This window comes from Thioclava sp. F34-6, assembly GCF_002213235.1.
GTDB classification, from domain to species: domain Bacteria; phylum Pseudomonadota; class Alphaproteobacteria; order Rhodobacterales; family Rhodobacteraceae; genus Thioclava; species Thioclava nitratireducens.
In genome coordinates this window covers 1-55,426 of the sequence record NZ_NBOA01000008.1, presented here as the reverse complement: position 1 = coordinate 55,426, position 55,426 = coordinate 1, and the positions used below count along the sequence as shown (strand labels likewise).

Genomic DNA, 55,426 nt, shown 5'->3' with positions numbered 1-55,426 from the left:
CCCGGCGCGTTCGGCCACGCCCGACCGGCGACCGTCCGCGCCGATCAGCAGTTTCGCGGTCAGGGTCTTGCCGGTGGACAGGCTCACCTCGACCCCGCCGGGCACGACCTGCTGTCCCGTGACCTGCGTCTCATGCAGTAGCGTGATCTTGTCGCTCGCCTCCATCGCATCGAGGAACGCACGATAGAGGTAGCGATCCTCCAGCATGTACCCGACCGGTGCCTGATCCAGCTCGCGCGCGTCGAAATGCAGGAAGAAGGGCGCCGCCCCTTCGCCCGCGTGACCGTCGGCGGCTTTCACCTCCATCATCGGCTGCGCCTGATCGGCCAGTCCGTCCCAGACGCCGATCGCGCGCAGCAGTTTTTGCGACGCGATCGCCAGCGCATAGGCGCGTCCGTCGAACGTGTCGGTCGCGCGTTGGCGCGCGGGAGCGGCGTCGACGAGGGTCACGGAAAGGCCGACGGAGGCCAATGCAAGCGCCAAGGCGGGGCCGTTGAGCCCGCCGCCTGCGATGATGACGTCTGAATCGTGTTTCATGGCGCTTACTATGGCGCTGGAAGCGGGATTGTCCATGCGCGGGACTGTCGCTAGCGTGGCGGAAAGAACGAAGGAGGTGGGGTATGGAATGGCGTCTGGCAGGGGCTGCGGAGCAAGGGCGGGCGATCGCCGCCGGGCAGCTCGATCCGGTGGAGCAGACCGAGGCCTATCTCGCAGCGGCTGAAGCGTCGGAAGACATCTATGCGCGCCTTACGCCGCAGCGCGCCCGCGACGAGGCGATGGCCGCGCATCAGCGCGCCAAGCAGGGCCGTCGGCGCGGGATGCTCGATGGCGTTGCGCTGTCGTGGAAGGATCTGTTCGACACCGCGGGCGTGGCGACGGAAGCGGGCACGCGGTTGCTGGCCGGGCGCGTGCCCGAGCGCGACGCCGATGTGCTGATCGAGGCCACGCTGGGGGGCTCGGTCTGTCTGGGCAAGACGCATATGACCGAACTGGCTTTCTCCGGGCTGGGCGTGAACCCGATGACGGCGACGCCGCCGAACATCCATGATCCCGAACTCGCGCCGGGCGGGTCTTCCTCCGGAGCGGCGCTGTCGGTGGCGCGCGGCTTGGCGGCGGCGGCCGTCGGATCGGACACGGGCGGGTCGGTGCGCATTCCTGCGGCATGGAACGATCTGGTGGGGCTGAAGACCACGCATGGCCGGATCACGACCAAGGGTGTCGTGCCGCTGTGTAGGAGCTTCGACACGATCGGTCCGTTGACACGCAACGTCGAGGACGCGGCCCACGTGCTGGCGCTGCTCGAAGGGCGTGCCGCGCCGGATCTGCGCGACGCAAGCCTCAGTGGCAAACGGCTGCTGGTGCTCGAAGGGCTGCCGTTCGAGGGCACCCGCGAAAAGCCGGTGCAAGGCTTTGAGCGGGCTGTTGAGGCCTTCGCTAAGGCGGGTGCGGTGATCGAGCGGCGGGGCTTGCCGATGGTGCGCCCGGCGATGGACCTTTCCGGCGTTCTCTTCGCGCCCGAGGCCTATGGCGAATGGAAGCACGAGATCGAAGCCGCGCCCGAGAAGATGTTCGCAGCGATCCTCGAGCGGTTCCGCAGCGGGCGCGACGCTCTGGCCTCGGATTACGCCAAGGGGTGGCACGCGCTGGAGGGCTATCGCGCCGCCTATCTGGAGGCGACTGCGGAATATGACGCCGTTCTGGTGCCGACATCGCCGATCCTGCCGCCCGATGTCCGCCGCCTTCTCAGCGACAAGCGCTATTTCCAAGAGGAAAACGTGCTCGCCCTGCGCAACACCCGGATCGGCAACGTGCTGGGGCTGTGCGCGCTGAACCTTCCGACGGGAATCCCAAGCTGTGGTATTTCGCTGATGGCGCCGCCCATGACAGAGGATCGATTGCTGCGTTTGGGCATGTGCGCCGAATCGGCGCTGGCCTGAAAACCACATTTCTTGTGGTCAACCCGCTCTGGAGCTTGTCTTTTTCTGGACGAAACGGCGGAGCTTTTGTAACCTCGTCGGTAATAAGGGGCGACATAGACCCCATTCGATGAGGCACAGATGGACTTTCCCGAGCGGTTTTCGAACCTGCCCGAATACGCATTTCCGCGTTTGCGCGCGCTGCTCGATTCGCATGAACCGGGCGGCGACGTCTTGGCCATGTCCATCGGTGAGCCGCGCCATCCGATGCCCGAGTTCGTGGGTGATGTCATTGCGCAAAGCCTTGGAGAGTTTGGGAAATATCCCGCCAACGACGGCACGCCCGAATTGCTGGACGCGATCTCTGGCTGGCTCAAGCGGCGCTATTCGGTCGAGATCGGGCCGGAGCGGATCATGGCGCTCAACGGCACCCGCGAGGGTCTTTACAACGCCGCGATGGCGCTTTCGCCCGAACAGAAACGCGGCAAGACGCCCGTGATCGCGATCCCGAACCCGTTCTATCAGGTCTACGCGGTGGCCGCGGCAGCGGTCGGCGCGGAGCCGGTTTTCGTGCCCGCAGGCGCCGAGACCGGGTTTTTGCCTAATTATTCGGCACTTCCGGCGGAGGTGCTGGACCGCGTCACCGTCGCCTATCTGTGCTCGCCCTCGAACCCGGAGGGCGCAGTCGCGAGCCGCGAATATCTGGCCGATCTGCTGCATCTGGCCGAGAAGCACGACTTCATGGTTTTCGCCGACGAGTGCTATTCCGAAATCTGGCGCGAGGCCCCGCCGCCCGGTGCGGCACAGGTCGCCGCCGAGGAAGGCATCGACCCCGAGCGCGTGGTGATCTTCCATTCGCTCTCGAAGCGGTCGAACCTGCCGGGTCTGCGCTCGGGCTTCCTCGCCGCCGGGCCGCAAAGCATTAAACATATCCGTCGCCTGCGCGCCTATGCCGGTTCACCGCTGCCGCAGCCGCTGCAGCGCGTGGCAGAGCGGGCCTGGGCGGATGAGGCTCATGTCACGGAAAATCGTCGTCTTTACGCCGAGAAATACGAGATCGCGGGACAGGTCTTCGACGGCGTCGATGGCTTCCAGCTGCCGCAGGGCGGCTTCTTCCTCTGGCTTCCCGTCGAAGACGGGGAGGCAGCGGCGCTCAAGCTTTGGACAGAGACCGGCATTCGCGTGCTGCCGGGCGCCTATCTCGCGCGCGAGGTGAACGGGGAAAACCCCGGCCAGAAATATATTAGGGTGGCTCTGGTCGCCCCAAAAGCAGAAACGCAGCGCGGGCTCACGCAGCTTCGCGACTGCCTATACGGTTGAGGACGGTAGGTTATGGCATCTTATCAGGTTCGACAGCGCGATCCGCTTTTCGATCAGGACACGCAAGCCGTTCTGGAACGGCGTGGCAAGGAATTGGTAGGGGGGCTGCTGGTCGTCTTCGGCCTGCTCGCCGCGATGATGCTTTTCTCCTATCATCCCGAAGATCCAAGCTGGATGGCAGCCTCGGATGAGCCGGTGCAGAACTGGCTCGGCCGGATCGGCGCCGGGATCGCCTCGCCGTTGTTCGTGATCGTGGGTCACGGCGCGTGGTTGCTGCCTGCGGCGCTGGTGGCCTGGGGCCTGCGCATGATCACCCATCGCGGCGAAGAGCGCCTCGTTTCGCGGATGATCTTCTTCCCGATCGCCGTGGCCGTCGCCTCCGTCTATGCAGCGCTTCTGGTGCCGGGCGATCAATGGGGTCAGGCCTTCGGCCTTGGTGGGCATTTCGGCGACATGATCGCGGGCGCGATGCTGGGGATCGTTCCGATCTCCGGCGTGGTCGGGCTGAAGCTTCTGTCGCTGGTCCTCGCCGCGGCAATGCTGGCCATGGCGACCTTCGTTCTCGGCTTCACCAAGCCCGAGTTGCGCGCGATCACGCGTTTCATGTGGCTGGGCACGGTCGCGGTCTATGTCGGTGTGATGAACGTTCTGGGTCGCGGGGCCTCGGCCTCGGTCATGGGGGCGCGCTCGGCGGCGGAGCGTGCGCGCCAGCGTCGCGCCGAAGCCGCCGAACGTGCCGCTGAGCAGGCGGCTTGGGAAGAGCAGCAGGCGCTCGCCGCGCAGCATTGGGCCCCGGAGGTCGAAGCCGCCCCGGCCGCGCGCCCGTCCTTCCTGTCTCGCATCCGTCGCCCGGTGGAGCCGGACTACGATCCCTATGATGCCTCGCCGGAGCTGTTCGAGACCGAGCCCTATTGGGACGACCAGCCGACGGCCGCGCCCACCGAAGATCGGATCCGTGCGCGCATCAGCCAGGCGGTGCAGAACCGCAAGGCCGCACCGGTCGCCACCGATTACGCGCCCGAGCCTGCCGGAGCGCCGCTGCATCACGATATGCCCGAAACCTTCGCCGAGCCCGAGCCGGCGCCGCCGCGCCCTTCGGCCTCGGTGCTCGCCGCCGTCGCCAAGCGTCTCGCGCGCGGCCCGCGCCAGCCGCAGGTGGTCCATCAGGAGCCGCCGCTGCGGGCCGAGCCGCAATTGCGTGCGGAGCCACCGCTTCGGGCCAAGCCGCGTTTCATGCCGGGCTTCGGCGCACCGGCCGCAACCGCCCCGGAGCGCGCGTCCGAAATGGCGACCTATGCCGAGGCCGAAGAGCCGCATATGACGGCTGCCGAGCAGGTCGCACAGGAACGCGAATACGCAGGCGAAGAGAGCCGCGACTGGACCCACCCGGATTACGAAGGCTTCGAACCCGATCTCCGCGATATGCGCACCGAGCATTTCTATGCCGGCGAGCCACATTCCTTCGACGAGACCGGCAATGCGCAATGGATCGAGGAAGACGTGGTGCCGGAAATCCCGGCCTCGGCGCGTGGCCTCGACCGTCAGGTCATCAAACAGCCCGAGCCGAAGCGCGTGGTGCAGCCCGCGGCGAAACCCGCGGCCCCGTCGCGTCGTGCGATCGAAGAGGCGCAGCCCAAGATGACTTTCGAGAAGCCGCAGACTGCGCCCTTCGAAATGCCGCCGCTGTCGCTGCTGACCAATCCCACGACGATCCAGCGCCACCAGCTCTCGGATGAGGCGCTGGAGGAGAACGCACGGATGCTCGAGACCGTGCTCGACGATTACGGCGTGAAGGGCGAGATCGTCTCGGTCCGCCCGGGCCCGGTTGTCACGATGTATGAACTCGAGCCCGCGCCGGGTCTCAAAGCCAGCCGCGTGATCGGTCTGGCCGACGATATCGCCCGCTCGATGTCGGCGCTGTCGGCACGCGTTTCGACCGTGCCGGGCCGTTCGGTGATCGGCATCGAACTGCCCAACGACCACCGCGAGAAGGTGGTGCTGCGCGAGATTCTCTCGGCGCGCGACTTCGACGACAAGAACATCAAGCTGCCGCTGGCTCTGGGTAAGACGATCGGTGGCGAGCCTATCGTGACCAACCTCGCGAAGATGCCCCACCTGCTGATCGCGGGGACGACCGGTTCGGGTAAATCCGTCGCGATCAACACGATGATCCTGTCGCTCCTCTACCGTCTGACGCCGGAAGAGTGCCGCCTGATCATGATCGACCCGAAGATGCTCGAACTCTCCGTCTATGACGGCATCCCGCATCTGCTCAGCCCCGTCGTGACCGATCCGAAGAAAGCCGTCGTCGCCCTGAAATGGGTCGTCTCCGAGATGGAAGAGCGCTATCGCAAGATGTCCAAGATGGGCGTGCGCAACATCGAGGGTTACAACGGTCGCGTGAAGGAGAGCCTTGAGAAAGGCGAGATGTTCAAGCGCACCGTGCAGACCGGCTTCGACGAGGAGACCGGCGAGCCGATCTTCGAGACGGATGAATTCCAGCCCGAACCCTTCCCCTATATCGTCGTGATCGTCGACGAGATGGCGGACCTGATGATGGTCGCGGGCAAAGAAATCGAAGCCTGCATCCAGCGTCTGGCGCAGATGGCGCGGGCCTCGGGCATCCACCTGATCATGGCGACGCAGCGCCCCTCGGTCGATGTCATCACCGGCACGATCAAGGCGAACTTCCCGACCCGGATCTCCTTCCAGGTGACGTCGAAGATCGACAGCCGCACCATTCTGGGCGAGCAGGGCGCCGAGCAGCTTTTGGGCATGGGCGACATGCTCTACATGGCGGGCGGCGGCAAGATTACCCGTTGCCACGGGCCCTTCGTGTCCGACGAGGAAGTCGAGGAAATCGTCAACCATCTCAAGAGCTTCGGCCCGCCGGCCTACATGTCGGGCGTTGTCGAGGGCCCCGATGACGAGGTGGCTTCCGACATCGATCAGGTGCTGGGCCTCAACACTGGCGGCAATACCGGCGGCGAGGATGCGCTCTATGATCAGGCGGTGGGCATCGTGATAAAGGATCGCAAATGCTCGACCTCCTACATCCAGCGCAAGCTGGGCATCGGCTACAACAAGGCCGCGCGCCTCGTGGAGCAGATGGAGGATCAGGGCGTCGTGTCCTCGGCCAACCATGTCGGCAAACGCGAAATCCTCGTGCCCGAACAGCAATAAGCCGGTCACAATCTGAGATGCAGAGCGCCCCGGGGGAGACCTCGGGGCGTTTTGCATTGGGCCGCACGGGCTATCCGCACCCGGTGCGCTGTCATCCGATACTGGGGGAGATGTTATTGAATGACATCCCCGGTTCGGCGCAAATGCGCTCAAGACGGACCCGCAGCGCGATTGGCGCGTTACGGCGGGACTTCCGCTTTCGCAAGGAGTGCCTAAATCTATGGTCATGAAACAGATCCGCATCCTGCTCGCCGCGATCTTCACGCTGGCGCTCGCCCTTCCGGCCTCGGCCGGGAAAGTCTCGCTGAATCAGATATCGTCCTATCTGAACTCGCTGACCTCCGCTTCGGCGGATTTCACGCAGGTCAATTCGGACGGGTCGATCTCGACCGGCAAGCTGTTCATCAAGCGGCCCGGCCGGGCGCGCTTCCAATACAATAACGACAAGACTTTGGTGCTGGCCTCGGCTAACCGCGTCGCTGTGTTCGATCCGAAATCGAACCAGCCACCGGAGCAATACCCGCTGGTGAAGACGCCGCTGAACCTGATCCTCGGGCGCAATATCGACCTGAATCGTAACGGTATGGTCGTGGGCTACACGACGGACGGACCGAAGACGATCGTCACCGCGCAGGACCCGCAGCATCCTGAATACGGGAATATTCAGCTCATCTTCACTGACGGGCCGGTTGAGCTGCGCCAATGGGTGATCACCAACCAGTCGGGCGAGAAGACCACGACGATCCTCAACAACCTCCAAAAAGGCGGCAACTTTGCCACCTCGATGTTCTCGATCGACCAGGCGTTGGCCCAGCGGCGCTGATTGTTCAGCGCCGGCAGGCTTGAAGCTGGATCTCGTACATCTGCGCGCGGGATGCGACTCGGTCGGCCACGGCTAGAAGCCAGGATTTCGACCGGTGTGACCCGCGCGAATAGCCGCCGCGCCCTTCGTGATAGGCGAGATACTGGTTGCGCGCGTCGGCCTTGGAGATGCCGAGCTTCTTCTGCGTGCCATCCATGTACCAACCCATGAAGTCGGTGGCATCCGAGATGCGGTTGCGCCGGGCACCGAAGCGACGGGTATCTTCGCGATACTCGTCCCAGGTGCCGTCGAGGGCTTGGCTGTAGCCGTAGGCAGAGCTCTGGCGGCCCAGCGGGATGATCCCGAGCGCGAAGCGCTGCGGTGTCTTCGCGTTGCCGTCGAACTTGCTTTCCTGGTGGATCGTGGCCATCTGAACCGCGACCGGAACGCCCCATCGGGCCTCCGTCCGGCGCATGGCGTTGAAATATTGCGGACGCTCCTTGATGATCGCGCAGGCGTCATCAAGGTTGCGCGGGGGCTTGGACGGTCCGCCTCCGCAGGCGGCCACCGCAAGCAATACGCCGAGGGCGAGGTATTTCTTCATAGCTGCTCTTCTTTGCTCTGACGGCCTTGTTTTTTGTCATCCTATGCGTAATTGGCCCGTTCGAAAACCGGGAAACGCACGATGTCAGCGGACTGTCGCGACGAATCGGACAATCTGTTTCCGGCGGAAATGAGGCGAAAACGTGGACCTGAGCGGTTTCACGATTTAGGTATTAGGTATGAGGATAGACATGCATACCACGCACGCGAAATATCACATCGGCCAAGTGGTGCGACATCGCAACCACCCGTTCCGGGGGGTGGTCTTCGACGTCGATGCAATCTTCTCCAACTCGCAGGAATGGTACGACGCGATCCCCGAGGAGTCGCGCCCGTCCAAGGATCAGCCCTATTACCACCTGCTCGCGGAGAACGACGAAAGCTACTATGTGGCCTATGTGTCCGAGCAGAACCTCGTCGCGGATTTCTCCGGCGAGCCGGTGAGCCATCCCGATCTCGATGATCTGTTCGGTGAGTTCGGCAACGGCTCCTATCGGCTGCAATTCCAGATGAACTGAACGACCCTGCGGGTTCGGCGCCGGCTTATCCCTCTTGGAGTATCTCAACCGGTTCCAGCGGCATCCGGAAGGCCAGCAGATTGCGCCCGTCCTGCCGGTGATAACCAAGATCGGTCGCGAGGTCGCGGATCAGGAACCAGCCGAAGCCGCCTTCGGGCAGGCTGCTCGGGTCGGGCCGCTCCGGGTCGCGGTCCCGAAGGTCGAGGCAGGCCGGGGGCAGTGGGATCCCGTCATCGCTGACCGAACAGTTGAGCCCTTTTCGGTCGCGGACGATGGATAACGCGATCACGCCCTCCTCGCTTTCGCCGTAGCTGTGTTCGACGATGTTGTTGAGGATTTCCGCGAGGATCAGTTCCAGTGTTCCGGCCTCTTCCTCGGTCATCAGACGGATGAAACGCGCCACCGCAGCCCGCAGGGCATCACGCACCGCGATCGGTGTCGCCGGGAAGCTGAGGTTGAAGACGCGCACCTCGCCCCCATCCGGGCGGGGGTCTGGGCGCGCAGTCGTGGCGGGGGCTCTTGCATTCAGACGCTCACGCATATCTCCGGTCCTTCCCCAAGGCGGTTGCGAGATCGGCATGGATCGGCAGGACCGAATTCATGCGGGTGAGGCGGAAAACTTTCACCACATTCGGTGTCAGCCCGCAAAGCTCCAGCTGTCGGTCGGGGGCGAGCGATTTCATCACCGCCACCACCGCGCCGAGGCCGGAACTGTCGAGAAACTCCACCTTCGAAAGGTCGAGCAGTACCCGCGGCGCGGGCTGCATCGTCACATCGCGCATCCGTTCCTTGAACCTGAGGGCGATCGCAGCGTCCAGCCGCGCCTCGGCCAGATGGACGACAAGCGCGCCTTCCAGCGCTTCGGCAGTAAGGTTCATGTACGCCTCCCGCGATTGATCTGACGGGAAGGCTAGACGGCAATGCTTACCATTCGGTATCCGTGGAACAGGATTTTGGAGGATATCATGGAAAACGTGGTGATCGTCGGAGCGTCGCGCACGCCGATGGGTGGGATGCAGGGCGTCTTCGCAGGTGTGTCTGCGTCCGAACTGGGCGGTGTCGCCATCAAGGCGGCGATGGACGGTGCGGGTGTCGCGCCTGCGCGCATCGAGGAAGTGCTGATGGGCTGCGTGCTGCCCGCAGGTCAGGGGCAGGCGCCCGCGCGGCAGGCGGGTTTCGCGGCGGGCCTCGGCGAAGAGGTGCCCGCGACGACGCTGAACAAGATGTGCGGCTCGGGCATGAAAGCGGCAATGGTGGCCTATGACCAGATCGCGCTTGGCCAGACCGGGGTGATGGTCGCGGGCGGCATGGAGAGCATGACCAACGCGCCTTACATGCTGCCGAAGATGCGCGCAGGGGCGCGGCTCGGCCATGCGCAGGCGCTCGATCACATGTTCCTCGACGGGCTGGAGGACGCCTATGACAAGGGGCGCCTGATGGGCACCTTTGCCGAAGATTGCGCGCAGGCGTTCCAGTTTACCCGCGAGGCGCAGGACGATTACGCGATGGCGTCGCTGAACCGTGCCGTTGCCGCGGAGAAATCCGGGGCCTTCGCGGGTGAGATCGCGCCCGTGACGGTGAAGAGCCGCAAAGGCGAGACCGTGGTCGCGATCGACGAGCAGCCGGGCAATGCGCGCCCCGACAAAATCCCCCAACTCAAGCCCGCCTTCCGCAAGGACGGCACGGTGACGGCGGCGAATTCGTCCTCGATCTCGGACGGGGCGGCGGCGCTGGTGCTGGCCTCCGAGGCCGCGGCGAAGGCCGAGGGGCTGCCGATCCGCGCACGCATTCTGGGCCATGCGAGCCATGCGCAGGCGCCGGCCGATTTCCCGACGGCTCCGGTGCCGGCGGCGGAAAAGCTGCTGAAGAAGCTGGGCTGGACGATCGAGGATGTCGATCTTTGGGAGGTCAACGAGGCCTTCGCGGTCGTGCCAATGGCCTTCATGCACAAGCTGGGCATTTCGCATGACAAGGTAAACGTGAATGGCGGCGCCTGTGCGCTGGGCCATCCGATCGGCGCGTCGGGTGCGCGGATCATCGTGACGCTGCTCAATGCGCTGGAAAAGGCCGGTCTCAAGCGCGGCGTGGCCGCGATCTGCATCGGTGGGGGCGAGGGCACGGCCATCGCGATTGAACGGGTATGAACGTGGATTACCAAGACCTGACGAAACGCATCGCGGCGCTGACCGAGGGCGAGACCGACGAGATCGCGCTGATGGCGACGCTCGCCTGCGAAATCCACCACGCGGATGACCGCTTCGACTGGACCGGCTTCTACCGGGTCACCGAGCCGGAACTACTGAAGATCGGCCCCTATCAGGGGGGACATGGCTGTCTCGTGATCCCGTTCTCGCGCGGGGTCTGCGGGGCGGCGGCCCGCGAGGGGCGCACGCAACTGGTGCCCGATGTCGAGGCTTTCCCGGGCCATATCGCCTGCGCCAGCTCCACCCGTTCGGAACTGGTGATCCCGGTCTATGCGCAGCGGGGCCTCATCGCGGTGCTGGATATCGACAGCGACCAGCCCGACGCCTTCACCGAGGCGGATGCCGCGGCGCTGGAAGCGATCCTGAAAAACGTGTTCGGCCATTTGTGAGGAAGCGATGAAACATACCGGCGCGTGCCTGTGCGGGGCGGTCAGCTACGAGGTCGAGGGAGAGATGCAGCCCGTGGTGGCGTGTCATTGCTCCCAGTGCCGCAAGACCTCCGGCCATGTCTGGGCCTCGTCGCAGGTCGACGCCCATCAGCTCGTGCTGATCAACCGCGACGGGCTGCGCTGGTATCGCTCTTCGGAGACGGCGGAGCGGGGCTTTTGCGCGGTCTGCGGCAGCTCGCTGTTCTGGCGTCTGGATGGGGAGGGGCGGATCTCGATCGCGGCGGGCACGCTTGACCTGCCGACCGGGCTTTCGATGGCGGAGCATATCTTCGTGGCGTACAAGGGCGATTACTACGAAATAGAGCCGGGGCCGCCCCAATCGCCCTGAGGCTTGACCCGACAGGCGGCGCAGTGCATCTCGCAGTCCATGAGTTATGTCTATGACCCGCCAAAGGAGGCCCCGCGCATCCTTCATGCCGATCACGAAATCCTCGTGGTCGACAAGCAGGCGGGGCTTCTCTCGGTGCCGGGCAAGGGGCCGGACAAGGCCGATTGCCTCATTGCGCGGCTGCGGGGGATTTACCCCGAGGTGCTGCTGGTCCATCGGCTCGATACCGATACTTCGGGTGTGATGGTCTTCGCGCTGACGCCCCATGCGCAGCGCCATCTCGGTCTGCAATTCGAGAAGCGCCAGACGAAGAAAGCCTATCAGGCGCGGCTCTGGGGGGAACTGGCCGATAAGGAAGGCCGGGTTGATCTGCCGCTTTGTGTCGACTGGCCGAACCGCCCGCGCCAGCATGTCGATCACCAGAACGGCCGTCCCGCGCAGACCGACTGGCGGGTTATCCGGCATGAGGATGGCTCGACGCGGGTGCGGCTGATGCCGGTGACCGGGCGCAGCCATCAGCTGCGGGTGCATATGGCCGAACTGGGCCATCCGATCCTCGGCGATCCGCTTTATGCCGAAGGGGAGGCGCAGGAGTTCGAGCGTCTGATGCTCCACGCCGAGACGCTGCGCTTTCGCCATCCCGATGGCGGGATGCATATGACCTTCACCGCGCCGGTCCCGTTCTGAAACCGATACAATCGCAGGTCTTTTCCCCGCCTGCGCGCGCAGGCATACTCCTGCGAGACCTATTGCGGAGAGCCCGATGTCCAAACCCTTGCGCCTTGGTGTGAATATCGATCACGTCGCCACCGTGCGGAATGCCCGCGGCTCGGCCTATCCTGACCCGCTGCGCGCCGCGCGTCTGGCCGAGCAGGCCGGAGCCGACGGGATCACCGCGCATCTGCGCGAAGACCGCCGCCATATCCGCGACGCCGATATCGACGCGCTGCGCGGCGGCATCGACATCCCGCTGAATTTCGAGATGGCCGCAACGCCCGAGATGCAGAAGATCGCGCTGCGCCATTTGCCCCATGCCTGCTGCATCGTGCCGGAAAAGCGCGAAGAGGTGACGACCGAAGGCGGTCTGGACGTGGCGGGCGATGTCTTGCGGCTGACCGATTACGTGGGGCCGCTCGTCGAGGCTGGCATCCGCGTGTCGATGTTCATCGGTCATGATCCGGCGCAGATCGAAGCCTCCGCCAAGATCGGCGCGCAGGTGATCGAGCTGCATACCGGCCATTTCTGCGACATGCATTACGCGGGCGATTTCGCCGCGCGTGATGCCGAGCTGGAGGCGCTGAAAGCGGGCGCAGCCTATGCCGACAGTCTCGGGCTGGAGGTCCATGCGGGCCACGGTCTGACCTACGAGACGGTCGAGCCGATCGCCGAGATGAAGCAGATCCGCGAGTTGAACATCGGCCATTTCCTGATCTCCGAGGCGATCTTCGTGGGGCTCGGCCCCGCGATCGTGCATATGCGCAAGCTGATGGACGCGGCGCGGGGCTGAGGCGGCATGATCCTCGGCATCGGCACCGATCTCGCGAATATCGAGAGGATCGAGCGCACGCTCGAACGCTTCGGCGACCGTTTCCGCAACCGCGTCTTCACCGAGATCGAGCAGCGCAAGGCCGAGCGCCGCAAGGATGTGGCGGGCACCTATGCCAAACGGTGGGCGGCGAAAGAAGCCTGTTCCAAAGCGCTTGGGACCGGGTTGCGGATGGGCATCGCGTGGAAGGATATGGCGGTCACGAATCTGCCAACGGGACAGCCGGTGATGCAGGTCACGGGCTGGGCGGCGGACCGGCTTAAGGAAATGACACCAGAGGGTTACGAGGCCGTCATCCATGTGACGCTGACGGATGACCACCCCTGGGCGCAGGCCTTTGTCGTGATCGAGGCCCGCAAGCTTTCTTGACTCGGGCGCGAGGCCGCGTATTGAGGCCAGGGAATTTTGAGGCAGGGTAAGAGATAATGGCGAAGAACAAGGCCGAGGGCGGTATCCTCGACACGATCAAGACGATTGTCTGGGCACTGGTGATCGCGGGGGTGTTCCGCACGCTGTTCTTCCAGCCCTTCTGGATTCCCTCCGGCTCGATGAAGGACACGCTGCTGATCGGCGACTTCCTCTTCGTGAACAAGATGGCCTATGGCTATTCGCGCTATTCCTGCCCGTTCTCGGCCTGTCCCTTCGACGGACGCCTGCTGGCCCGCGACCCCAAACGCGGCGACGTGGTGGTGTTCCGCCATCCGACGAAGAACGTCGATTTCATCAAGCGTTTGATCGGCCTGCCGGGCGACAAGATCCAGATGATCAACGGCGTGCTGCAGATCAACGGCAAAGCGGTCGAGATGAAGCCCGAGCCCGATTTCGAGGAAGTCATGCAACCGCAGGGTCCGCAGGGGCTGTTGCCGCGCTGCTCGAATTCGCCGGTCGGCATGGGCGATACCTGCATCAAGAAACGCTATGCCGAGACGCTGCCCAACGGCGTCACGCATGACATTCTGCAGATCAATAATGACGGTCCCGTGGACAACACGCCCGTCTACACCGTGCCCGAGGGCATGTATTTCTTCATGGGCGACAACCGCGACAATTCCGAGGACAGCCGCTTCCCGCAATCGGTGGGCGGTCTCGGCTTCGTCCCGAAAGAGAACCTGATCGGCCGGGCGGACCGGGTGATGTTCTCCTCGGCGGGTCGCTCGCTGTTCTACTTCTGGACCTGGCGTCCGGATCGGTTCTTCAAGGCGATCATTTGAAGCTGAGCGCGGAGATCAAGGCATTCGAGAAGCGCCTCGGGCACAAGTTCAAACGGCCCGAGCTGCTCGCGCGTGCGCTGACGCATAGCTCGATCTCCACGCCGACCCGGCCCGACAACCAGCGGCTGGAATTTCTGGGCGACCGCGTTCTGGGCCTCGTGATGGCCGAGGCGCTGTTCCTAGGCGACCGTGCCGCTTCCGAGGGGCAGATGGCGCCGCGCTTCAACGCGCTCGTGCGCAAGGAGGCCTGCGCCGATATCGCCCGCAAGATCGACCTTGGCGCGGTGCTCAAGCTCGGCCGATCCGAGATGATGACCGGCGGGCGGCGCAAGCTGGCGCTGCTGGGCGACGCGATGGAGGCGGTGATCGCCGCCGTCTATCTCGATGGCGGGTTCGAGGCGGCGAAGGAGCTGATCCTGCGGCTCTGGGAAGACCGGCTCGACAGTGTCGAGGAGGACGCCCGCGACCCGAAAACCGCGCTGCAGGAATGGGCGCAGGCACGCGGTCTGCCGCCACCGCGCTACGAGATCACCCATCGCGACGGTCCCGATCACGCCCCCAATTTCACCATCGAGGTGAGTCTCGAGAACGGCGCGCGCGAAACGGCCAAGGCCGGATCGAAGCGTCAGGGCGAGATGACGGCGGCGAAGACGCTGCTGAAACGTCTGGAAGACGGCGCCGAGGGCTGAGATTTCGTTGGGACCGGGGCGACCAGCCCCGGGCCGCGCCCGACCCTCCCCATGGGAGGGCGCATTGGCGATGTCGGCGCGGGCATATCCGCCACTCAGGCTTGAAAGATAAACTGCCCGGCCACGAATGGGGCGAAGCGCCCGCCCAAGGATCGGGCGCGGCCCTCGTCGCACAAGCCATATGACAAGATGACTGGCAACACGCGCCGTTATAAGCTACCCCGCGCCCCGTATCGCTTTCGCGTATCGCCAAAAAGGAATCCACATGACCACACGCGCCGGTTTCGTCGCCCTGATCGGAGAGCCCAATGCGGGCAAATCCACGCTGCTCAACGCGATGGTTGGCGCGAAGGTCTCGATCGTCACCCACAAGGTGCAGACCACCCGCGCCCGCATCCGTGGCGTCGCGATGGAAGGCCAGAGCCAGATCGTCTTCGTCGACACGCCCGGCATCTTCCGTCCGCGCCGTCGTCTGGACCGCGCAATGGTCAATGCCGCCTGGGGCGGGGCGGCCGATGCCGACATGATCGTCCTCCTGGTCGAGGCGCATCGCGGCCTCACCCCGGGTGTCGAAAGCATTCTCGAGGCGCTGCGCGGTCGCGAAGGCACGCAGCCGGTGGCGCTTGCGATCAACAAGATCGACAAGGTGAAATCCGAGGAGCTTCTGGGCCTGACCGCGAAGCTCAACGAAGCGTTCGAGTTCACCAAGACCTTCATGATTTCCGCAGAGCGTGGCTACGGCGTGCAGGATCTCAAGGAATGGCTTGCGGGTGAGATGCCCGAGGGGCCGTGGCTCTATCCGGAAGACCAGATCGCCGACCTGCCTATGCGCATGATCGCAGCCGAGATCACCCGCGAGAAGCTGACCCTGCGCCTGCACGAGGAACTGCCCTACCAGCTGACGGTCGAAACCGAGAGCTGGGAGGAGCGCAAGGACGGCTCCGCGCGGATCGATCAGGTGATCTATGTCGCCCGGGACGGCCACAAGGGGATCATCCTTGGCAAGGGCGGCGAGACGATCAAGGCGATTTCCAAGGCCGCGCGCGAGGAACTGATCGAGTTTCTCGACCGGCCCGTGCATCTGTTCCTGCAGGTGAAGGTGCGCCCGAACTGGCTCGAAGAGGCCGAGCGCTATTCCGAGATGGGTCTCGATTTCAAGGACTCGAAGTGATGGCCGAGGCGCGTCTGACCACGGATTTCTGGGTCCGCGCCTATCTCAAGCGGCTGGAGCTCGCGAATATTCCGGCCTATGTCACTGCGCATGGGCAGGCATCTTCCGGTGCCGTTCTGGTGAAATGTGCCCGCCTCGACGGGACCGCGCAAAGCTACGAGCGGCGCGCGGATCTGATGACCGGAGAGAGCGCGTGGATGCTGTTGCATGACGGGCCCGAGGCCGAGGTCGATGCCAGCATCCGCAAGCAGCGCAGTTTCGACCCCGACCTCTGGGTGATCGAGATCGAGAGCCGCGACGGGCAAACGTTGTTGGAAGAGGACGGCCTCAGCGGCTGATCCCGAGCCGGTTGAGACCGCGGCCCAAGGTGACGATCACCAGCCCGCCGATCCAGAAGGCGACGAGGAACTTCACGCACCACAGTCCCAGCCCGCCCCAGCCGAGCTTGTCGAGGTTGAGAAAGAAATACGGGTAGAACCCGGTTTCCAGCCCCCGGATCACCGCATAGACCAAATAGATCAGCGGCCAGGCCAGCCAGATCACTGCGTGATGGCTCGTCAGCCCACCTTTCGGCGCGAAGGCCAGCCACCAGACCGGAACGAGTATCGGGGCTGCGGTGTGATAAAGCAGGTTCGAGACGTAATCGAGCCCGTGCAATGGCGTGTCGCCAGCCAGCAGTAGGTGATAGACCACGCCGACGATCAGCATCCACAGCACCAGAGCGGCAAGGAACGGTTTGGCCAGCGCCCGCTTGCGCCATGCCATCCAGCCGAAGGCGAGCCCCGCCAGCGTATTCGTCCAGATCGTGAAATAGCGAAACATCAGCCACAGGATGCCCAGCGGCACGGCGGCCTGCGGATGTTCGGCCATGTTGTCGAGGAAGCTTGCGCCGAACGCCGTCAACTCGACGAGGGCGATCAGGGCGGCGAAAAGGGTCGAGGCGCGTGTCATGCGACAAACGCTAGTGCGGCGCGGGGCGTTTGCGCAACTCACGAAGCCGCTTGCGCCGCAACGTCACGGAAAGGATAGTCGCAGCCATGGACTGGCAAGACCTCGGCACGATCCTCTCGACACGACCGCATGGCGAAAGCTCGATGATCGTCGAGCTGTTCACCTCGGCGCATGGGCGTCACGCGGGCGTGGTGCGCGGCGGGGCGTCGCGCAAGATGGCGGGAATTTTGCAGCCGGGAAACCGGGTCACGGCTACGTGGCGCGCGCGGCTGGAAGATCACCTTGGCAGTTATACGATCGAGCCGCTGCAAAGCCGCGCGGTGATCCTGTCGGACCGGCAGGCCTTGGCCGGGCTGAACGCGGCGACGGCGCTGCTGCGGTTCACGCTGCCCGAGCGCGAGGCGCATGACGCGCTGTTTCTGGCGTCCGAGGCGCTGTTCGACGCAATGGCCGAAGGCGGCGATTGGGTGCCGACCTATCTGCGCTGGGAGTTGGGACTGCTGGAGGAGATGGGCTACGGGCTCGACCTGTCGCGCTGCGCGGTGACCGGGTCGCGCGACGATCTCGCCTATGTCAGCCCGCGCTCGGGGCGTGCGGTGAGCCGTCAGGGGGCCGGGGAATGGGCGCCGAGACTGCTGCCGCTGCCGCTCTGCCTGCTGGGGCAGGGGCCCGCGAGTCTAGGCGAGATCGTGCAGGGGCTGCGGCTGACCGGGTTCTTCCTTGGCGAGCGGATGGCGCCGGATCTGGGAGACCGGCCCTTGCCCGAGGCGCGGCAACGGTTCGTGGATTTGCTGGGGCGGAGCGCGCGGTAGCTCATGGAGCGTGGCGCGGGGCGACGAGCCCCGGGCCGCGCCCGCCCCTCCCCCGGGAGGGCGCATTGGTGATGTCATCGCGGGCACATCCCGCATGCGGGCTTGCGAGATAAAACGCCAAGCCACTGGCGGAGCACAGCGCCCACCCAAGGGTCGGGCGCGCCCCTCACCTCAAGCTCAAGGCCGCTCGCGATCGTCCAGCAACAGCGTCAGCAGCGCCAGATCCAGCCAGCGCCCGAACTTCTTGCCAACCTGCGGCATCAGGCCAACCTGAGTGAAGCCCAGCCGCTCGTGCAGCCGGATCGACCCGTCGTTTGCGGCATCGATCGCGCCGACCATGACGTGAAACCCGCCCTCTTTGGCACGCTCGATCAGTGCCGCCATCAGCTTCGCACCCTTGCCGCCCGCGCGGTGGTCGCGATTGACATATACGGAATGCTCGACGCTCAGGTGATAGCCGTCATGGGGGCGGAACGGGCCGAAGCTCGCATAGCCCACGGCGCGCCCGTTCTCTTCCCAGACCAGAACGGGATAACCCGCCGCCTGCCGATCCGCGATATAGGCGCGGCGGTTCTCGGGGCCGACTTCGATCTCGTTCCAGATCGCGGTCGTGTTGCGCACCGCGTCATTGTAAATCTCGGTGATCGCCTCTGCGTCTTCGGCCTTTGCGTCGCGGATCATCTGTGCCCCTCCAGTTCGTCGCGCCAGATTTGGCCGCGAAACCGGGCGAGCGCAACGCTATTTCTGCGCGATGAAATGTCCGGTGCGGCGCACGGCCTCGGCGGCGGGCACGAATTCCACGCCCAGATCGCGCGTCGCGGCCTCGTTGCTGAGCCGCATCGTCATCCCAAGCATCGGCTTGATCAGCGCGATCTGTTCGTCGAACAGCGCGAGGATCGAGACGATCCAGTTCGGCGCCTTCCGGGTCGGGATCTTGCGGTCGGGGAATTCGGCCTTCAGTACCTTCGCCATCTCTAGGAAGGACATGAAGCTTGCCGCACAGATATAGCGGCGACCGATGCTCTCGGGGCGGTCGAGCGCCGCGACATGGCAGGCGGCGACATCGGCCACATCGACCACCGGAATGTCGAACTCCGGCGCCATCGGGTCCTCGCCCGCCATCAGCCGCTCGATCACCGCGACCGACGAGCCGGTATGGCGATCCATCGGCGTGCCGCAGACGAGGCCCGGATTGATCACCGTCAGCTGCATCTCGTGGTGATCCTCGATGAATTCCCACGCCGCTTCCTCGGCAAATATCTTCGAGCGCGTATAGGCGCTGCAGGTCGGCGCGCGCGGGTTCGACCAGTCGGCTTCCGTAATCGGGTCGGAGGTCACGCCATGCATCACCGCCTCCATCGAGGAGGTCTGGATCACGCGGGTCACGCCGGCGGCCTGCGCTGCGCTCAGCACCCGCTTGGTGCCCTCGACCGCGGGCTGGATCACCTCGGCCTCGTTCTTGGGCTTGCTGAGCGGGAAAGGGGAGGCGGTGTGGATCACGGCATCGACCCCGGTCATCGCCGCGTCCCAGCCCTCATCCGCCATCAGATCGGCCTCGACGAAGCTCAGCCGCTCCAGCGCCTCGGGGCCGAGGTCGCGCAGCGCCGCTTTCACCTCTTCGCCCCGGCTGGCCTTGCGCAGCGTGCCGCGCACCTTTTCGCCCTGCGTGAGCAGGTCATAGGCGATGCGTTTGGCGATGAAACCGGTGATGCCGGTGACCAGAATTGTGCGGGCCATTCGCGCCTCTCTGCTTTGAACTCTTTCGTTCAGCTTGCGAGGGCTGCGGGCGGGAGTCAAACGAGAACGGGGCGATGCGAGGATCGCCCGCATCGCCCCGTGTTTTTCAGTGTGCCCCCGGCGCCGCGACGCGCGGCGCGTTCGTGCCTGAGAGGCTCAACTGGAGCCTCTCCGAGACGGCACTCACCCCAAAAGCCTGCGCGCAATCACCTGCGCCTGAATCTCGGCGGCCCCCTCGAAGATGTTCAGGATGCGCGCATCGCAGAGGATACGGCTGATCTGGTATTCCAGCGCGAAGCCGTTGCCGCCATGGATCTGCAGCGCGTTGTCGGCAGCGGCCCACGCCACCCGCGCACCGAGCAGTTTCGCCATGCCAGCTTCCAGATCGCAGCGATGGCCGTGATCTTTTTCCCAGGCCGAGAAATAGGTCAGCTGGCGGGCGATCATCGTCTCCACCGCTATCATCGCGAGTTTCGAGGATACGCGCGGGAATTCGATCAGCGACTTGCCGAATTGCTTGCGGTCGATCGCATATTGCATCCCGATCTCCAGCGCCGATTGCGCCACGCCCACGGCGCGGGCGGCGGTCTGGATGCGGGCGGATTCGAAGGTCTCCATGAGCTGCTTGAAGCCTTTGCCCTCTTCGCCGCCCAGAAGGTTCTCGCCCTTCACGCGGAAATTGTCGAAACCGAGCTCGTATTCCTTCATCCCGCGATAGCCGAGCACTTCGATCTCGCCACCGGTCATTCCCTCGGTGGGGAAGGGGTTGTCGTCGGTGCCCGGCGTCTTCTCGGCCAAGAACATCGACAGGCCTTTGTAATTGTCGGTAGCCGGGTCGGTGCGCGCGAGCAGCGTCATCACATGGGTGCGCTGTGCATGGGTGATCCAGGTCTTGTTGCCGGTAATCAGCCAGTCATCGCCATCCTTGACCGCACGGGTGCGCAACGAGCCCAGATCCGAGCCGGTATTGGGTTCGGTGAAAACGGCGGTGGACAGGATCTCGCCAGAGGACAGGCCCGGAAGCCATTTCTGCTTCTGCTCCTCGGTGCCGCCGCAGATGATCAGCTCTGCCGCGATCTCGGAACGCGTGCCGAGCGAGCCGACACCGATATAGCCGCGCGAAAGCTCCTCGGTCACGACGACCATCGAGGCTTTCGACAGGCCCAGCCCGCCATATTCCTCGGGGATGGTCAGGCCGAATACGCCCAGTTCGGCGAGTTCCTCGATGATTTCCATCGGGATCAGCTCGTCCTTGAGGTGCCATTCATGCGCGTTCGGCTTCACGCGATCTTCGGCGTAGCGGTAGAACTGCTCGCGGATCATCTCGAGATCTTCATCGAGACCGGACTGCCCGAAGATCGAGCGCCCCTGAACGTCGCGCATCAGTTCCACGAGGCGCATTCGGGCGGCGTTGGAATTGCCCGCGGCGATCAACTTCGCGGCCGCGTCCGAGGGAGTCCAGCTGACGCCCATATCGGTCAGGCGCACCATCTCGCCCTGGTTCATCTGGATGCCGCCCGCGATCTGCGCGAGATATTCGCCGAAACCGATCTGCAGGATCAGTTGCTCCATCTCGCCCAGCTTGCCGTCCTCGGTCAGGCGTGCCGCCCAGCCGTGCAGTTGTTTGAGCGCCTGCTGATAGGTCGTCAGCCATGCAAGGCCGTGGGCGCGATACTGGTTCGCTTCGAGCGCGGCGCCGGAAATGCGACCGTCTCTCTCCGTCGCGTTGCGCAGGCTTGCAGTCGCGTCGGAGACCAGCGTCTCCAGCTCGGGCAGGCTCGCTTCCGCAAGGCTCAGGAGGTCATCCAGAATGATCGTCGTCGGCATATCGGCCCCGTCATGTGCCATGAGTCGGCTCCTTATTCTGCAGTTGCAGCCTGTGTAGATACTTCGCAACCGCAGCGCAATAAAAATTCGCCAGCGGATACAATTGCGACGGATAATGTCGCGGAGATTGTCGGCGCGGTCGGGTATCCGCCTGATTTCACGTCGCTTCCCGGCTGTATCCCACCGCGTAACCCGATAGAAGCGATGCGGGACACGAAGGGGAGCGCGCATGTTCGGGATGGAAGTTTGGCAGATATTCGCGGCGCTTGGCGTCACGCTTTTCGCGGGTTTCGTGAAAGGCGCGGTCGGCTTCGCGATGCCGATGATCATGCTGTCGAGCTTTGCGTCGTTCCTGCCTCCGCATCAGGCGCTGGCGCTTCTGATCCTGCCGACGCTGGTGACCAACGTGATGCAGGCTTTCCGTCAGGGGGTCGGCGCGGCGGTGGGTTCGATCAAGAATTACCGGCTGTTCATCGCGATGATCATCATCTTCATCCCGATCAGCGCGACCCTCGTCGACGTGATCCCGCAGCCGGTGATGTACGCGCTTCTGGGGGCGCCGATCCTCGGCTTCTCGATCTGGCAGATCTCGGGACGGCAAATTCCGATGCCCACGCGCCATCGCGCGGTGACCGAGACGGGCTTGGGCGTGATCGCGGGACTCTATGGTGGGATTTCCGGCATCTGGGGGCCGCCGCTGATCATCTACCTGATCTCGATCGACGCGCCGAAACAGGAAGCGGTGCGCATCCTCGGCGTCGTCTTCCTGACCGGGGCGATTATCCTGACCGGCTCGCATCTGGTCTCGGGCGTGCTGAACGCGCAGACCATACCGCTGTCGCTGTTGATGATCCTGCCCGCGCTGGCGGGGATGAAACTAGGCTTCAAGGCGCAGGACCAGCTCGATCCGGTGCGGTTCCGGTGGTGGACGCTGATCCTGTTGGGCGTGGCCGGACTGAACCTGCTGCGCCGCGCGCTGATGGGTTAAGCCACGAAGGGGCGCAGCCCCTGACGTCGGGCGGAGGCCAGCGTCTTCGCCTCATAGCCCGAGACGATCTTGCGCACCGGCTTGCGATGGAGCGGTAGCCCGCCTTCGCGGACTAGCCCCGCAAAGGCCGTGGTCGCCGCCAGAAGCGGTTGCCGGGCGAGCCGCCCGATATGCAGGCTCTCCAGCTTGCAGCCATCCGCCATCAGCAGGTGATGACCGCCCAGCAACAGCCCGTGCCACTCCAGCACGCCGGGGCAATCGGGTTGCAGCGCGGCGCAGCCATCGGCCAGCGAGCGCGCCTCGATCAGCACCTCGTCCTCGCCGAAGATGAAATCCACCGACGGCCCGCTCAGCGCCACGCGGTGTTGGGGCATGACCCAGAGGTCCTGACGCGCCGAGAAGACCGGCGCACAGAGTTTCACCGGACGCAGGTGCCCGATCGCAGGCAGGCTGACCCGGCCCGACCAGAGCACCGGCTGCGGTCCGGCATCGAGGGTCTCGACCAGGTCGCCCGCGCGCAGACGTGCGGCAGGCACCATGCCCTCCGGCGTCTGGATCGGGGTCGCGGGGGCGAAGCAGCCCGCCGGTCCCATCGGTTGCAGATGATCGCCAAGCGCCAGCCAATCGACGCGCGGCCCGATCCGCGCGGGCCCCGCCGGATCGAGCAGGGCCGCGGCCTCGTCACGGGTCAGCGGCAGTGGCGCCACGCCGGCCTGCTGTCGGATCGTGCGCTGGTCGAGCGCCTCCAGCGTCAGCAGGCTCTCGCGTCCCGGCCCGTCCCAGCGCCAAATGAGCCGCATCCGCCCGCCGGTCAGCCGCTCCTGCGTGGCGTCGATGGAGATCGCATGGACCGCCGAGCCGCGCCGCTGCGCCAGCACGATCCGCCCGTCGACATCGAGATTGAGCGAGAGGAAATTCCGCCAGCCTTCGCGCTGATGCAGATGGATCAGCGGCAGGGGCGATTGCTCGCCGCGCATCAGGGTGAATTCCAGCATCAGGCTGCCCCGTGCGAGCAACTCCGGCAGTCTGCGCTCGTCGAACCTGACCGCGCCGCGATGTGCGATCTGCGCACCGATCCAGCCCTGTTGCGCCCTCATATGCGACGCTCCGATTGCTGCCTTGATCCCATGCCTGTCTCCGCGCCCGGGGAAGCCGACACGGAAAACGCACGCCGCCCGAGAGGGCTGCGCGTGGGTGTGCTGCGTCTGAATCCGGGCTTTGCCCTGCTCGATACGCCCGATTTCGGGCTTTTACTTTTGACATATCATGGCACCGTGACCTGCCATTGGGTAGTCCCTGTCTCTGCGTCACATGCTCCCGGTGGCGGGCCTGCAACAGCCATTGCCCCTAGGGCTTCGGCACTCTAAGCCTGTAGCGCTGAAAAGGAGTGCCCATGACGACCGACCCCATCCGCCTGAGCGCCGATCTGATCCGCTGCCCCTCTGTGACCCCGGAGGAGGGCGGCGCGCTGGTCTTGCTCGAAGAGCTGCTGAGCGGGGCGGGCTTTTCCTGCACGCGCGTCGATCGCAACGGCACGCCGAACCTCTACGCGCGCTGGGGCGCGAAGGGGGCGGCGAAGAGCTTCGGCTTCAACGGGCACACGGATGTCGTGCCGGTGGGAGATGCGGCTGCCTGGACGCACGATCCCTTCGGCGCCGAGATCGTCGACGGCGTGATGTGGGGGCGCGGAGCGACCGACATGAAGACCGCCGTTGCTGCCTTCGCCGCCGCAGCGGTGGATTTCGTGACCGAGACGCCGCCCGAAGGCGCGGTGATCCTCGCCATCACCGGCGACGAAGAAGGGCCGGGCCGCGATGGCACGCGGGCGCTTCTGGATTGGATGAAGGCCGAGGGAGAGGCGATGTCGGTCTGCCTCGTGGGCGAGCCGACCTGCCCCAATGAGATGGGGGAGATGATGAAGATCGGGCGGCGTGGCTCGCTCAGCTTCTATATCGAGGCCGAGGGCGTGCAGGGCCATGCCGCCTATCCGCATCGCGCGAAGAACCCGCTGCATGCGCTGGTCGATCTGCTGGGCCGGATGACCGCAGAGCCGCTCGATAACGGGACCGATCATTTCCAGCCCTCGAGCCTGCAGATCACCACGATCGATTGCGGCAACCCGGCCAATAACGTGATCCCGGCCAAGGCGCGCGCGACCGTGAATATCCGCTTCAACGACGCCCATACCGGCGAGGGGCTGATCGCCTGGGCCGAGGCCATGGCTTCCGAGATCGCCGCCGAGACCGGCATCCGCATCGCGCTCAACCCCGATATCTCGGGCGAAAGCTTCGTCACGCCGCCCGGCCCTTTCGTCGACCTCGTCGCGAAATCGGTCGAGGCGGAAACGGGCCGCGCGCCGGAGCTGTCCACCTCGGGCGGCACCTCGGATGCGCGCTTCGTGAAGGATCACTGCCCGGTCGTAGAATTCGGCCTCGTCGGTGCGACGATGCATCAGGTGGACGAACGTGTCCCGCTCGATCAGATCGAAACCCTCACGCGCGTCTATGCCCGCATATTGAAAGACTATTTCGCATGATCAAGATCGAGCCGGTCACCGATTATACCCCCTGCCACGCGCTGCGCCGGGCCGTGTTCATCGAAGAACAGGGCATCCCGGAGCCCGAGGAATGGGACGATCTCGACGATCAGGCCATCCATCTGCTGGCCACGGACAACGGCACGCCGCTCGGCACCGCGCGGCTGATCCGCAAGGGTGAGACCGGCAAGATCGGTCGCATCTGCGTCGCGAAATCCGCGCGCGGCACCGGGCTTGGCGCGGCGCTGGTGCGCGAGGCCTGCGCGCGGTTCGAGGAGATGGGCTGTACCCGCGCCTATCTCTCGGCCCAGAGCTACGCGATCCCGTTCTATGAAAAGCTCGGCTTCGTGCCCTATGGCGCGGATTACGACGACGCGGGCATCCCGCATCGCGATATGGAAAAGCCGCTCTGAGCGTCCTCTTGGCGAAAATATCCCGGAGGGCGCGTCAGCACGGGGGCAGAGCCCCCTCCGCCTAAGCCATGCGCGCCTGCGCGCGGGGGCCGCGCCCCTCGATACCCACGAATAGCGTTCCACTCTTTGAGTGACGCCCCTCACGCCCCATGTTAGGCAAAACCATGAGCAAACCCGCCCCCATCCCCTCGCGCCAGCAGATCCTCGACTGGCTGAACGACAACCCCGACCAAGGGGCCAAGCGCGACATCGCGCGGGCTTTCGGTGTGAAGGGGCAGGCGAAGATCGAGCTGAAGCGCATTCTCAAGGACATGGCCGACGAAGGCCTGATCGAGAAGCGCCGCCGCAACTTCCGCGACCCCAATGTGCTGCCGCCGGTGTCGGTACTGCGGGTAATGCGCGAGGATAGTCAGGGCGATCAATGGGCCGAACCTGCGGAATGGAGTGGCGAGGGGCCTGCGCCCTTGGTTCTCTTCGTTCCGAAGGACGGCGATCCTACGCTGGCCGAGGGCGACCGTATCCTCGGTCGCCTGACCCCGGTCGAGGATGAGGATTACGGCTACGAGGCGCGGCTGATCCGCAAGATCGGCCAGGCCTCGCATCGCATCGTCGGCATCTTCCGCAAGAATGCCGAGGGCGGGCGGATCATGCCGATCGACAAGGGTGTCGGCAACGAATGGCAAGTTCCGGCGGCGGTCACGCAGGGCGCCAAGGATGGCGAGCTGGTCGAGGCCGAACAGACCGGGCCGCGCGGCCGCATGGGCCTGCCCAAGGCGCGCGTGATCGAGGTGCTGGGCGATCCGTCCGCGCCGAAGGCGGTCTCCCTCATCGCGATCCATCAGCATGGCATCCCCGACGATTTTCCCGATGCGGTCGTGGCCGAGGCCGATGCCGCCGAGCCTGCGCCTCTGGGCGAGCGCGAAGACCTGCGCAAGCTGTCTTTCGTCACGATCGACCCGGCGGATGCCCGCGACCGCGACGACGCCGTACTGGTGATCCGCGATGAGGATCCGAAGAACGAGGGCGGCTTCCTGATCTGGGTGGCGATTGCCGATGTGGCGCATTACGTTACGCCGGGCTCCGAGCTGGACCGCGAGGCGCGCAAGCGCGGCAACTCCACCTATTTCCCCGACCGCGTCGTGCCGATGCTGCCGGATCGTCTGTCAGGCGATCTGTGCTCGCTGCACGAGAATGTGGACCGTGCGGTATTGGCGGTACGGATGAAGATCGACGCGCAGGGGCGGAAGGTCTCGCATCGCTTCACGCGCGGGATGATCCGTTCGGTCGGCTCGCTCGAATACGGGCAGGTGCAATCCGCGCGCGACGGCAACCCGGACGAGAAGACCGAGGATATGGTCGAGGAGATCATCGACCCGATCTACGAGGCTTACGAGGCGCTCAAGCATGCTCGTGCGATCCGTCAGCCGCTGGAACTGGACCTGCCCGAGCGGCAGATCGTGATCGGAGACGATGGCCATGTCGCCTCGATCCGGTTCAAGGAACGGCTCGATGCGCATAAGCTGATCGAGGAGTTCATGGTGCTGGCCAACGTGGCCGCCGCCGAGGAACTGGAGAAGTTGCGCCGTCCGCTGCTGTATCGTGTCCACGAAGAACCCAGCCTCGAGAAGATCGAGAGCCTGCGTGAAGTGGCGCAGGCGTCGGGCTTCACGCTGGCGAAGGGGCAGGTGCTGCAGACCGCGCATCTGAACAATCTGCTCAGCCAGTCCGAGGGCTCCGAGTTCGACGAGTTGATCAACATTTCGACGTTGCGCTCGATGACACAGGCCTATTACGCGCCGACGAATTATGGCCATTTCGGCCTCGCGCTGCGGTCCTACGCGCATTTCACCTCGCCGATCCGGCGCTATTCCGACCTGATCGTGCACCGCGCGCTGATCCTCGGCCATGGCTGGGGCAAGGACGGGCTGAGCGCGTGGGATATCGAGAACCTCGAGGACACGGCAAAGCTGATTTCCGATACCGAGCGCCGTTCGATGGTGGCCGAACGCGACACGACCGACCGCTATCTGGCCGCTTACCTGTCGGACCGCGTGGGCAGCGAGTTCACCGGCCGCATTTCGGGCGTGCAGAAATTCGGCGCTTTCGTAAAGCTCGACGAGACCGGCGCGGACGGGCTGATCCCGATCCGCGAGATCGGGCGCGAGTTCTTCCATTTCGATCGCGAGGCGCAGGAGCTGGTGGGCTCCGATACCGGCATGGTTATCACGATCGGGCAGCGCGTCCGGGTGCGGCTGTCGGAGGCCGTGCCGATCACCGGCGGGCTGATGCTGGAGCTGCTGGAAGTCGAAGGGCAGGGGATGCCCTCGGGCGACGGCAAGCGCCGCAAAGGACGTCGTCCCGGCACCCGCCCGCCGCGCAAAGGGCCCGGCAAGGGACCGCGCAAACCGGCCCGCGACGCTGCCAAGAAGAAGGCTGTCGCGCGCAAGGTGAAACGCACGCGCAAGAGCTGAGGCCTTAGAGCATCCACTCGATCGGCAGACGCTGCGCGACCCACAGGAAGATGCGATGCGAGAAGGGCACGCCCGGCTCGCGCTTGCGGACGCCGTGACCGGGCCGCGACCAGCGCAATTGCTGCGCACGGGTCAGGCGCAGCCGCCATGCGCGGGTGGGGATGAACTCCTTGAACGTCTCGGAGATCTCGCTCGCGATCTCGGGCGCAGCGATCACGATCCCCAACTCGGTATTCAAACGCATCGAGCGCGGATCGAAATTGAACGAGCCGATGAAGACCCGCGCGCGATCCACCGCGAAGACCTTGGCGTGCAGCTTGTTGCGTGAAAACGGCGAGGTGCCGCGAATGTCGGATCCAAGCAGCCGTTCGCGCCGGTTACGCTCGTTCGGGCGGCGATCTTCGGCATCGGCGGCGTATTCGTAAAGCTCGATCCCGGCACGCAACAACCCTTTGCGACGATGGGCATAGCCCGAATGCACGAGCGCCACATCGGTTGCGGCATAGGAGTTCGTCAGCACCTTGATCTTCGCCCCCGATTTCGCGATCCGCTTGAGATAGCGCACGCCGGTCCGCGTCGGCACGAGATAGGGCGTGATCAGCACCAGTTCCTGCAGCGGCTGGCCGAGGGCACGCACCAGATATTGCCAGAGCAGCTTGCGCCCCTGCAAAAGCCCGTGAATCTTCGACGGGTGGTCGTAGATCAGCTGCGCCTCGGCGAAGATCACGGGCGCCTTGCCCGACAGCAGCCGCGAGAGCCGGTCGGGATGCCGCAGGTCCACGGCATAGCGCTTCGCCTCTGGCTCGGAGAGACGAACCTCCTCATCCTTGATGATGTCCTCGGCTTCCTCTGCCTTGCAGCCACCCAGCATTTTCTCCGCTGGGATCGCGGGCGGGGCGTTCCAGTAAAGGTCGAACTGCTTTCCGATCTGCGCCAGAACGGGCCCTGCGACGGCGACGTCGAGATCCATGTAGAGCCCGCTCTCGGAGAGGCTGTTGAAGTAGTCGTCGCCGATATTGCGCCCGCCGAGGATCGCCATCCTTCCATCCGCGATCATCGCCTTGTTGTGCATCCGGCGGTTCAGACGACGAAAATCGGACAGGTAGCCGAGAACCCGCGCGGTCCGGATCGGGAAGGGGTTGAAGAGGCGCACCTCGACATTGGGCAATTCGTCGAGCGCGGCCAGCGTACGGTCCATCCCGGCGGTGCCGTTGTCGTCGATTAGAAGCCGGACATGGACCCCGCGTCCGGCCGCCCTGCGCAGCGCGCCGAGCATGATCGCGCCCGCAGTATCGTTCTGCCAGATGTAATATTGCAGATCGAGAGAGACCTCCGCCGCTTCGATGAGTTCCAGTCGCGCCGCAAGCGCATCGAGCGGATCGGCGAGCAGCTGGACCGCGTTTTTCGTTTCGAGCCCCGCAAGCCGGTCCTGCAGCGCGGTGGCAAAGCGGCCGGTTTCGGGGGCGACCTGCATCTTCGACTCGGGGAAGGGCCCTTTCGGTCGCCGATGCGACAGCCTCGCGACGATCAGAGTCAGGCCGGCCAGGGCGATGAGGCCAGCGAGCAGGGCGAAGCCCAGAATATGAAGCAGTTCCAGTTTCATGGCTGGCATCATGTAGGCGGTTCAAGGGTTTAGGAAAGTGGGCTTCGCGCATGAAAAAGGCCGGCGTGATCGCCGGCCCCTTTAAATATTTCGTGTTCCCGGTTCAGCGCATCAACCGATCGCGGCGGCTTTCACATCGTCGTCGATGTAGGGCACGTATTGCGCGAAATTGTCCGAGAACATCTCGACCAGTTTCTGCGCCTGCGCGTCATAGGCGGCCTTGTCGTCCCAAGTGCGGCGCGGATCGAGGAGCACGTCCGAGACGTTCGGGACCGAGACCGGAACCTCGAAGCCGAAGTTGGGATCCTTGCGGAACTGCACGTTGTGGAGCGAGCCGTCGAGCGCGGCTTTCAGAAGCGCACGGGTCGCCCGGATCGGCATCCGCGAGCCGGTGCCGAAGGCGCCGCCGGTCCAGCCGGTATTGACCAGCCAGCAGGATGCGCCAACGTCGCGGATCTTCTCCTGCAGCAGCTTGCCGTAGACCTCGGGGCGGCGCGGCATGAACGGCGCGCCGAAGCAGGTCGAGAAGGTCGGGATCGGCTCGACCACGCCCACCTCGGTGCCCGGCGTCTTCGAGGTGAAGCCCGACAGGAAGTGATACATTGCCTGCGCCGGGGTCAGTCGCGCGATCGGCGGCAGCACACCGAACGCGTCGCAGGTCAGCATGATCACGTTCTTGGGCTGGCCCGCCATCGCGGTATCCGAGGCGTTCGGGATGTAATGCAGCGGATAGGCGCAGCGCATGTTGTCGGTGATCGAGTTGTCGTTGAAGTCCAGCTCCAGCGTCTCCTCGTCGAAGACCATGTTCTCGATGACCGTGCCGAACATCGAGCACGTATCGTAGATCTCCGGCTCCGCCTCTTTCGAGAGGTTGATCGTCTTGGCGTAGCAACCGCCCTCGAAGTTGAAGATGCCGTTGTCGGACCAGCCATGTTCGTCATCGCCCACGAGGATGCGTGAGGGGTCGGCCGAGAGCGTCGTCTTGCCCGTGCCCGAGAGGCCGAAGAAGACCGCCGCGTCGTCGGGATCGTCGATCGCGTGGTTGGCCGAGCAGTGCATCGCCATGACGCCTTCGCCGGGCAGAATGTAGTTGAGAAGGGTGAAGACGCCCTTCTTGTTTTCGCCCGCGTAGGCGGTGTTGCCGATCAGGATCGTCTTCTTGTCGAAGTTCAGCGCGATCACGGTTTCCGAGCGGCAGCCGTGCTTCGCGGGGTCGGCCTTGAAGCTGGGGCAATTGATGATCGTCCACTCCGGATCGAACGCGTCGAGCTCCTCGCGCTCGGGGCGGCGCAGCATGGTGCGCAGGAACAGTCCGTGCCATGCAAGCTCGGCCACCAGGCGCACGTCGAGACGGTGCTCCGGATCGGCGCCGCCGAAGAGGTCCTCGACGAAGTAATCCTTGCCCTTCATGTGCTCCAGCATGTCGGCGTGGAGGCGATCAAAGGCGTCGGGCTCCATCGGGGCGTTGTTCTCCCACCAGATGGTGTCCTCGACGGAGGTGGTGCGCACGACGAACTTGTCTTTGGGCGACCGGCCGGTGTGCTTGCCGGTCGTGCAGTAGAAGGCGCCGCCCTTGCCGAGTATGCCTTCGTCGCGCTTGATCGCTTCTTGGATCAGCGCCGGTTCCAGCAGGTTGTAATAGACATTCCCGAGACCTTCGATGCCTTGATCTTCCAGTCGTTTCGCGGGGTTAACGCGTCCAATGTCCATCTGATGCTCCCGATGCCGTCGCGCGGCGTTCACAGGGTTATTCCCGGCGCGTCGGGGCCTCGAAGCGCCGATCCAAGCAACAATCTTACCCGGATGGATCGCCTATAGCATGACATTTTTGCAATGGAACAGAATGGTAGGGTGCAGTTAGCGCAACCATCCGGAGGTTTAGCGCAATCACGGCGAAATGTCGCGGAAAGGTGAGGCAAATTAGTCAAAGGTTGGGAAATTCTGGCTCTATTGATTCGCGAAAACTTGGTGATTCGCAGCTTTTTGTTGATTTGAAGGCAGTGAACGCGGAATATGTGCGTAAACGCGGAATAAGTGCGTAATAACTATAAAGTAGCAGTGAAGGGGTATTCCGACATGTCGAGAATCGCGCTGGTCGATGACGACCGCAATATTCTGACCTCGGTCTCGATGACGCTCGAGGCGGAAGGTTACGATGTCGAAACGTATAACGATGGACAGGCTGCATTCGACGCGTTTACCAAACGCCTCCCCGACATGGCGGTTCTGGATATAAAGATGCCGCGGATGGACGGCATGGAGCTGCTTCAGCGGCTCCGGCAGAAGACCGCGATGCCGGTGATCTTTCTGACCTCCAAGGACGATGAGATCGACGAGGTTCTTGGTCTTCGCATGGGGGCGGACGACTACGTCAAGAAGCCGTTCTCGCAGCGTCTTCTGGTCGAACGCATCCGCGCGCTGCTGCGCCGGCAGGAAGCGATCTCGACCGGCGAGGTCGCCTCGACCGAAGACACCAAGGTGATGGTGCGCGGCTCGCTCGAGATGGATCCGCTGCGCCACGCGGTGACCTGGAAGGGCAAGGATGTCACGCTGACCGTGACCGAATTCCTGCTGCTTCAGGCGTTGGCCCAACGGCCCGGTTTCGTGAAGTCGCGCGATCAGCTTATGGACGTGGCCTACGACGATCAGGTCTATGTCGACGACCGCACGATCGACAGCCACATCAAGCGCCTGCGCAAGAAGATGCGCAGCGTCGACGATGATTTCTCGGCGATCGAGACACTCTACGGCATCGGGTACCGGTATAACGAAGAGTGATCCCACGTCGATGAGTATTGCCGGGAAGATCGGATTGGCTCGAAAGCGCTCCTCAAACTTCGCCCGTCGCGCGCCGGAAACGGATGTCGTGCTCGGCGAGGATTGGGTCGGCCCAGCCGATATCGTCGATGACGATCTGCGCAAGGGGCGGGCGCGGCGGTCCATGTTCTCGCTCAACCGCTCGCCGCTGGCGCGCAAGATCATCACCTTCAACCTGTTGGCGATGATCGTGCTGGTGACAGGTGTGCTTTACCTCAATCCGTTTCGCGATAGCCTCGTGCTGCAACGCGAAAGCGGGCTCGTGAACGAGGCGCAACTGGCTGCCGACGTGTTCGAGGCGCAGCTGCCCGCGGGTGCTCCGGTCAATCTGGCGGCGGGCGACGGGCTCGATCCGCTTGCGACGATCCGCGGGATGGAGCTGCCCGAGGGCGCCGATCTCTACCTGTTCGACCCAAGTGCTGCATTGCTCGGCACTACGACCACGGGCGACCGCGCGCCGGTCGAAGAGGTCGATGGGCTCAATTTCGACAAACGCTCGACCGTGCTCAGCGATTTTCTGGGCCAGATCTGGGACTCGGTCGCCGGCCTGTTCGAGCGGGGCGGCGGTACCGCAGCCGATAGCGCGCTCGATATGGTGCGCGATCTGGTGCCCTCCGCGCTGGAAGGGCGCACGAAGATCTCGTCGCAGAAGAACGCCGCGGGCTCGACAATATTCGCCGTCGCCACGCCGATCCGGCAGGGGGATCGCGTCGTTGGCGTCGTGGGGCTGATCTCGGTCGCGGGGCAGATCGATGCACTGGTCCGCGTCGAGCGCGAGCAGGTGCTGCAGATGTTCGTGATCGCGATCATCGTCTCGATCGGCCTGTCGCTGGTGCTGGCCTCAACCATCGCAAATCCACTCTCCGATCTCGCGGCGGCGGCCGAAATCGGGCGCGATAAGAATGCGCGCAAGATGGCGCCCGCCCGGGTGCGCATCCCTGACCTCACCGCCCGACCCGACGAGATCGGGCGGCTGTCGGGCGCGATGCGCGGCATGGTCGGCGCGCTTTACGAACGCATCGACGCGAACGAACAATTCGCCGCCGACGTCGCCCATGAAATCAAGAATCCGCTGGCCAGCCTGCGCTCTGCCGTGGCCTCGCTGCATATGGTCAAGAAGGACGAACAGCGCACGCGTCTTCTCGAAGTCATCGATCACGACGTGCGCAGACTGGATCGTCTGGTGAGTGACATCTCCAATGCGTCGCGGCTCGATTCCGAGCTGGTGAAGGAAGAGGAAGAGCAGTTCGACCTGATCAAGATGGTGTCGAACCTCAGCGAGTTCCTCGGTCAGCAGGCGCGCGAGAAGGGTGTCGACTTCATCACCGATCTGCCGTCGCAGTCCGTGATCATCTCGGGGCTGGAAGCGCGTCTGGCCCAGGTCTTCGTGAACCTGATCACCAATGCGACCTCGTTCTGCGAAGAGGGGGACGCGGTGCGGGTCTGGGCACGCCAGCGCGACAACCGCGTGCTGGTCGTGGTCGAGGATACCGGGCCGGGCATTCCCGAAGAGGCGCTCACCAAAGTGTTCAAGCGCTTCTACTCGGAACGTCCCGAGGGGCAGTTCGGCGACCATTCCGGTCTCGGCCTTGCGATCTCCAAGCAGATCGTCGAAGCGCATGGCGGCGTGATCTGGGCCGAGAATATCCGCCCGACTGATGCCGACCGGACCTCCGATCCTCTGGGCGCGCGTTTCGTCGTGGGCCTGCCGGTAAGTTGAATGACCGGGTCGGACGACCTCTCGACCAATCTCCATGCCAGTGCCGTCGCGCTCGACCCCGAGCGCGGCGTTCTTATTCGCGGCGCGTCGGGCAGCGGCAAGTCTCTCCTCGCGCTGCGGTTGATGGCGCTGGGGGCGTCGCTCGTAGCCGATGACCGGGTTGACCTGCGGGTCGAGAACGGGGAGCTGATCGCCAGCGCGCCGGAGATGATCGCGGGCCGGATTGAGGCGCGCGGCGTCGGTATCCTGAGGGCCGATCCCCTGTCGCATGCCCGCATCATCCTGCTCGTCGACCTCGACCGGGAAGAGACCGCGCGCCTCCCAACCTGTCGAAAAGACAGTATGTTGGGGGTCAGTCTGCCCCTTGTGCTGCGCGTGCAGCATCGTCATCTTGATGTGGCAATCCTGCAATGGCTGAAAGGGGGCCGATGGGCGTGACCCGATCCGATCCGGTATGGGCACAGGCTGGCCAGCGCGTCGTGCTGGTGACCGGCCCCTCAGGTGCGGGCCGCACCACCGCAATCGGCGCCCTGGAAGACCTGGGCTACGAGCCGATCGTCAACCTGCCGCTGAATCTCGTACCGCGCCTTCTCAAGGGCCATCTGACCGGCCCGGTCGCGCTTGGCGTCGATGTGCGCGGGCGCGATTTCTCGGCTGCGGCGCTGATCGAACTGGTCGATATGCTGACCAAACGGCCGGATCTGGATCTCGACTTGCTCTATCTCGACGCGCGTCCCGAGGTGCTCGAACGGCGCTATTCGGAGACCCGCCGCCGTCATCCGCTTTCGCCCGAGGAAGACCCCGGCGCCGGTATCGCGCAGGAGATGGATCTTCTCTCGCCGATCCGGATGCGCGCCGATGTCCTGATCGATACCTCCGAGATGAGCCCGCATGATCTGCGCGCCGAGGTCGGGCGTTTCTTCGACACGGGCCGCACCGAGCCGCTCTCGGTCACAGTGAATTCCTTCAGCTATAAGCGCGGGGTGCAGCGCGGGCTCGATCTGATGTTCGATTGCCGCTTCCTCGCCAATCCCCATTGGGAACCGGGGTTGCGCGCGCGCGACGGGCGCGACGCGGCGGTCGCGGAGTATGTCGCCGCCGATCCCCGCTTTGCCGAGTTCCACCAGCGCGTTCTCGATCTGCTTCTGTTCCTGCTCCCCGCCTATGTCGCGGAGGGCAAGGCCTATCTCTCGGTCGGCTTCGGGTGTACCGGGGGGCAACACCGCTCGGTCGCAATGACCGAGAGCATCGCCAAAGCGCTTGCGGAAGCAGGGTGGCGCGTGTCTAAACGTCATAGGGAATTGGAGCGTCTCGGCCATGCCGAGAACGAAGAAACGAAGGTGAGGTCGGGCGCGTGATCGGTATCGTGATCGTGGCACATGGTGGTCTGGCGCGCGAATATCTCGCCGCTATAGAGCATGTCGTGGGCCCGCAGCGCGGCATTCGTGCCATCACGATCGAGGATGATCACGACCGCGCGGGCAAGCAGGCGGAGATTCGCGCCGCCGCCGATGCGGTCGATGACGGCACAGGTGTCGTGGTTGTGACCGACATGTTCGGCGGCTCGCCCTCCAACTTGTCGCTGATGGCCTGCGAGGCGCGCGACCGCGAAATCATCTACGGCGCGAACCTGCCGCTTCTGATCAAACTGGCGAAATCGCGCAGCCTCGCCGTGCATGCCGCGGTCGAGGCCGCGCTCGATGCCGGGCGCAAATACATCAACAGTTACAACGCCCAAGCGGGAGTGGTGAAATGTCCGTGACCCGCGAATTGGAGATCGTGAACGAGAAAGGCCTGCATGCGCGCGCCTCCGCCCGTTTCGTCGAGGTTGTCGAGGATCACGACGCCCGCGCCACGGTGGCGAAGGACGGCCAGTCGGTCTCGGGCGACTCGATCATGGGGCTTTTGATGTTGGCAGCTTCGCGTGGAACCACTATTGAAGTGACGACAAGCGGGGCCGAAGCCGAAAAGCTCGCCGATGCGCTTCAGGCATTGGTGGCCGACAAATTCGGCGAAGGTATGTGACGCGCTCCGCACCCAGCGAGGGGGTTCGACCAATGAACCAAGAGAGCGACATCGCAATCGAAGCCGCGCAAGCCGTATCGAAGCCGTATGATAAGCGTCGCCTGTCCTATGCGGGAACGTTTTCCAACCCGTTCAAGGTCGGCACGATCCGCACTCTGGAATGGATGACGGCGAAGGCGCAGCTTCTGCACCTGATCCGCAAGTTCGAGAAACGCGGCGCCCCGGTCGGGGCCGAGTTCTGGCCGCAAGCGCTCGACGTGATGGGGATCGAGGTCAAGACGCCACCAGAACAGATCGCCCATATTCCTAAAGAGGGCCCGCTGGTGGTCGTCGCCAACCACCCGCATGGGCTGGTGGACGGGATGGTGCTGGCCTACCTGATCGGCCAGGTGCGCGACGATTTCCTGATCCTTACCCGCTCGCTGCTGACCGGGATTCCCGAGGTCGAGCAATACATGCTGCCCGTGCCCTTCCCGCACGAGCCCAATGCCCGCGAAGACAGTCTCAAGATGCGCGCGGCCTGCATGGCGCAGCTCAAGCGCGGTGGCGTTGTGGTGCTATTCCCTGCGGGGCAGGTTGCCCATTCCGAGACGCTGTTCGGGCCGGTGATCGAACAGGAATGGAACCCCTTCACCGCGAAGATGCTCGCACGCTCGGGCGCGTCGGTCCTGCCGATCCACTTCCCAGGCTGCAATTCTCGCGCCTATCAGATTGCCAACAAGCTCTCGGCCACGGTGCGCCAAGGGCTGCTGTTGTATGAAATCAAGCGCGCGCTCTACAAACCGCAACACCCGGTGATCGGCCCGGCCAAGTCTGCCGATGATATCGCCGAGGCGCTGAAAAACCCGCGTAAATTCCTCGCCGACCTGCGCGAGGAGACGCTGGCACTGTGATATGATCCGACGGGCGCGAGATTTGCGTCCGTGTCGCCCCTAAATATAAATATGTTGGCCACTTAACGACTTTCAGGCAGACTGAAGGTCGGGGTGACAATGGCTCGTATCTTCAGAGGCTTCGATCTACTCAGGATTATCGCCGCCTCCGGCGTTGTCTTCTCGCATGCCTTTCTTCTGGCTGAAGGCAGCGAGGCGGGCGAGCCCTTCAAGGAAGCGACGGGAACCATCCTCGGTTTCTACGGTGTCATGGTGTTCTTCGTCCTGAGCGGGTTTCTCATTACCGACAGCGCTCTGCGCGCGCCTACGATCCGGCATTTCGTGATCCGGCGTGCGCGGCGGATTCTGCCGCTCTTCATTGGCTCGACGCTGTTCATAACGCTGGTCATCTGCCCGTTCTACACCGTGGGTTCTGCAGGTTCCGCGCGCGAGTTTCTTTTCAGCTCCGAGACATGGATCTCGGTTTTCAAGACGCTCACCTTCCAGGAGAGGTCGCTCTGGTTCGGCGATGCGATCTCTTTTTATCCCTCCGTCGGGGATAACATGCGCTACGTCACGCCGATCGCGAATGGCGTGATCTGGACGATCCGGCTCGAGGTGACCTGCTACGTGTTGACCGGGCTCCTGATGGCGATGCGATTGCTGCGCCCGCGCGTCGTCCTCGTTCTTTTCGTGGCGGCTGCGTGGTTTGTCTTCGCCTATAATCTCGAGGTGACCGACTATCTGCGCGGGCTCGCCTATCTCGCGCCGAGTTTCATCACCGGCATGCTGATGAGAACCTTTCTCTATGACAGCGAGGTTCGCGGCGATGTCGCGTTTCTGTCTTTCGCCGTCCTCGTGGTTCTCGCGCTGCGGTCGCTTGAGTGGAATGCTAATGCGGCGGTCGTGTTCCCTATGCTGATCGCGCTGCCCCTGCTTTGGGTCGGCCAGTTGGACGGGCCTTTCCTGCGCCAGCTTTCGGGGCTGGGTGATCCGTCCTACGGCATCTATCTCTGGGGCTGGCCGATCCAGCAGGTCCTGCGCAGCCTGGTCGGGCCGAACATGGACGGTTATGTCTTCGCTGCGCTAAGCCTTCTGGTCGTTGTCCCGATCGGTTATCTCTCGTGGCACATGCTCGAGAAACGCTTCGTGATCCGCAGGCATCCGCGAAAAGTCGTGCGTGGTGACGCCGGGGGAGAGACGCCCGACGTCCTCCCCGTTCAGCGCGTCGGCACCGGCGTCTCGCCGCGATAGTCGTAGAAGCCGCGCCCGGTCTTGCGGCCGAGCCAGCCGGCTTCGACATATTTCGTCAGAAGCGGGCAGGGGCGGTACTTGGTATCGGCCAGCCCGTCATGCAGCACGTTCATGATCGCGAGGCAGGTGTCGAGCCCGATGAAGTCGGCCAGTTCCAGCGGCCCCATCGGATGGTTCGCGCCGAGCTTCATCGACTCGTCGATCGAGCGCACGTTCCCCACGCCTTCATAAAGCGTATAGACCGCCTCGTTGATCATCGGCATCAGGATGCGGTTCACGATGAAGGCCGGGAAATCTTCGGCAGACGCGGCGGTCTTGCCGAGTTTCTCGACGACCTCGTGCAGCGCCTTGTAGGTCTCCTGATCGGTCGCAATGCCGCGGATCAGTTCGACCAACTGCATCACCGGCACCGGGTTCATGAAGTGGAAGCCCATGAACTTCTCGGGGCGGTCGGTGCGCGAGGCAAGCCGGGTGATCGAGATCGACGAGGTGTTCGAGGTCAGGATCGTCGTCGGCTTGAGATGCGGCAGCAGGTCTTCGAAGATCGCCTGCTTGACGGTCTCGCGCTCGGTTGCGGCCTCGATCACCAGATCGGTCGGGCCCAGTTCGCTCAGTTTCGTGGTCGTGGTGATCCGCTTCAGCGCGGTGTTCTTCTCGTCTTCCGAGATTTTCCCGCGCGACACCTGCCGATCGAGGTTTTTGGTGATCGTGGCGATCGCCTTCGTCAGCGCCTCGTCGCTGATGTCGTTCAGCAGAACGTCATATCCGGCCAGCGCGAAGACATGGGCGATCCCGTTGCCCATCTGCCCTGCACCCACGATGCCCACTTTCTCGATCGCCATAATTTTCCCTCTCACGCTTTGCGCCCTGACCATAGTTCTCCGCTCGGTCCATGCAAGCGAAACGCAGGGCTGAGATCATTTTAACATTAGCTGTTTCGCAAGACTTCGGGCGCATTCTGGCCTCGGGCGAGTCGAACACAGACTGAGGTGGGAAAATGGCTTTCGAATATACGGGCGATGGCGCTCTCGATTACTTCCCGTGCAGATACGGGAAATCCAAACTGCTGTTCCGCGGGCCGCGCCGTGCGCTGCAAGGCGATTTCATCGCCGCGATGGGCGGGACGGAGACCTATGGCAAGTTCGTGGAGCATCCCTGGCCCGCGCTGCTAGAGGAGCGGCTGGAGATGCCGGTGGTGAATTTCGGTTATCTGAATGCCGGGATCGACGTGTTCCTGCACGAGCCGCAACTGGCCGCCGCATCGGATGCGGCGCAGGTTACGGTCATCCAGTTGCTCGGGGCGCAGAATATGTCCAACCGCTTTTATGCCGTGCATCCGCGCCGCAACGATCGGTTCCTGCGCGCTTCGAGCCTGATGCGCTCGATCTTCCGCGGCGTGGATTTCACCGAGTTCAACTTCACGCGCCACATGCTGAGCGCATTGAAAGAACGCGAGCCTGAGAAATTCACGCTGCTCGAGGCCGAATTGCAGGAGGCGTGGCTGCAGCGGATGACCGCGCTTCTGGCCAAGATCAAGGGGCGCAAGCTGCTGCTGTGGCTCGGGGCGTTCAACGACTCCGCCCGGAGCGACGATCTTGGGCCCGAGCCGTTGATGGTCACCGAACCCATGGTGGAGGCGCTGCGCTCGCTCGTGTCGGACGTGGTCCGGGTCAAGCCTTCGGCGGCGGCACGTAGCGCGGGCACGGCGGGGATGCACTTCACGCCGCTTGAGGAACCAGCCGCGGAAATGGTGCCGGGGCCGCTGGTGCATGAGGAGATCGCAGCGGCGCTCGCTTCTGCTCTGAAGCCATTGCTCTAACAGGAAAGGGCGGGGGATTTCCCCGCCCTTTCGATTTGGTTCCACTATCGCGGGGGCAGCGCCCCTTCCGCGGATCAGAGCTTTTCGGTCAGCGCCGGAACGGCGTCGAAGAGGTCCGCGACCAGGCCGTAATCGGCGACCTGGAAGATCGGCGCTTCTTCGTCCTTGTTGATCGCGACGATGATCTTCGAGTCCTTCATGCCGGCGAGGTGCTGGATAGCTCCAGAGATGCCGCAGGCGATGTAGAGCTCAGGGGCCACGACCTTGCCAGTCTGACCGACCTGCCAGTCGTTCGGCGCGAAGCCCGAGTCGACGGCGGCGCGCGAGGCACCCACAGCCGCGCCAAGCTTGTCGGCCAGCGCTTCGATCACCTTGAAGTCCTCTTCCGAGCCGACGCCACGGCCGCCCGAGACGACGATCTTCGCCGAGGTCAGCTCCGGACGATCGCTCTCGGCGACCTTGTCCTCGATCCAGCTCGACAGAGCGGGCGCGTCCGACATCGCCACGGTCTCGACCGAAGCCGAACCGCCGTCGCCGGCGGCGTCGAAGGTCGAGGTGCGGAAGGTGATGACCTTCTTCTCGTCCTTCGATTTCACGGTCTGGATCGCGTTGCCCGCGTAGATCGGGCGCTCGAACGTGTCGGCATCGACGACGCCGGAGACATCCGAGATCACCATCACGTCGAGAAGGGCTGCGACACGCGGCATCACGTTCTTCGCATCGGTCGTGGCAGGCGCCACGATATGCGAGTAATCGCCCGCGAGCGACACGATCAGCGCGGCGGTCGGCTCCGCCAGACGGTGGCTCAGCGACGGGTCCTCGGCCACGAGGACTTTCGCGACTCCGTCGATCTTCGCGGCGGCTTCACCGGCCGCGGCAGCAGAGGCACCCGCGCAGAGCACGGTCACATCGCCCAGCGATTTTGCGGCGGAGACGGCCTTGGCGGTCGCGTCGACCGACAGTTCGCCATCATTCACTTCACCCAGCAGCAGAACGGCCATCACACGACCCCCTTCTCTTTGAGTTTCGCAACCAGCGTGTCGACATCCGGCACCATTTCGCCAGCCTGACGCGCTTCGGGCTCGGTGACCTTCACCACTTCGAGACGCGGCGAGACGTCGACGCCGTAATCCTCGGCGGTTTTCTCGTCGAGCGGCTTCTTCTTCGCCTTCATGATGTTCGGCAGCGACGCGTAGCGCGGCTCGTTGAGGCGCAGGTCGGTGGTGACGATCGCGGGCAGCTTGACCTCGATGGTCTGCAGACCGCCGTCGACTTCACGGGTTACCTTCGCGGCCTCGCCCTCGACCACGACTTCCGAGGCGAAGGTCGCCTGACCCCAGCCCAGAAGTGCGGCCAGCATCTGGCCGGTCGCGTTCATGTCGTTGTCGATCGCCTGCTTGCCGAGGATCACCATGCCGGGCTGCTCTTCCTCGACGACCTTGGCGAGGATCTTGGCGACGGCCAGCGGCTCGATATCGGTTTGCACGTCATCGGCGGCGACCACGAGAATCGCACGGTCCGCACCCATCGCGAGCGCGGTGCGCAGGGTTTCCTGCGCCTGCTTCACGCCGATGGAGACCGCGACGATCTCTTCGACAGCGCCCTTCTCCTTCAGACGGATCGCCTCTTCGACAGCGATTTCGTCGAACGGGTTCATCGACATTTTGACATTGGCGAGATCGACACCGCTTCCGTCCGCTTTCACGCGAGCTTTCACGTTGTAGTCGATCACGCGTTTGACGGGTACCAGGACCTTCATGCGTGTCTCCCTTGTCTGGTCCGCCAAATTGCGGCGAACGGATTCATTCGGCAATTTTGTTACAAGAGCACGGGGCGAAGGGACAGGGGGAAAACGCCTCGTTTTGGCCCTGAAACGTCACGTCTTTTCGACTGTTTGCGCTAGCGGTCGGGGCCCATTGCCGTTGCGTCGCCCCGGTACCGTCTCGCCGATGGCAAAAAGGCCGCCCCGGGGGACGGCCTTTCCTTGATTTGGCTTTCCGGCTGCCAGCTCAGTCCTGGCGCCGCTCACCGGCGATCCGCGCGTCGTTCTGCATCTCGAGCCACATCGCGTTGGCGACGGCGACCAGAGCGGCCAGCGGAAGTCCGAGGATCCATGCGAAGTACCACATCTGTCTGTCTCCTTAATAAGCTGTATGGCTGTCGCGCTCGACATCTGCGACCGTCACCTTGCCCCACAGAACCTTATAGACCCATGCGGTATAGGCGAGGATGAGCGGCATGAAGATCAACGCGGCGATGAGCATGATGAAGAGCGTCTGGTGGGAGGACGACGCGTCCCAGACCGTCAGCGAGGCGTCGGGCATTTTCGAGCTCGGCAGGATGAAGGGGAACATCGTCAGGCCGACCGAGGAGATCACGCCGAAGATGCCCAGTTTCGACCAGAGCAGCGTCGAGACTTCGCGGCCGGCGCGCAGCCCCCGCACCGCCATGGCGATCCCCGCGAGGCCGAGAATCGGCGCAATCGCGATCCACGGGCGGTCCGCATAGGCCTGCATCCAGCTCCCGCCATGCTCGACCGTCGAGAAAAGCGGGTTGGAGGGGCCATTCGTCGGCACGACCGAGGTGACGTGGTAGCCCTTGATCCCGAAGGCGAGCCAGATGCCAGCGACGATATAGGCAACGAAGGCCACCATGCCCGCAACGGAGCCGATCTCGGTCGCGCGGACCTTCACCGCGCCTTCGGTCTTCACCGAGAGCCACGCCGCGCCATGCATCATCAGCATCGACAGCGACACCACGCCTGCAAGCAGCGCGTAGGGGTTCAGAAGGCCCAGCAGCTTCATGATGAAGTTGCCCGGATAGAGCGGCATCAGCATGTCGTTGAGCTCGAAGGGCACGCCTTGCAGCACGTTGCCCACGGCCACGCCGAAGATCAGTGCCGGAACCGCGCCGCCCACGAAGAGCGCCCAGTCCCAGCCATTGCGCCACGCAGCCGAGTCGCGCTTCGAGCGATACTTGAAGCCGACCGGGCGCAGGATCAGCGCCGCGAGCACGAGGAACATCGCGAGGTAGAACCCCGAGAAGCTTACCGCGTAGAGGGGTGGCCAGGCCGCGAAGATCGCGCCCCCGCCGAGGATGAACCAAACTTGGTTGCCTTCCCAGACCGGGCCGATCGTGTTGATCGCCACGCGGCGCTCGCTATCGGTCTTGCCGACGAAGGGCAGCAGTGCGCCCACGCCCATGTCGAAGCCGTCGGTCAGCGCGAAGCCGATCAGCAGGACGCCCAGCAGCAGCCACCAGATGACGCGTAGAACGTCGAGGGGGATAAGTTCATAGAGGATCATTGGTTCTTACTCCGCAGGCATGGTGACAGGGTTGCCGCCGCGACCGGACAGGCGATCGTCATGTCGTTGCAGCCACTCTTGGGTGACCTCGACATCCTGATACGGGCCTTTCTTGATGTATTTGAGCATCAGGCCCATCTCGACGACGAAGAGCACGGTATAGAAGGCGACGAAGCCCAGCAGCGTGAACAGCAGGTCGCCCACCGAGAGGTGGCTGACCGAAAGCGCCGTAGGCAGCACGCCGTCGACCGTCCAGGGCTGGCGTCCGAACTCGGCGGTGAACCAGCCCAGTTCCGCGGCGATCCAAGGGGCGGGGATGACGATCACGGCCAGACGCAGCGCCCAGCGGGGATAGTTCATGCCCTTCCAGTTCGAGACGACGAAGAAGTAGACCATGAGCGCGATGAAGGAGAAACCTAGCGCAACCATCAGGCGGAAGGACCAGAAGATCGGCCAGACCGTTGGGACCGTGTCGTTCGCGGCCTTCTTGATCTGCGCGTCGGTCGCTTGACGCGGATCGTCCACGTAGCGTTTGAGCAGGTAGGCGTAACCGAGATCGCCGACGTTCTTGTTGAATTCCGCGGTGACGTCAGCGGGGACATCCCCCTTCGCTTCGCGAATTTTCAGCAGGTCATTATAGGCGACGATGCCGTTGCGGATCCGCTCCTCCGAGCCTTTGACCAGATCGTCGATCCCGGTGATCTGCTCGGTCAGCGAGCGGGTACCGATCAGTCCCATCACCCACGGGATATGGATCGCGTATTTGGTCTCGCGCGCTTGCTGATCGGGAATGCCGAAGAGCGTGAAGGAGGCGGGGGCCGGTTCGGTCTCCCACATGGCTTCCATCGCGGCGAGTTTCATCTTCTGGTTATGCGTCGTCTCGTAGCCCGACTCGTCGCCGAGGATCACCACCGACAGCGCCGAGGCGAGGCCGAACGCAGCGGCGACCGCGATGGAGCGGCGGGCCAGTTCGAGGTGACGCCCCTTGAGCATGTACCAGCTCGACACGCCCATCACGAAGACGGCCGCTGTGACGTAGCCAGCGGAGACCGTGTGCACGAACTTGGCCTGGGCCACCGGGTTGAACACGACATCGAAGAAGGAGGTCATTTCCATCCGCATCGTCAGCGGATTGAACGCCGCCCCGACCGGGTTCTGCATCCAGCCGTTCGCGATCAGGATCCACAAAGCAGAGAAGTTCGAGCCGATGGCGACCAGCCACGTGACGACCATGTGCTTGACCGGGCTCAGCTTCTCCCATCCGAAGAACATCAACCCGACGAAAGTCGCTTCCATGAAGAAGGCCATCAGGCCCTCGATCGCGAGCGGTGCGCCGAAAATGTCGCCGACGTAATGCGAGTAATAGCTCCAGTTCATGCCGAACTGGAATTCCATCGTGAGGCCCGTGGCCACGCCCAGCACGAAGTTGATGCCGAACAGTGTGGCCCAGAACTTGGTCATTTGCCGCCAGACGGGGCGGTTGGTCATCACATAGACCGTCTCCATGATCGCCACGATGATCGACAGACCAAGCGTCAGCGGCACGAAGAGGAAGTGATACATCGCTGTCATGGCAAATTGCAGCCGTGACAGCTCGACGATCCCGAAATCCATTCTCGTTCTCCGTTTCCCTACTTGCATCCGGCGCGGTGAAAAGCCGGATTCTCCGGAAATGTTTTTCCTGGATGCAGGTTATGAGGAGGCGGTCAGCGCGCGACTTTGAGCCAAATCAAATTGACGATGTGTCGCACGCGGACGTGAACAGAGGTGAACGGGAATATGTCTCGTGATTTTAGAGGCTTATCGTCGCAGGTCGTGCGTCATTTCAGCGCGATCGTGGCCGTGGCGGCGCTCTGGTCGGGCTGGCGGTGAGAGACCAGAACGAAGCCCGCCTCGGGCAGAAGCGCCCGTAATCCGGCCAGCGTCGCGGCGGCGGTTTGGGCGTCGAGTCCCTCGGTCGGTTCGTCCAGCAGAAGGATGTCGGGCCGGCGCAGTGCCGCACGGGCCAGCGCCAATCGTTTCGCCTGCCCGCCGGACAATCCCGTGCCGCCTTCGCCAAGCCGTGCTTCGAGCCCGCCGCGCGCCACGATCACTTCATCCAGCGCCACGGCGCGCAGCGCGGCCCATGCCGCATCGTCATCGAGTTGCGTTCCGGGAGGCAGGGCGAGCGCGAGATTCTCGGCAATGGTGCCGCCGATCAACTGGCTGCGCTGCGGCACCATTGTGAGCACATCGCGCAGGTCTCCCTCTGGCCAGTCGGCCAGCGCGCGGCCCATCGCCGTGATCTCGCCATCGGACGGCTTGAGAAGGCCGGACAGCACGGCGAGTGCGGTGGATTTCCCCGCGCCCGAGGGCCCGGCAAGCATCACGGTCTGACCGCGCGCGAGGGTGAAGGTCAGATCGGAAAAGAGCGGCGCGGCGCTCTTGGCGCGGGTGAAGGCAACTTGGCGCGCCTCGAGCAGCGGGGCGTCCATATCGGTGGGGGCGTGGCCGTCGGGCTGGGCGCGTGTGGGCGTATCGGTCAGCTCCATGACCCGCGCGCCCGCCTCCTGCATGCGTCCAATCTCGGCCATGCCACGGCGCAGCAGCATCAGCGACTCGGCCAGTGCCAGCGCGACGAACAGGCCCACGGCTGCGCGCGCGGGCGTGATCTGCCCGGCCAGCGCCATCTGTCCGGCGATCGCCGAGGCGGCCGCCCCGGCAAGCGCGGTGGTGGCGGAAATCACCGCCCCCACCCGGCGGTCGAGCGCCTCGAGATTGCGCCGCGCGAGCGCTTCGGCCTCGACCTCGGCCAGGGTCTGCGCAGTTGCGGCCTCCAGCTGTCCGGCCACGGCCAGATCGGCTCGCGCGCGCATCGTCTCCAGCGCGCGGCGGCGAATGTTCTGCAGTGCCGTTTCGGCGGCGCGGGCATCGTGGCGGGCGGCTCGGGCGACCCAGATCAGGCCGAGCCCACCGCCCAGCAGGTAGATCAGGAAGACCGCGAGCCCGATCGGCAGCCCTTCGAGCCACCCCAGCATCAGAAGCGCCGCGATCTGGACCATGCCGCCTGCAAGGAAGGGGATGACCAGCCGCAGCAATACGCCATCAAGCGCATCCACGTCCGAGGTGATCCGGTTCAGCGCCTGCGCACCGCGCAGCCGCGCCTGTTCCTCATGCGGGCGGCGCGAGACGCCATCCATCAGGTCGATGCGAAGCTTCGCCAACGCGCGCAGTGTGGCGTCATGGGTCAGTAGCCGCTCGCCATAGCGCGAGACCGCGCGGCCGAGCGCGAGACCGCGGACACCTGCCGAGGGGGTGAAGAAATTGAAGTTTAGGCCCATCCCCGCGATCCCGGCCAGCGCGGAGGCGGTGATGAACCAGCCCGACAGGCCGAGCAGCGCCGCCCCCATCGCGAGCACGAGGAACGACAGCGCGAGGCCCCTACTGAAGGCCCATTTCTGATCGCTGATCAGGCGAGCGGTGAGGGTCAGAAGCGTTCTCATGCTGCGCCCTCCAAGTCGATCTGACGGTCCATCGCGGCAACGAGGGCAGGGTCGTGGCTTGCGACGATCAAGGTCGTGCCCTGCGATCTCAACGCCAGAAGAGCCGCGATGACTTTCGCGCCCGTCTCGGCATCGAGATCGGCGGTCGGTTCGTCGGCCAACACGATCGGGCGGCCCGCGTAATGGGCCCGCGCGATCAGCAGACGCCGCGCCTCGCCGCCCGAGACGCCGCCGCCCATATCGCCCAGCCGGGCGTCGAGCCCGCCGGTAAGGCCCGCGACGACCTCGGTGGCCTGCGCGGCGTCGAGCGCTGCATCGAGGTCGCCGGGACGGTTCAGCGTGATCAGTTCGCGCAGGCTCGCATCGGCGAAGCGCGGGCTTTGAGGAATCCAGCCGAAGGCTGCGCGCCAGTCATCGGCGTTTTCCTCTGTCAGGGAGGTATCGCCCAGCGTGATCTTCCCCGCCTCGGGATGGATCAGACCGACCAGCGCGGTCAGAAGCGTCGTCTTGCCTGCGCCCGACGGTCCTGTGATCGCGACCGCTTCGCCCGGGGCGATGTCGCCATCGGGCAGGGGGAGCGGAGCGGCGGCCTCGCCGGGGCGGATTTGCAGCCCGTGCCAACGCAGCGCGCCAAGCGTCGGTGCCGCGCCTTCGCCTCCAGTGCCCATCAGCGTGTTGGCCTTGGCGATGGCAGTCTCGGTCGTCTCCAACTCGGAGGCTACGGCGAGCGCAGCGGCCCGGTCATGCCATGCCGCAGCGAGATCGCGCAGCGGCTGGAAAAACTCGGGCGCGATCATGAGCAGGAAAATCCCCTCGGCCGGGGTCATCTTGCTGCCCCATGTGCCGAAATTCATCCACCCGATCAGCGAGAAGCCGACATAGACCGCGACCAGCGCCACGCCGATCGCGGCGAACAGTTCCAGAAGCGTCGAGGAGAGGAAGGCAACCCGCAGAACCGCCATCGTGCGGAGGCGCAGGTCTTCGGATTTGGTTTCCAGATCGGCGCGCGAGCGGGCCTCCGCGCCCAGAAGTCGCAGATCGGTGATCGCGGCGATCCGGTCGATCAGCAGCCGGTTGAGCGAACCGATTTCGACCATCTGCTTTTCCGAGGCGTCCTGCGCGGCCATGCCCACAAGCGCCATGAACAGCGGGATCAGCGGCCCGGCGATGAGCAAGATACCCGCGGCGGCCCAGCTTTGCGTGGCGGCGAGCAGGATGAAGGCGAGGGGGATGATCCGGGCGCGCAGGAAGGCGGGCTGATAGCGCGTGGCCCATGGGCCGAGCGCGCCGAGCTTCTCCGCGGACAGCGAAGCCAGTTCCGCAGGCGACAGCGCGGCGGCGCCGCTAGCCTGACGTAGCGCCTTTCGGATCAGCTTCTCGCGGCTCGCACGCAGCACCACCTCGGCGGCATCGGCCGAGAGCTTCTGCGAAATCCAGTCGAGGACGATCCGCACGAGCGCCAGCACCACGAAGCCTGCAGCCCCGGCGAGCGGCGAGAGCGACGGGCTCACCCCCGGTGCGACCAGGTCGCCAAGTACCAAACCGATCAGAGCGGCCTGCGCGGGCCAGATAAGGGCCGAGGCCACACCGAGCCACCCGGCGAGCTTCAACTTGCCCGCGACGGGCTGAGCGATGCGGGTCAGAACGGCTTTCGGCTTCGGCGCTTCGGTCGTGGCGTCTGTCATACGGGTTTTGGGGTCTTTTCCTCTTTCGCGCTTGGCTGTCGAGATAGCCGGGCAGAGGGGCTGCGACAATGGAGTGCGACAATCCGCGCTTGTCACGTCTGCGGTACGGACCTTCATGCCGACATGAAAAAACCGTTCGGATGAGGGTCCGAACGGTTTTCGAGGTTACCTGTGGCGGGGCCTTAGCAGGGCGCGATGTACTCGCGGCCATACGAGTCACGATAGCGGCACTGACCCGGCTGGTTGGCTTTACCGATCAGGGCGCCGGCAACGGTGCCGACTGCGCCGCCGATCGCGGCGTTTTGAACGCGGTCGCCATCATCCGAAACGGCAGCGCCGATCGCGGCACCGGCAACACCGCCGGTCGCGGCAGCGCGGTCCTGTTGCGACATCTGGCAGCCTGCAACGGCAACGGTGGCGCTGAGCGGCAGGATCAGGAACATCTTCTTCATGGTACGTGTCTCCCTTCTGTGTCTTCGGACATCCAACGTCGCCCCTCTCCGGGCAGTTCCAAGTTTTTCTTAATTAGTTTTGAGCATCTATTCTGGAGCCGTGATGACCCAGCGGCTTGACATGCGCGGTCATTCGGGGGTCAAGCAAAGAAAGACATCTCGAGACATACGACAGAAAGACCCGCCTATGAGTTCGACCGCCTGGCGCGTTCCCCTGATCGGAGCGCTTTTCCTTTTCGCATTGAGCGCGGTGGTGTTGATGATCATGCGCCCGCTGATGGCGATCGACGAGACGCGCTATGTCACCGTCGCCTGGGAGATGTGGCAGGGCGGCTCCAAGCTGGTGCCGCATCTCAACGGGGCGATCTATTCCGACAAGCCGCCGCTTCTGTTCTGGCTCATCAATATCGTATGGAGCGTGACGGGCCCCAGCGAATGGGCGGCGCGGCTCGTGGCGCCCGCCTTCGGGCTGCTGTCGGTCGGACTGGTCGCGATGCTCGCGCGCAAGCTCTGGCCGGAGGAACCGGAGCGCGCCGGACTCGCCGCACTGATCCTTGGGACGAGCGGCGTGTTTCTGCTCTTCGGCTCGACAACGATGTTCGACACGATGCTCACGGCGGCGACGCTGACGGGAATGCTCGCAGTCTGGGCGATGCGCGACACGGAGCGCTTCGCCCCGGTGATCGGGCTTGGCATCGCGCTGGCCTTCGGCGTCTTCGCCAAGGGGCCGGTGATCCTGGTGCATGTGCTGCCGACCGCGCTTTTGATGCCGCTTTGGGCGACCGGGGCGGAGCGGCCCGCGGTCAAGCAGTGGTATGCGCGGATCGGAATCGGTTTTCTGATCGGTTTCGGCATCGTCCTGCTATGGCTCGGCCCCGCGATCATCTTCGGCGGTGCGGAATACCGCGAGCAGATTCTGTGGAAGCAGAGCGCCGGGCGGATGGTGGAAAGCTTTGCCCATGGTCGCCCCGTCTGGTTCTTCGTGGCGTTGCTGCCGTTCTTCCTCTGGCCCTGGGGCTGGAGCCGCGCGGGGCTGGCTACGTTCAGGCCGTCGCGCCTTTGGGAGGATGCGGGCACGCGCATGGTGACGGTCTGGTTCGTCACCGCCTTCCTCGCCTTCTCGCTGATCTCGGGCAAGCAGGCGCATTACCTTGTGCCGGAAATGCCCGCGCTGGCGCTGATCCTGTCGGGATTGCTGCCCACGGCGGAGCGCCGGATGCGCTGGCTGCGCCTGCTGTGGCTTCTGCCCGGCGTCGCGACAGCGATTGCTGCGGCTTCGGTGCATTTCGGGGCGTTCCCCGAACTGCCCGAGGGCACCGGATCGTGGCTCTTCGTGATCGCTGGCGTGGCGATGCTCGTGGGCGGCGCGCTAATCGTGCTTAAAGCGCGGCAGGGCTGGTTCGCCGAAGCCTTCGTCGCGCCGCTGGTGCTGATCGCCATTCAGATCATGGTCTGGCCGATCCTCTGGAAAGTCTACGATCCGGCACCAATCGCGAGCCTGATCGCTTCGCATTCGGAAAATGGCGTGGCCACCACCGATCGCGGCTATGCAGGGCAGTTCTCCTTCGTCGCGCGGCTCGAGAACCCGGTGACGGTGCTTGGCAACAGCGCCGATCTCGGGCGCTGGATGGCGGCGCATCCCGACGGGCTGGTTCTCGCAGCGAATCCGATCGAGGGCGTCGACGGTCTGAGCCAGATCGCCGAGCGGCATTTCCGGCAAAACGACTGGCGGCTCTATCAGGTCGCGGAGGCGATTGCGCCGTCTGCTTCGGATGCTGCGGCCACGCCCAGCAGTGCGAACTGACACTTCAAACTAAAGACACGCCCGAAGCGGATGCTCCGGGCGTGCCTTCAAACCGATAGACTGCAAGTATTACGACTTGGTCTTCTCGGTGGGCCGCTCATCGAGAGTGACGGAGAGCGTGAGCGGCTTGTTCGCGCGCAGCAGCGAGAGCTGCACTTCGGTTCCCGGCTCGTCGGACCCGATCGCACGGGTCAGATCGCGGGGGGCTTTCATCGGCTTGCCATCCACGCCGACGATGATGTCGCCGCGCTTCAGACCAGCTTTCTTCGCGGGCGTGTCGGGCGACACGTCGGCTACGAGCACACCTTCCGGTTGGTCGAGCCCCAGCGCCGCGGCGATGTCCTCGCTGACCGGCTGGATCTGCACGCCGAGGAAGCCGCGCTTCACCGTGCCATTGTCCTGCAGGTCGGCGACGACGCTCTTGATGGTGTCGGAGGGCACCGAGAAACCGATCCCGACGGAACCGCCAGTGGGCGACAGGATCGCGGTGTTCATGCCGATCACCTGGCCTTGGTCGTCAAAGAGCGGGCCACCCGAGTTGCCTTTGTTGATGGCTGCGTCGGTCTGGATGTAGTTATCGAAGGGGCCCGATTTCAAGTCGCGGCCTTTGGCCGAGACGATGCCGGTCGACACGGAGGTGCCCAGGCCGAACGGGTTGCCGATCGCCACGACCGGCTCGCCGACCTGCGCGGCCTGACTGTCGCCGAAGCCCACGGTGTCGAGGTCCTTGTTGGTATCGACCTTGATCAGCGCGATGTCGGTAGCCTTGTCTTCGCCGATCACTTTCGCATCCGCGGTCGAGCCGTCGGAGAAGGTAACCTTCACGCTCTCGGCGCCGTCGACGACGTGGGCGTTGGTGACGATATGGCCGTCTTTCTGGATGATGAAGCCAGTGCCGAGACCGGTGATCTCAGGACGCTGCATCGGCTGACCCTGACCGTTGGGGCCCATGTCGGGCATGCCGAAACGACGCTGGAAGAACTCGAAGGGGAAATCCTGAGGCATCCCCATCTGGGCCATTTCCTGATCGTTGGCCTGCTTCTTGATCTCGATGGTGACCACGGCGGGCATCACCTTCTTCACCAGGTCGACGGTGTTGGTGAAGGTTTCGGCCGCGGCCACGTTCGGGACCAGTGCCAGACCGCTCGTCGCCACGGCGCCGGCGCCGAGCATGGCGGTGGTGGCGAGGGTGCGCAGCAGGGGAGCTTTGCGAATGTCCTGCATGTTTCTCTCCTTTTTGACAGGTATGCACCCTATGTGAGGGCCTAGCCTGTCAGGGACTCTGCGGGAAGATTGCAGAGTTGTTATCCTTTTCACCTTTAGGGGAGGGGTGCGTGACTTGTGCGGTGTCATCGGCCACATATGTCGCGAACCGAGAAAGCGAGTGCGATGAAACTGCTGTTGATCGAAGACGACGCGACCACCGCCGATTACGTTCTGCGTGGCCTGCGCGAAGAGGGCCACACGGTCGACCATCTCGCGAATGGCCGCGACGGGCTGACCCAGGCGCTGGGCGGCAGCTATGACGTGATGATCATCGACCGGATGCTGCCGGAGCTGGACGGTCTCTCGATCACCCGCGCGATCCGGGCCGCAAAGGTCACGACGCCGATCATCTTCCTGACCGCGATCGGCGGGGTGGATGACCGCATCGAGGGGCTCAACGCGGGTGCCGACGATTATCTCGTGAAACCCTTCGCCTTCGGCGAGCTGTCGGCGCGGCTCGCGGCGCTGGCGCGTCGCCCACAAGCGCAGTCGGAGCAGGTAATGCTGGAGGCAGGCGATCTGAAGATGGACCTGATCGCGCGCAAGGTGACGCGCGGCGGACAGGAGATCGACCTTCTGCCGCGCGAATTCTCGCTGCTGGAATTTCTGCTGCGCCGCAAGGGCCGGGTGCAGACCCGGACGATGCTGCTGGAGGGCGTGTGGGATCTGAATTTCGATCCGCAGACCAATGTGGTGGAGACGCATATTTCGCGGCTCCGGAACAAGGTCGACAAGCCGTTCGACCGTGATCTCATCCACACCGTGCGCGGCGCGGGCTACCGGATCGAGGGCTGATGAAGGCACGTCTGAATCGCGCGGAAATCCTTGCATCGACGCCGCTGCGACAGGCGCTCGGGCTGATGGGGATCGTCTTTGCGATCCTGCTGGTGACGCTGGGCTTCGCCTATGTCGCGCTGCGCTCCTCGACCGAGGAATCGATCCGCGCCGATCTAAAGCAGCAGACGGCGGTGTTTCAGGTTGCCGCCAACCCCGAGACGCTCTCTGTGATCGTGTCGGCGGAGGCGCGGGCGTCCGATCCGTCAGAGCGCGCCATCGCCTTCGTGATGTCGGACGGGCGGCAGGTCGGCAACGTCCGGGTCACCCATGAGGGCGACAGCTGGGTCATCTCGCGTCATCCCGAATATGCGCCGCTATCGAAACATGGATATTTCACGCTGACCATGCCGCTTGCGGGCGGCTTGCTGGTGATCGGCGAAAGTCGCGCGCCGATTGCGGAACTGACCTCTACCTTCCTCGCGATTCTCGTCTTCTCCTTCGTACCCTCGCTTCTGGTCTCTGCCGCCTATGGTGCGTGGGTCGGGATGCGGGCGCGCAAACGGGTGAGCGCGATCGAGAACACGCTGGACGATCTTACCGAGGGGCGGCTCGAGGCGCGGGTGCCGCGCGACGAGGTGAAGGCGCGGCGCGGCGATGACCTCGCACGGATCGGGGCGCGGCTTAACGTGATGGCCGAGACGCAGGAGGCGACGGTTGCGGCGCTGCGTCAGGTCTCCGCCGATATCGCGCATGACCTGAAGACGCCGATGCAGCGGATTTCGGTGCTACTCTCGGAGCTGCAAGAGGCCTTGCCCGAGGACACGCCGCCCCGCGCTCTGGCCGAGCAGGCAGGCACCGAGGCCGAGCGCGCGGTCGCCGTGTTCCACTCGTTGCTGCGGATCGCCCAAATCGAGGGCGGCAGCCCGAAGGCACGTTTCGCGACGGTCGATCTGGGCGCGCTCGCCGCCGATATCACCGAGCTTTACGAGGCCAGCGCCGAAGAGGCGGGCGGTTCGCTGACCCTGCAGCGGCCAGACGCGCCGCTCATCGTGCAGGGCGATCGGGGGCTTCTGGGACAGATGCTGTCGAACCTGATCGAGAACGCGATCCGCCATGGCGGGCCTGCGCCGAAGATCGCGGTGAGCCTGTCTCGCGAGCGCGGTGCAATCACGCTCAGCGTCGCAGATCATGGTCCCGGCATTCCCGAGGCCGAGCGCGAGAAGGTTCTGCGCAGGCTCTATCGGCTGGAACGCTCTCGCACGACGCCGGGCAACGGGCTGGGCCTTGCGCTGGTTCATGCGGTGGCGGGGTTGCATGAGGCGGAGCTGGAGCTGTCCGACAACAATCCCGGTCTGATCGTGTCGCTGCGCTTCGTCGGGTCCGCTCAGTCGGCCTGATCGGGCAGGTCGATCTCGGTCAGGAAACGCAGGCTCAGCGGCAGGGTCGCGGCCCCCAGCGCGCGCGCATCGGGCCCCACCTGACCCTCGCGCACGATCGGAACGCCCGCGCCCGAGAGGTTGATCTTCGCCAGTTCCGATTCGGTCGCGGCGACGAGCCGCGCGCGCAGATCGTCGGGCATCCAGCCGTCGATCACGATCGCATCGAGGTCGCACAGCGCCGCCGAGGACGCGGCGACAGTCGCGAGGCCCCGCGCCGCTTTCGCGAGCCAGTCGTCGACGATGTCTTCGGGAAGATCCCACTCATCGCGCCGCTCCCAGAGGAAACTCGCATCGAGCCCGCGCTCCGTCATCGCGGCTTCGATGACCGACAGCGAGGCCACGTCGAGCAACTGGCACTGGCCGCCGTGACCGTCGGGCACCGGCATCGAGGCAAGCGCGCCCGCATTGTTGTTGGGGCCGGTCACAAGCGAGCCGCTCATCACCAGCCCGCCACCTACGAAGAAGCCCACGAACGCATAGAGGAAATCGTCGGGCAATGTCTGATCGCCCAGCAAAAGCTCTGCCGAACAGGCGGCAGAGGCATCGTTTTCCAGCACCACGGGAAACGGATAGAGCGCCTCCAGTTCGGCGCGGATATCGCGTTCGCGCCAATCGGCCATCGCGCTTTCCTCGAGCCCGAGCGCCACGCCCCAATCCCACATCCTGAACGGCGCCCCGATGCCGAGGCCGGCGATGCGCTCGCGCTTCGAGGCGGGGAGTTCTGCCACCATCCGGGCGATCGCGTCGATGGCGAAGGCTATCGTGTCAGCCGCCGTGGGGTAGTCGTGGCGCGCGACACGGCGCGAGACCGGCGTGCCCATCATGTCGATCAGGATCACCTCGGTCCGGCGACGCCCGACCTTCAGGCCAAGAAAATAAGCCCCCTCGGGGTTCAGGCGCATCGGCACGGTGGGCTGGCCCACCTTGCCGCGCACCGGGTCGCAGCGCAGCAGGAAGCCTTCATCCTCAAGCGCGCGCATGATGACCGACACTGTCTGTGCCGAGAGCCCCGTGAGCCGTGCGATCTCGGATTTCGCCAAGGCGCCGCGACGGCGAATCAGCGACATCACGAGCCGCTCGTTGCGGTTGCGCATCGCGGAGTGATCCGAACCGATCTTCCCCGCTCCGGTCTTGATCAATTCCATCACGCGGTGGGCCAAAATTCATTCTCCGAGGCTGCTCGCGCATAAACTACGCCTTGTATTTATCGGCTTCCAGAGGCTCTTCTGTCAATTAATAAATCCATTTGATTTATCTATTGACGAGTCGGCCCGTGTTCGCACATGATTTACCCCGAAGCCGATCGGAGGACGGCTGGACATGTTTCTGGGAGGAGACCTGACATGAAGAAGAGAACCGCGATTCTGGGAGCGACGGCGCTTGGTCTGATGGCGACCGGGGCCTGGGCGGAGACGACCGCCTGCCTGATCA

Annotated in this window: 54 protein-coding genes (1 of these 54 cut by a window edge); 32 read left to right on the top strand and 22 right to left on the bottom strand. The window is 64.4% G+C overall.

Translation table 11 applies throughout. The annotated features are described in order from the left end of the window. Positions 1-537: the beginning of an FAD-dependent monooxygenase gene (locus B6V72_RS16830; protein WP_240497750.1), read on the bottom strand. Its footprint begins 690 nt before the window's first position; the window shows 537 of its 1,227 coding nt (coding positions 1-537); it begins with the start codon at positions 535-537; the stop codon falls past the left edge of the window. An 83-nt stretch (positions 538-620) separates the two neighbouring features. Between B6V72_RS16830 and B6V72_RS16825 the strand changes: the two genes are divergently transcribed. The 4 genes from B6V72_RS16825 to B6V72_RS16810 all read left to right on the top strand — a co-directional run bounded on the left by B6V72_RS16825 (position 621) and on the right by B6V72_RS16810 (position 7,242). Then, a complete protein-coding gene (locus B6V72_RS16825) occupies positions 621-1,937 on the top strand; it encodes an amidase family protein (protein WP_088720519.1) in 1,317 nt (438 codons plus the stop codon). A 120-nt stretch (positions 1,938-2,057) separates the two neighbouring features. Then, positions 2,058-3,236 (top strand): aminotransferase class I/II-fold pyridoxal phosphate-dependent enzyme, encoded by a 1,179-nt coding sequence (locus B6V72_RS16820; RefSeq protein WP_088736088.1) that lies wholly within the window; start codon positions 2,058-2,060, stop codon positions 3,234-3,236. A gap of 12 nt (positions 3,237-3,248) precedes the next feature. Beyond that, positions 3,249-6,419 carry a DNA translocase FtsK gene (locus B6V72_RS16815; RefSeq protein WP_088736087.1) on the top strand — a complete coding sequence of 1,057 codons (3,171 nt, stop codon included), beginning with the start codon at positions 3,249-3,251 and terminating at the stop codon, positions 6,417-6,419. Between the two features lie 226 nt (positions 6,420-6,645). After that, entirely contained in the window at positions 6,646-7,242 is a 597-nt protein-coding gene (locus tag B6V72_RS16810) for an outer membrane lipoprotein carrier protein LolA (RefSeq protein WP_075776891.1), read from the top strand. 4 nt (positions 7,243-7,246) lie between these two features. Here B6V72_RS16810 and B6V72_RS16805 read toward each other — a convergent pair whose 3' ends face one another. Then, positions 7,247-7,825, bottom strand: a complete 579-nt coding sequence (locus B6V72_RS16805) for a lytic transglycosylase (protein ID WP_075776840.1) — start codon at positions 7,823-7,825, stop codon at positions 7,247-7,249. Between the two features lie 190 nt (positions 7,826-8,015). Between B6V72_RS16805 and hspQ the strand changes: the two genes are divergently transcribed. Beyond that, a complete protein-coding gene (gene hspQ, locus B6V72_RS16800; RefSeq protein ID WP_075776841.1) occupies positions 8,016-8,342 on the top strand; it encodes a heat shock protein HspQ in 327 nt (108 codons plus the stop codon). A 25-nt stretch (positions 8,343-8,367) separates the two neighbouring features. Here hspQ and B6V72_RS16795 read toward each other — a convergent pair whose 3' ends face one another. Both B6V72_RS16795 and B6V72_RS16790 read right to left on the bottom strand, forming a co-directional pair. Further along, the gene (locus tag B6V72_RS16795; protein WP_158275138.1) at positions 8,368-8,883 is read right to left on the bottom strand and encodes an ATP-binding protein; all 516 of its coding nucleotides are present in this window, start codon (positions 8,881-8,883) and stop codon (positions 8,368-8,370) included. Next, a complete protein-coding gene (locus B6V72_RS16790; RefSeq protein ID WP_088736086.1) occupies positions 8,876-9,220 on the bottom strand; it encodes an STAS domain-containing protein in 345 nt (114 codons plus the stop codon). The genes B6V72_RS16795 and B6V72_RS16790 overlap by 8 nt, the downstream gene beginning before the upstream one ends. A gap of 87 nt (positions 9,221-9,307) precedes the next feature. Between B6V72_RS16790 and B6V72_RS16785 the strand changes: the two genes are divergently transcribed. From B6V72_RS16785 to B6V72_RS16740, 10 genes are all read left to right on the top strand, one after another. Further along, complete coding sequence (locus B6V72_RS16785; protein ID WP_075776843.1) at positions 9,308-10,486, top strand: acetyl-CoA C-acyltransferase; 1,179 nt, start codon at positions 9,308-9,310, stop codon at positions 10,484-10,486. Further along, positions 10,483-10,935: a GAF domain-containing protein gene (locus tag B6V72_RS16780; protein WP_088736085.1), complete on the top strand. Its 453-nt coding sequence runs from the start codon at positions 10,483-10,485 to the stop codon at positions 10,933-10,935. Before B6V72_RS16785 ends, B6V72_RS16780 begins: the two co-directional genes overlap by 4 nt. Positions 10,936-10,942: 7 nt before the next feature. Then, the gene (locus B6V72_RS16775) at positions 10,943-11,323 is read left to right on the top strand and encodes a GFA family protein (RefSeq protein WP_088720514.1); all 381 of its coding nucleotides are present in this window, start codon (positions 10,943-10,945) and stop codon (positions 11,321-11,323) included. Between the two features lie 39 nt (positions 11,324-11,362). Beyond that, positions 11,363-12,010 (top strand): pseudouridine synthase, encoded by a 648-nt coding sequence (locus tag B6V72_RS16770; RefSeq protein WP_088736084.1) that lies wholly within the window; start codon positions 11,363-11,365, stop codon positions 12,008-12,010. Positions 12,011-12,086: 76 nt separating this feature from the next. Beyond that, the gene (locus B6V72_RS16765) at positions 12,087-12,830 is read left to right on the top strand and encodes a pyridoxine 5'-phosphate synthase (RefSeq protein WP_088736083.1); all 744 of its coding nucleotides are present in this window, start codon (positions 12,087-12,089) and stop codon (positions 12,828-12,830) included. A 6-nt stretch (positions 12,831-12,836) separates the two neighbouring features. Further along, positions 12,837-13,238, top strand: coding sequence for a holo-ACP synthase (gene acpS, locus B6V72_RS16760; protein ID WP_075776848.1), 402 nt, complete (start codon positions 12,837-12,839; stop codon positions 13,236-13,238). Between the two features lie 53 nt (positions 13,239-13,291). After that, positions 13,292-14,080, top strand: a complete 789-nt coding sequence (lepB, locus tag B6V72_RS16755; protein ID WP_168173072.1) for a signal peptidase I — start codon at positions 13,292-13,294, stop codon at positions 14,078-14,080. Next, positions 14,077-14,769 carry a ribonuclease III gene (gene rnc, locus B6V72_RS16750; protein ID WP_088723441.1) on the top strand — a complete coding sequence of 231 codons (693 nt, stop codon included), beginning with the start codon at positions 14,077-14,079 and terminating at the stop codon, positions 14,767-14,769. Before lepB ends, rnc begins: the two co-directional genes overlap by 4 nt. A gap of 265 nt (positions 14,770-15,034) precedes the next feature. Next, positions 15,035-15,940 (top strand): GTPase Era, encoded by a 906-nt coding sequence (gene era / locus B6V72_RS16745; protein WP_088720510.1) that lies wholly within the window; start codon positions 15,035-15,037, stop codon positions 15,938-15,940. Beyond that, positions 15,940-16,278, top strand: coding sequence for a DUF1491 family protein (locus B6V72_RS16740; protein ID WP_075776852.1), 339 nt, complete (start codon positions 15,940-15,942; stop codon positions 16,276-16,278). The genes era and B6V72_RS16740 overlap by 1 nt, the downstream gene beginning before the upstream one ends. Here B6V72_RS16740 and B6V72_RS16735 read toward each other — a convergent pair. Continuing rightward, positions 16,268-16,891: a Pr6Pr family membrane protein gene (locus B6V72_RS16735; RefSeq protein ID WP_075776853.1), complete on the bottom strand. Its 624-nt coding sequence runs from the start codon at positions 16,889-16,891 to the stop codon at positions 16,268-16,270. The two genes, B6V72_RS16740 and B6V72_RS16735, sit on opposite strands and share 11 nt — an antisense overlap. A gap of 86 nt (positions 16,892-16,977) precedes the next feature. On the opposite strand from B6V72_RS16735, the gene recO reads away from it, so the two are divergent. Then, entirely contained in the window at positions 16,978-17,703 is a 726-nt protein-coding gene (gene recO / locus B6V72_RS16730) for a DNA repair protein RecO (RefSeq protein WP_088736081.1), read from the top strand. 177 nt (positions 17,704-17,880) lie between these two features. On the opposite strand, the gene B6V72_RS16725 is transcribed toward recO, so the two are convergent. The 3 genes from B6V72_RS16725 to B6V72_RS16715 form a co-directional block, all read right to left on the bottom strand. Next, positions 17,881-18,384 (bottom strand): GNAT family N-acetyltransferase, encoded by a 504-nt coding sequence (locus B6V72_RS16725; RefSeq protein WP_088736080.1) that lies wholly within the window; start codon positions 18,382-18,384, stop codon positions 17,881-17,883. A 57-nt stretch (positions 18,385-18,441) separates the two neighbouring features. Next, positions 18,442-19,440 carry an aldehyde reductase gene (locus B6V72_RS16720; protein WP_168173069.1) on the bottom strand — a complete coding sequence of 333 codons (999 nt, stop codon included), beginning with the start codon at positions 19,438-19,440 and terminating at the stop codon, positions 18,442-18,444. Between the two features lie 183 nt (positions 19,441-19,623). Beyond that, the gene (locus tag B6V72_RS16715) at positions 19,624-21,288 is read right to left on the bottom strand and encodes an acyl-CoA dehydrogenase family protein (RefSeq protein WP_088736078.1); all 1,665 of its coding nucleotides are present in this window, start codon (positions 21,286-21,288) and stop codon (positions 19,624-19,626) included. 208 nt (positions 21,289-21,496) lie between these two features. Between B6V72_RS16715 and B6V72_RS16710 the strand changes: the two genes are divergently transcribed. After that, the gene (locus tag B6V72_RS16710; RefSeq protein ID WP_088725928.1) at positions 21,497-22,255 is read left to right on the top strand and encodes a sulfite exporter TauE/SafE family protein; all 759 of its coding nucleotides are present in this window, start codon (positions 21,497-21,499) and stop codon (positions 22,253-22,255) included. On the opposite strand, the gene B6V72_RS16705 is transcribed toward B6V72_RS16710, so the two are convergent. After that, positions 22,252-23,352: a Hint domain-containing protein gene (locus tag B6V72_RS16705; RefSeq protein ID WP_088736077.1), complete on the bottom strand. Its 1,101-nt coding sequence runs from the start codon at positions 23,350-23,352 to the stop codon at positions 22,252-22,254. The two genes, B6V72_RS16710 and B6V72_RS16705, sit on opposite strands and share 4 nt — an antisense overlap. 296 nt (positions 23,353-23,648) lie before the next feature. Between B6V72_RS16705 and dapE the strand changes: the two genes are divergently transcribed. The 3 genes from dapE to rnr all read left to right on the top strand — a co-directional run bounded on the left by dapE (position 23,649) and on the right by rnr (position 27,675). After that, complete coding sequence (gene dapE, locus B6V72_RS16700; RefSeq protein WP_088736076.1) at positions 23,649-24,791, top strand: succinyl-diaminopimelate desuccinylase; 1,143 nt, start codon at positions 23,649-23,651, stop codon at positions 24,789-24,791. Then, positions 24,788-25,204 (top strand): GNAT family N-acetyltransferase, encoded by a 417-nt coding sequence (locus B6V72_RS16695; RefSeq protein WP_088720502.1) that lies wholly within the window; start codon positions 24,788-24,790, stop codon positions 25,202-25,204. The genes dapE and B6V72_RS16695 overlap by 4 nt, the downstream gene beginning before the upstream one ends. A 164-nt stretch (positions 25,205-25,368) precedes the next feature. Next, positions 25,369-27,675 carry a ribonuclease R gene (gene rnr / locus B6V72_RS16690; RefSeq protein WP_088736075.1) on the top strand — a complete coding sequence of 769 codons (2,307 nt, stop codon included), beginning with the start codon at positions 25,369-25,371 and terminating at the stop codon, positions 27,673-27,675. Between the two features lie 4 nt (positions 27,676-27,679). On the opposite strand, the gene B6V72_RS16685 is transcribed toward rnr, so the two are convergent. Next, complete coding sequence (locus B6V72_RS16685; RefSeq protein WP_168173068.1) at positions 27,680-29,278, bottom strand: phospholipase D family protein; 1,599 nt, start codon at positions 29,276-29,278, stop codon at positions 27,680-27,682. A 111-nt stretch (positions 29,279-29,389) separates the two neighbouring features. Further along, on the bottom strand, positions 29,390-30,988 hold the full coding sequence (locus tag B6V72_RS16680) for a phosphoenolpyruvate carboxykinase (protein WP_088725934.1): 1,599 nt from the start codon (positions 30,986-30,988) through the stop codon (positions 29,390-29,392). Between the two features lie 366 nt (positions 30,989-31,354). On the opposite strand from B6V72_RS16680, the gene B6V72_RS16675 reads away from it, so the two are divergent. From B6V72_RS16675 to B6V72_RS16640, 8 genes are all read left to right on the top strand, one after another. Continuing rightward, the gene (locus B6V72_RS16675; RefSeq protein WP_075776864.1) at positions 31,355-32,056 is read left to right on the top strand and encodes a response regulator transcription factor; all 702 of its coding nucleotides are present in this window, start codon (positions 31,355-31,357) and stop codon (positions 32,054-32,056) included. A gap of 10 nt (positions 32,057-32,066) precedes the next feature. Further along, positions 32,067-33,815: a sensor histidine kinase gene (locus tag B6V72_RS16670; RefSeq protein WP_088720498.1), complete on the top strand. Its 1,749-nt coding sequence runs from the start codon at positions 32,067-32,069 to the stop codon at positions 33,813-33,815. Continuing rightward, positions 33,816-34,253: an HPr kinase/phosphatase C-terminal domain-containing protein gene (locus B6V72_RS16665; RefSeq protein ID WP_088736073.1), complete on the top strand. Its 438-nt coding sequence runs from the start codon at positions 33,816-33,818 to the stop codon at positions 34,251-34,253. Continuing rightward, on the top strand, positions 34,244-35,173 hold the full coding sequence (gene rapZ / locus B6V72_RS16660; RefSeq protein ID WP_088723452.1) for an RNase adapter RapZ: 930 nt from the start codon (positions 34,244-34,246) through the stop codon (positions 35,171-35,173). Before B6V72_RS16665 ends, rapZ begins: the two co-directional genes overlap by 10 nt. Beyond that, positions 35,170-35,577 (top strand): PTS fructose transporter subunit IIA, encoded by a 408-nt coding sequence (locus B6V72_RS16655; protein WP_075776867.1) that lies wholly within the window; start codon positions 35,170-35,172, stop codon positions 35,575-35,577. Before rapZ ends, B6V72_RS16655 begins: the two co-directional genes overlap by 4 nt. Further along, positions 35,568-35,840: an HPr family phosphocarrier protein gene (locus B6V72_RS16650; RefSeq protein ID WP_075776868.1), complete on the top strand. Its 273-nt coding sequence runs from the start codon at positions 35,568-35,570 to the stop codon at positions 35,838-35,840. The genes B6V72_RS16655 and B6V72_RS16650 overlap by 10 nt, the downstream gene beginning before the upstream one ends. 32 nt (positions 35,841-35,872) lie before the next feature. Next, positions 35,873-36,733, top strand: a complete 861-nt coding sequence (locus B6V72_RS16645; RefSeq protein WP_088736072.1) for a lysophospholipid acyltransferase family protein — start codon at positions 35,873-35,875, stop codon at positions 36,731-36,733. Positions 36,734-36,832: 99 nt separating this feature from the next. Beyond that, the gene (locus tag B6V72_RS16640) at positions 36,833-37,966 is read left to right on the top strand and encodes an acyltransferase (RefSeq protein ID WP_088723454.1); all 1,134 of its coding nucleotides are present in this window, start codon (positions 36,833-36,835) and stop codon (positions 37,964-37,966) included. Here B6V72_RS16640 and B6V72_RS16635 read toward each other — a convergent pair. After that, positions 37,933-38,808, bottom strand: coding sequence for a 3-hydroxybutyryl-CoA dehydrogenase (locus B6V72_RS16635; protein WP_088723455.1), 876 nt, complete (start codon positions 38,806-38,808; stop codon positions 37,933-37,935). The two genes, B6V72_RS16640 and B6V72_RS16635, sit on opposite strands and share 34 nt — an antisense overlap. A gap of 155 nt (positions 38,809-38,963) precedes the next feature. Between B6V72_RS16635 and B6V72_RS16630 the strand changes: the two genes are divergently transcribed. Then, positions 38,964-39,785, top strand: a complete 822-nt coding sequence (locus B6V72_RS16630) for a DUF6473 family protein (protein ID WP_088736071.1) — start codon at positions 38,964-38,966, stop codon at positions 39,783-39,785. Positions 39,786-39,859: 74 nt separating this feature from the next. Here the strand turns inward: B6V72_RS16630 and B6V72_RS16625 are convergent, their stop codons facing one another. The 8 genes from B6V72_RS16625 to B6V72_RS16590 all read right to left on the bottom strand — a co-directional run bounded on the left by B6V72_RS16625 (position 39,860) and on the right by B6V72_RS16590 (position 48,709). After that, positions 39,860-40,786, bottom strand: a complete 927-nt coding sequence (locus tag B6V72_RS16625; protein ID WP_088736070.1) for an electron transfer flavoprotein subunit alpha/FixB family protein — start codon at positions 40,784-40,786, stop codon at positions 39,860-39,862. Continuing rightward, positions 40,786-41,544 carry an electron transfer flavoprotein subunit beta/FixA family protein gene (locus B6V72_RS16620; protein ID WP_075776873.1) on the bottom strand — a complete coding sequence of 253 codons (759 nt, stop codon included), beginning with the start codon at positions 41,542-41,544 and terminating at the stop codon, positions 40,786-40,788. Before B6V72_RS16620 ends, B6V72_RS16625 begins: the two co-directional genes overlap by 1 nt. 250 nt (positions 41,545-41,794) lie before the next feature. Continuing rightward, on the bottom strand, positions 41,795-41,914 hold the full coding sequence (cydX, locus tag B6V72_RS16615) for a cytochrome bd-I oxidase subunit CydX (protein WP_075776874.1): 120 nt from the start codon (positions 41,912-41,914) through the stop codon (positions 41,795-41,797). A gap of 12 nt (positions 41,915-41,926) precedes the next feature. Next, on the bottom strand, positions 41,927-43,090 hold the full coding sequence (gene cydB, locus B6V72_RS16610; RefSeq protein WP_088736069.1) for a cytochrome d ubiquinol oxidase subunit II: 1,164 nt from the start codon (positions 43,088-43,090) through the stop codon (positions 41,927-41,929). 6 nt (positions 43,091-43,096) lie between these two features. Continuing rightward, positions 43,097-44,704, bottom strand: coding sequence for a cytochrome ubiquinol oxidase subunit I (locus B6V72_RS16605; protein WP_088720493.1), 1,608 nt, complete (start codon positions 44,702-44,704; stop codon positions 43,097-43,099). Positions 44,705-44,910: 206 nt separating this feature from the next. Continuing rightward, complete coding sequence (locus tag B6V72_RS16600) at positions 44,911-46,572, bottom strand: ATP-binding cassette domain-containing protein (protein WP_088736068.1); 1,662 nt, start codon at positions 46,570-46,572, stop codon at positions 44,911-44,913. Further along, positions 46,569-48,257 carry a thiol reductant ABC exporter subunit CydD gene (cydD, locus tag B6V72_RS16595; protein WP_088736067.1) on the bottom strand — a complete coding sequence of 563 codons (1,689 nt, stop codon included), beginning with the start codon at positions 48,255-48,257 and terminating at the stop codon, positions 46,569-46,571. The genes B6V72_RS16600 and cydD overlap by 4 nt, the downstream gene beginning before the upstream one ends. A gap of 182 nt (positions 48,258-48,439) precedes the next feature. Beyond that, on the bottom strand, positions 48,440-48,709 hold the full coding sequence (locus B6V72_RS16590) for a YMGG-like glycine zipper-containing protein (protein WP_075776878.1): 270 nt from the start codon (positions 48,707-48,709) through the stop codon (positions 48,440-48,442). Positions 48,710-48,896: 187 nt separating this feature from the next. On the opposite strand from B6V72_RS16590, the gene B6V72_RS16585 reads away from it, so the two are divergent. Beyond that, positions 48,897-50,513: a glycosyltransferase family 39 protein gene (locus B6V72_RS16585; RefSeq protein ID WP_168173067.1), complete on the top strand. Its 1,617-nt coding sequence runs from the start codon at positions 48,897-48,899 to the stop codon at positions 50,511-50,513. Between the two features lie 69 nt (positions 50,514-50,582). Here the strand turns inward: B6V72_RS16585 and B6V72_RS16580 are convergent, their stop codons facing one another. Continuing rightward, the gene (locus B6V72_RS16580; RefSeq protein WP_075776880.1) at positions 50,583-51,737 is read right to left on the bottom strand and encodes a Do family serine endopeptidase; all 1,155 of its coding nucleotides are present in this window, start codon (positions 51,735-51,737) and stop codon (positions 50,583-50,585) included. A 165-nt stretch (positions 51,738-51,902) separates the two neighbouring features. On the opposite strand from B6V72_RS16580, the gene B6V72_RS16575 reads away from it, so the two are divergent. Together B6V72_RS16575 and B6V72_RS16570 are read left to right on the top strand one after the other, a co-directional pair. Further along, positions 51,903-52,574 carry a response regulator transcription factor gene (locus B6V72_RS16575; protein WP_075776881.1) on the top strand — a complete coding sequence of 224 codons (672 nt, stop codon included), beginning with the start codon at positions 51,903-51,905 and terminating at the stop codon, positions 52,572-52,574. Next, positions 52,574-53,953, top strand: a complete 1,380-nt coding sequence (locus tag B6V72_RS16570; RefSeq protein WP_088727960.1) for a HAMP domain-containing sensor histidine kinase — start codon at positions 52,574-52,576, stop codon at positions 53,951-53,953. The genes B6V72_RS16575 and B6V72_RS16570 overlap by 1 nt, the downstream gene beginning before the upstream one ends. On the opposite strand, the gene B6V72_RS16565 is transcribed toward B6V72_RS16570, so the two are convergent. Then, on the bottom strand, positions 53,941-55,155 hold the full coding sequence (locus B6V72_RS16565) for an ROK family transcriptional regulator (RefSeq protein ID WP_346393651.1): 1,215 nt from the start codon (positions 55,153-55,155) through the stop codon (positions 53,941-53,943). The genes B6V72_RS16570 and B6V72_RS16565 overlap by 13 nt on opposite strands. Between the last annotated feature and the right edge of the window lie 271 nt (positions 55,156-55,426).

Excerpts from the sequence above, each read along its gene's own strand:
- B6V72_RS16825 (WP_088720519.1), top strand. The coding sequence starts at position 621 with ATGGAATGGCGTCTGGCAGGGGCTGCGGAGCAAGGGCGGGCGATCGCC.
- B6V72_RS16820 (WP_088736088.1), top strand. The coding sequence starts at position 2,058 with ATGGACTTTCCCGAGCGGTTTTCGAACCTGCCCGAATACGCATTTCCG.
- B6V72_RS16815 (WP_088736087.1), top strand. The coding sequence starts at position 3,249 with ATGGCATCTTATCAGGTTCGACAGCGCGATCCGCTTTTCGATCAGGAC.
- B6V72_RS16810 (WP_075776891.1), top strand. The coding sequence starts at position 6,646 with ATGAAACAGATCCGCATCCTGCTCGCCGCGATCTTCACGCTGGCGCTC.
- B6V72_RS16805 (WP_075776840.1), bottom strand. The coding sequence starts at position 7,825 with ATGAAGAAATACCTCGCCCTCGGCGTATTGCTTGCGGTGGCCGCCTGC.
- hspQ (WP_075776841.1), top strand. The coding sequence starts at position 8,016 with ATGCATACCACGCACGCGAAATATCACATCGGCCAAGTGGTGCGACAT.
- B6V72_RS16795 (WP_158275138.1), bottom strand. The coding sequence starts at position 8,883 with ATGCGTGAGCGTCTGAATGCAAGAGCCCCCGCCACGACTGCGCGCCCA.
- B6V72_RS16790 (WP_088736086.1), bottom strand. The coding sequence starts at position 9,220 with ATGAACCTTACTGCCGAAGCGCTGGAAGGCGCGCTTGTCGTCCATCTG.
- B6V72_RS16785 (WP_075776843.1), top strand. The coding sequence starts at position 9,308 with ATGGAAAACGTGGTGATCGTCGGAGCGTCGCGCACGCCGATGGGTGGG.
- B6V72_RS16780 (WP_088736085.1), top strand. The coding sequence starts at position 10,483 with ATGAACGTGGATTACCAAGACCTGACGAAACGCATCGCGGCGCTGACC.
- B6V72_RS16775 (WP_088720514.1), top strand. The coding sequence starts at position 10,943 with ATGAAACATACCGGCGCGTGCCTGTGCGGGGCGGTCAGCTACGAGGTC.
- B6V72_RS16770 (WP_088736084.1), top strand. The coding sequence starts at position 11,363 with ATGAGTTATGTCTATGACCCGCCAAAGGAGGCCCCGCGCATCCTTCAT.
- B6V72_RS16765 (WP_088736083.1), top strand. The coding sequence starts at position 12,087 with ATGTCCAAACCCTTGCGCCTTGGTGTGAATATCGATCACGTCGCCACC.
- acpS (WP_075776848.1), top strand. The coding sequence starts at position 12,837 with ATGATCCTCGGCATCGGCACCGATCTCGCGAATATCGAGAGGATCGAG.
- era (WP_088720510.1), top strand. The coding sequence starts at position 15,035 with ATGACCACACGCGCCGGTTTCGTCGCCCTGATCGGAGAGCCCAATGCG.
- B6V72_RS16740 (WP_075776852.1), top strand. The coding sequence starts at position 15,940 with ATGGCCGAGGCGCGTCTGACCACGGATTTCTGGGTCCGCGCCTATCTC.
- B6V72_RS16735 (WP_075776853.1), bottom strand. The coding sequence starts at position 16,891 with ATGACACGCGCCTCGACCCTTTTCGCCGCCCTGATCGCCCTCGTCGAG.
- recO (WP_088736081.1), top strand. The coding sequence starts at position 16,978 with ATGGACTGGCAAGACCTCGGCACGATCCTCTCGACACGACCGCATGGC.
- B6V72_RS16725 (WP_088736080.1), bottom strand. The coding sequence starts at position 18,384 with ATGATCCGCGACGCAAAGGCCGAAGACGCAGAGGCGATCACCGAGATT.
- B6V72_RS16720 (WP_168173069.1), bottom strand. The coding sequence starts at position 19,440 with ATGGCCCGCACAATTCTGGTCACCGGCATCACCGGTTTCATCGCCAAA.
- B6V72_RS16715 (WP_088736078.1), bottom strand. The coding sequence starts at position 21,288 with ATGGCACATGACGGGGCCGATATGCCGACGACGATCATTCTGGATGAC.
- B6V72_RS16710 (WP_088725928.1), top strand. The coding sequence starts at position 21,497 with ATGTTCGGGATGGAAGTTTGGCAGATATTCGCGGCGCTTGGCGTCACG.
- B6V72_RS16705 (WP_088736077.1), bottom strand. The coding sequence starts at position 23,352 with ATGAGGGCGCAACAGGGCTGGATCGGTGCGCAGATCGCACATCGCGGC.
- dapE (WP_088736076.1), top strand. The coding sequence starts at position 23,649 with ATGACGACCGACCCCATCCGCCTGAGCGCCGATCTGATCCGCTGCCCC.
- B6V72_RS16695 (WP_088720502.1), top strand. The coding sequence starts at position 24,788 with ATGATCAAGATCGAGCCGGTCACCGATTATACCCCCTGCCACGCGCTG.
- rnr (WP_088736075.1), top strand. The coding sequence starts at position 25,369 with ATGAGCAAACCCGCCCCCATCCCCTCGCGCCAGCAGATCCTCGACTGG.
- B6V72_RS16685 (WP_168173068.1), bottom strand. The coding sequence starts at position 29,278 with ATGAAACTGGAACTGCTTCATATTCTGGGCTTCGCCCTGCTCGCTGGC.
- B6V72_RS16680 (WP_088725934.1), bottom strand. The coding sequence starts at position 30,988 with ATGGACATTGGACGCGTTAACCCCGCGAAACGACTGGAAGATCAAGGC.
- B6V72_RS16675 (WP_075776864.1), top strand. The coding sequence starts at position 31,355 with ATGTCGAGAATCGCGCTGGTCGATGACGACCGCAATATTCTGACCTCG.
- B6V72_RS16670 (WP_088720498.1), top strand. The coding sequence starts at position 32,067 with ATGAGTATTGCCGGGAAGATCGGATTGGCTCGAAAGCGCTCCTCAAAC.
- B6V72_RS16665 (WP_088736073.1), top strand. The coding sequence starts at position 33,816 with ATGACCGGGTCGGACGACCTCTCGACCAATCTCCATGCCAGTGCCGTC.
- rapZ (WP_088723452.1), top strand. The coding sequence starts at position 34,244 with ATGGGCGTGACCCGATCCGATCCGGTATGGGCACAGGCTGGCCAGCGC.
- B6V72_RS16650 (WP_075776868.1), top strand. The coding sequence starts at position 35,568 with ATGTCCGTGACCCGCGAATTGGAGATCGTGAACGAGAAAGGCCTGCAT.
- B6V72_RS16645 (WP_088736072.1), top strand. The coding sequence starts at position 35,873 with ATGAACCAAGAGAGCGACATCGCAATCGAAGCCGCGCAAGCCGTATCG.
- B6V72_RS16640 (WP_088723454.1), top strand. The coding sequence starts at position 36,833 with ATGGCTCGTATCTTCAGAGGCTTCGATCTACTCAGGATTATCGCCGCC.
- B6V72_RS16635 (WP_088723455.1), bottom strand. The coding sequence starts at position 38,808 with ATGGCGATCGAGAAAGTGGGCATCGTGGGTGCAGGGCAGATGGGCAAC.
- B6V72_RS16630 (WP_088736071.1), top strand. The coding sequence starts at position 38,964 with ATGGCTTTCGAATATACGGGCGATGGCGCTCTCGATTACTTCCCGTGC.
- B6V72_RS16625 (WP_088736070.1), bottom strand. The coding sequence starts at position 40,786 with ATGGCCGTTCTGCTGCTGGGTGAAGTGAATGATGGCGAACTGTCGGTC.
- B6V72_RS16620 (WP_075776873.1), bottom strand. The coding sequence starts at position 41,544 with ATGAAGGTCCTGGTACCCGTCAAACGCGTGATCGACTACAACGTGAAA.
- cydX (WP_075776874.1), bottom strand. The coding sequence starts at position 41,914 with ATGTGGTACTTCGCATGGATCCTCGGACTTCCGCTGGCCGCTCTGGTC.
- cydB (WP_088736069.1), bottom strand. The coding sequence starts at position 43,090 with ATGATCCTCTATGAACTTATCCCCCTCGACGTTCTACGCGTCATCTGG.
- B6V72_RS16605 (WP_088720493.1), bottom strand. The coding sequence starts at position 44,704 with ATGGATTTCGGGATCGTCGAGCTGTCACGGCTGCAATTTGCCATGACA.
- B6V72_RS16600 (WP_088736068.1), bottom strand. The coding sequence starts at position 46,572 with ATGAGAACGCTTCTGACCCTCACCGCTCGCCTGATCAGCGATCAGAAA.
- cydD (WP_088736067.1), bottom strand. The coding sequence starts at position 48,257 with ATGACAGACGCCACGACCGAAGCGCCGAAGCCGAAAGCCGTTCTGACC.
- B6V72_RS16590 (WP_075776878.1), bottom strand. The coding sequence starts at position 48,709 with ATGAAGAAGATGTTCCTGATCCTGCCGCTCAGCGCCACCGTTGCCGTT.
- B6V72_RS16585 (WP_168173067.1), top strand. The coding sequence starts at position 48,897 with ATGAGTTCGACCGCCTGGCGCGTTCCCCTGATCGGAGCGCTTTTCCTT.
- B6V72_RS16580 (WP_075776880.1), bottom strand. The coding sequence starts at position 51,737 with ATGCAGGACATTCGCAAAGCTCCCCTGCTGCGCACCCTCGCCACCACC.
- B6V72_RS16575 (WP_075776881.1), top strand. The coding sequence starts at position 51,903 with ATGAAACTGCTGTTGATCGAAGACGACGCGACCACCGCCGATTACGTT.
- B6V72_RS16570 (WP_088727960.1), top strand. The coding sequence starts at position 52,574 with ATGAAGGCACGTCTGAATCGCGCGGAAATCCTTGCATCGACGCCGCTG.